61 protein-coding genes, 1 tRNA gene and 1 other RNA gene (2 of these 63 only partly in view) are annotated in these 56,168 nt (G+C 58.2%); 27 read left to right on the top strand and 36 right to left on the bottom strand.

The features are described 5' to 3' along the window. Positions 1–294, bottom strand: the start of a protein-coding gene (locus NT131_07920) for a DedA family protein (GenBank protein ID MCX6651563.1). 312 nt of this gene lie to the left of the window's left edge; the window shows 294 of its 606 coding nt (coding positions 1–294); it begins with the start codon at positions 292–294; its stop codon lies off the left edge, out of view. Between the two features lie 172 nt (positions 295–466). Here NT131_07920 and NT131_07915 point away from each other — a divergent pair, with 172 nt between their 5' ends. Next, positions 467–820: a hypothetical protein gene (locus NT131_07915; protein ID MCX6651562.1), complete on the top strand. Its 354-nt coding sequence runs from the start codon at positions 467–469 to the stop codon at positions 818–820. 40 nt (positions 821–860) lie between these two features. Then, on the top strand, positions 861–1,175 hold the full coding sequence (locus NT131_07910) for a hypothetical protein (protein ID MCX6651561.1): 315 nt from the start codon (positions 861–863) through the stop codon (positions 1,173–1,175). On the opposite strand, the gene NT131_07905 is transcribed toward NT131_07910, so the two are convergent. From NT131_07905 to NT131_07895, 3 genes are read right to left on the bottom strand one after another with little or no spacing between them, the layout of a single operon-like run. Beyond that, on the bottom strand, positions 1,172–1,642 hold the full coding sequence (locus NT131_07905) for a hypothetical protein (GenBank protein ID MCX6651560.1): 471 nt from the start codon (positions 1,640–1,642) through the stop codon (positions 1,172–1,174). The genes NT131_07910 and NT131_07905 overlap by 4 nt on opposite strands. Next, on the bottom strand, positions 1,636–2,061 hold the full coding sequence (locus tag NT131_07900; protein MCX6651559.1) for a hypothetical protein: 426 nt from the start codon (positions 2,059–2,061) through the stop codon (positions 1,636–1,638). Before NT131_07900 ends, NT131_07905 begins: the two co-directional genes overlap by 7 nt. A 53-nt stretch (positions 2,062–2,114) precedes the next feature. Further along, complete coding sequence (locus NT131_07895; protein MCX6651558.1) at positions 2,115–4,040, bottom strand: U32 family peptidase; 1,926 nt, start codon at positions 4,038–4,040, stop codon at positions 2,115–2,117. Positions 4,041–4,143: 103 nt separating this feature from the next. Between NT131_07895 and NT131_07890 the strand changes: the two genes are divergently transcribed. Genes NT131_07890 through NT131_07880 form a run of 3 tightly spaced genes read left to right on the top strand, consistent with a single transcriptional unit; the run spans position 4,144 to position 8,023 of the window. Beyond that, the gene (locus NT131_07890) at positions 4,144–4,689 is read left to right on the top strand and encodes a hypothetical protein (GenBank protein ID MCX6651557.1); all 546 of its coding nucleotides are present in this window, start codon (positions 4,144–4,146) and stop codon (positions 4,687–4,689) included. Then, positions 4,686–6,311, top strand: a complete 1,626-nt coding sequence (locus NT131_07885) for a type II/IV secretion system ATPase subunit (protein ID MCX6651556.1) — start codon at positions 4,686–4,688, stop codon at positions 6,309–6,311. The genes NT131_07890 and NT131_07885 overlap by 4 nt, the downstream gene beginning before the upstream one ends. After that, complete coding sequence (locus NT131_07880) at positions 6,311–8,023, top strand: hypothetical protein (GenBank protein ID MCX6651555.1); 1,713 nt, start codon at positions 6,311–6,313, stop codon at positions 8,021–8,023. Before NT131_07885 ends, NT131_07880 begins: the two co-directional genes overlap by 1 nt. On the opposite strand, the gene NT131_07875 is transcribed toward NT131_07880, so the two are convergent. Then, positions 7,977–8,411 (bottom strand): formylmethanofuran dehydrogenase subunit E family protein, encoded by a 435-nt coding sequence (locus NT131_07875; protein MCX6651554.1) that lies wholly within the window; start codon positions 8,409–8,411, stop codon positions 7,977–7,979. The two genes, NT131_07880 and NT131_07875, sit on opposite strands and share 47 nt — an antisense overlap. Before the next feature lie 89 nt (positions 8,412–8,500). On the opposite strand from NT131_07875, the gene NT131_07870 reads away from it, so the two are divergent. The 3 genes from NT131_07870 to NT131_07860 all read left to right on the top strand — a co-directional run bounded on the left by NT131_07870 (position 8,501) and on the right by NT131_07860 (position 11,772). Next, on the top strand, positions 8,501–9,034 hold the full coding sequence (locus tag NT131_07870) for a DUF2085 domain-containing protein (protein ID MCX6651553.1): 534 nt from the start codon (positions 8,501–8,503) through the stop codon (positions 9,032–9,034). Positions 9,035–9,157: 123 nt separating this feature from the next. Continuing rightward, positions 9,158–9,808 carry an archaeal proteasome endopeptidase complex subunit beta gene (gene psmB / locus NT131_07865; protein MCX6651552.1) on the top strand — a complete coding sequence of 217 codons (651 nt, stop codon included), beginning with the start codon at positions 9,158–9,160 and terminating at the stop codon, positions 9,806–9,808. Positions 9,809–9,861: 53 nt separating this feature from the next. Beyond that, the gene (locus NT131_07860) at positions 9,862–11,772 is read left to right on the top strand and encodes a beta-CASP ribonuclease aCPSF1 (GenBank protein MCX6651551.1); all 1,911 of its coding nucleotides are present in this window, start codon (positions 9,862–9,864) and stop codon (positions 11,770–11,772) included. A gap of 71 nt (positions 11,773–11,843) precedes the next feature. Here the strand turns inward: NT131_07860 and NT131_07855 are convergent, their stop codons facing one another. Beyond that, positions 11,844–13,373: a carboxypeptidase M32 gene (locus tag NT131_07855; protein MCX6651550.1), complete on the bottom strand. Its 1,530-nt coding sequence runs from the start codon at positions 13,371–13,373 to the stop codon at positions 11,844–11,846. Between the two features lie 695 nt (positions 13,374–14,068). Further along, positions 14,069–14,155, bottom strand: a tRNA-Leu gene (locus NT131_07850). 168 nt (positions 14,156–14,323) lie between these two features. Here NT131_07850 and rnpB point away from each other — a divergent pair. The 3 genes from rnpB to NT131_07835 all read left to right on the top strand — a co-directional run bounded on the left by rnpB (position 14,324) and on the right by NT131_07835 (position 16,121). Beyond that, positions 14,324–14,617: RNase P RNA component (rnpB, locus tag NT131_07845), an RNA gene on the top strand. A gap of 100 nt (positions 14,618–14,717) precedes the next feature. Further along, the gene (locus tag NT131_07840; protein ID MCX6651549.1) at positions 14,718–15,179 is read left to right on the top strand and encodes a DUF835 domain-containing protein; all 462 of its coding nucleotides are present in this window, start codon (positions 14,718–14,720) and stop codon (positions 15,177–15,179) included. A gap of 75 nt (positions 15,180–15,254) precedes the next feature. After that, on the top strand, positions 15,255–16,121 hold the full coding sequence (locus NT131_07835) for a hypothetical protein (GenBank protein ID MCX6651548.1): 867 nt from the start codon (positions 15,255–15,257) through the stop codon (positions 16,119–16,121). On the opposite strand, the gene NT131_07830 is transcribed toward NT131_07835, so the two are convergent. Beyond that, positions 16,122–16,355 (bottom strand): hypothetical protein, encoded by a 234-nt coding sequence (locus NT131_07830; GenBank protein ID MCX6651547.1) that lies wholly within the window; start codon positions 16,353–16,355, stop codon positions 16,122–16,124. A gap of 200 nt (positions 16,356–16,555) precedes the next feature. Here NT131_07830 and NT131_07825 point away from each other — a divergent pair, with 200 nt between their 5' ends. Together NT131_07825 and NT131_07820 are read left to right on the top strand one after the other, a co-directional pair. Then, positions 16,556–17,860: a TrpB-like pyridoxal phosphate-dependent enzyme gene (locus NT131_07825; GenBank protein ID MCX6651546.1), complete on the top strand. Its 1,305-nt coding sequence runs from the start codon at positions 16,556–16,558 to the stop codon at positions 17,858–17,860. Positions 17,861–17,988: 128 nt separating this feature from the next. Then, the gene (locus NT131_07820) at positions 17,989–18,528 is read left to right on the top strand and encodes a DUF835 domain-containing protein (GenBank protein MCX6651545.1); all 540 of its coding nucleotides are present in this window, start codon (positions 17,989–17,991) and stop codon (positions 18,526–18,528) included. On the opposite strand, the gene NT131_07815 is transcribed toward NT131_07820, so the two are convergent. Further along, the gene (locus NT131_07815) at positions 18,428–18,988 is read right to left on the bottom strand and encodes a DUF835 domain-containing protein (protein MCX6651544.1); all 561 of its coding nucleotides are present in this window, start codon (positions 18,986–18,988) and stop codon (positions 18,428–18,430) included. The genes NT131_07820 and NT131_07815 overlap by 101 nt on opposite strands. 143 nt (positions 18,989–19,131) lie before the next feature. On the opposite strand from NT131_07815, the gene NT131_07810 reads away from it, so the two are divergent. Further along, positions 19,132–21,822: a tetratricopeptide repeat protein gene (locus NT131_07810; protein MCX6651543.1), complete on the top strand. Its 2,691-nt coding sequence runs from the start codon at positions 19,132–19,134 to the stop codon at positions 21,820–21,822. A gap of 18 nt (positions 21,823–21,840) precedes the next feature. Here NT131_07810 and NT131_07805 read toward each other — a convergent pair whose 3' ends face one another. Further along, the gene (locus tag NT131_07805; protein MCX6651542.1) at positions 21,841–22,002 is read right to left on the bottom strand and encodes a hypothetical protein; all 162 of its coding nucleotides are present in this window, start codon (positions 22,000–22,002) and stop codon (positions 21,841–21,843) included. A gap of 196 nt (positions 22,003–22,198) precedes the next feature. On the opposite strand from NT131_07805, the gene NT131_07800 reads away from it, so the two are divergent. From NT131_07800 to NT131_07785, 4 genes are read left to right on the top strand one after another with little or no spacing between them, the layout of a single operon-like run. Further along, the gene (locus tag NT131_07800; GenBank protein ID MCX6651541.1) at positions 22,199–22,909 is read left to right on the top strand and encodes an HAD family hydrolase; all 711 of its coding nucleotides are present in this window, start codon (positions 22,199–22,201) and stop codon (positions 22,907–22,909) included. Then, positions 22,906–23,277 (top strand): Rid family detoxifying hydrolase, encoded by a 372-nt coding sequence (locus NT131_07795; protein MCX6651540.1) that lies wholly within the window; start codon positions 22,906–22,908, stop codon positions 23,275–23,277. The genes NT131_07800 and NT131_07795 overlap by 4 nt, the downstream gene beginning before the upstream one ends. Before the next feature lie 45 nt (positions 23,278–23,322). Then, entirely contained in the window at positions 23,323–25,812 is a 2,490-nt protein-coding gene (locus NT131_07790) for a heavy metal translocating P-type ATPase (protein MCX6651539.1), read from the top strand. Continuing rightward, entirely contained in the window at positions 25,813–25,959 is a 147-nt protein-coding gene (locus tag NT131_07785) for a YHS domain-containing protein (GenBank protein ID MCX6651538.1), read from the top strand. It begins immediately after the preceding gene. A 66-nt stretch (positions 25,960–26,025) separates the two neighbouring features. On the opposite strand, the gene NT131_07780 is transcribed toward NT131_07785, so the two are convergent. From NT131_07780 to NT131_07740, 9 genes are all read right to left on the bottom strand, one after another. Beyond that, positions 26,026–27,606, bottom strand: a complete 1,581-nt coding sequence (locus NT131_07780; protein MCX6651537.1) for an FAD-binding oxidoreductase — start codon at positions 27,604–27,606, stop codon at positions 26,026–26,028. An 824-nt stretch (positions 27,607–28,430) separates the two neighbouring features. Continuing rightward, complete coding sequence (locus NT131_07775) at positions 28,431–28,655, bottom strand: hypothetical protein (GenBank protein MCX6651536.1); 225 nt, start codon at positions 28,653–28,655, stop codon at positions 28,431–28,433. 64 nt (positions 28,656–28,719) lie between these two features. Next, positions 28,720–29,130 (bottom strand): GIY-YIG nuclease family protein, encoded by a 411-nt coding sequence (locus NT131_07770; GenBank protein ID MCX6651535.1) that lies wholly within the window; start codon positions 29,128–29,130, stop codon positions 28,720–28,722. 7 nt (positions 29,131–29,137) lie between these two features. Next, entirely contained in the window at positions 29,138–30,058 is a 921-nt protein-coding gene (locus tag NT131_07765) for a methanogenesis marker 7 protein (GenBank protein MCX6651534.1), read from the bottom strand. Further along, positions 30,058–30,624 (bottom strand): methanogenesis marker 17 protein, encoded by a 567-nt coding sequence (locus NT131_07760; protein ID MCX6651533.1) that lies wholly within the window; start codon positions 30,622–30,624, stop codon positions 30,058–30,060. The genes NT131_07765 and NT131_07760 overlap by 1 nt, the downstream gene beginning before the upstream one ends. Before the next feature lie 7 nt (positions 30,625–30,631). Continuing rightward, on the bottom strand, positions 30,632–31,855 hold the full coding sequence (locus tag NT131_07755; protein ID MCX6651532.1) for a methanogenesis marker 15 protein: 1,224 nt from the start codon (positions 31,853–31,855) through the stop codon (positions 30,632–30,634). Then, positions 31,852–32,286, bottom strand: a complete 435-nt coding sequence (locus NT131_07750) for a methanogenesis marker 5 protein (GenBank protein MCX6651531.1) — start codon at positions 32,284–32,286, stop codon at positions 31,852–31,854. Before NT131_07750 ends, NT131_07755 begins: the two co-directional genes overlap by 4 nt. Continuing rightward, complete coding sequence (locus NT131_07745; protein ID MCX6651530.1) at positions 32,283–32,708, bottom strand: methanogenesis marker protein 6; 426 nt, start codon at positions 32,706–32,708, stop codon at positions 32,283–32,285. Before NT131_07745 ends, NT131_07750 begins: the two co-directional genes overlap by 4 nt. Further along, a complete protein-coding gene (locus tag NT131_07740) occupies positions 32,698–34,290 on the bottom strand; it encodes a methanogenesis marker 3 protein (GenBank protein MCX6651529.1) in 1,593 nt (530 codons plus the stop codon). The genes NT131_07745 and NT131_07740 overlap by 11 nt, the downstream gene beginning before the upstream one ends. A 153-nt stretch (positions 34,291–34,443) precedes the next feature. On the opposite strand from NT131_07740, the gene NT131_07735 reads away from it, so the two are divergent. Beyond that, on the top strand, positions 34,444–35,007 hold the full coding sequence (locus NT131_07735) for a hypothetical protein (protein ID MCX6651528.1): 564 nt from the start codon (positions 34,444–34,446) through the stop codon (positions 35,005–35,007). On the opposite strand, the gene mcrC is transcribed toward NT131_07735, so the two are convergent. Further along, positions 35,008–35,610 carry a methyl-coenzyme M reductase I operon protein C gene (mcrC, locus tag NT131_07730; GenBank protein MCX6651527.1) on the bottom strand — a complete coding sequence of 201 codons (603 nt, stop codon included), beginning with the start codon at positions 35,608–35,610 and terminating at the stop codon, positions 35,008–35,010. A 2-nt stretch (positions 35,611–35,612) separates the two neighbouring features. Further along, positions 35,613–37,205, bottom strand: a complete 1,593-nt coding sequence (atwA, locus tag NT131_07725; protein ID MCX6651526.1) for a methyl coenzyme M reductase system, component A2 — start codon at positions 37,203–37,205, stop codon at positions 35,613–35,615. A gap of 148 nt (positions 37,206–37,353) precedes the next feature. Here atwA and NT131_07720 point away from each other — a divergent pair, with 148 nt between their 5' ends. Both NT131_07720 and NT131_07715 read left to right on the top strand, forming a co-directional pair. Beyond that, complete coding sequence (locus tag NT131_07720; protein ID MCX6651525.1) at positions 37,354–38,313, top strand: DUF2111 domain-containing protein; 960 nt, start codon at positions 37,354–37,356, stop codon at positions 38,311–38,313. 187 nt (positions 38,314–38,500) lie between these two features. Next, positions 38,501–38,842, top strand: a complete 342-nt coding sequence (locus NT131_07715; GenBank protein ID MCX6651524.1) for a hypothetical protein — start codon at positions 38,501–38,503, stop codon at positions 38,840–38,842. Here the strand turns inward: NT131_07715 and NT131_07710 are convergent, their stop codons facing one another. Next, the gene (locus tag NT131_07710; protein MCX6651523.1) at positions 38,843–39,136 is read right to left on the bottom strand and encodes a carboxymuconolactone decarboxylase family protein; all 294 of its coding nucleotides are present in this window, start codon (positions 39,134–39,136) and stop codon (positions 38,843–38,845) included. 81 nt (positions 39,137–39,217) lie between these two features. On the opposite strand from NT131_07710, the gene NT131_07705 reads away from it, so the two are divergent. Further along, a complete protein-coding gene (locus tag NT131_07705; protein MCX6651522.1) occupies positions 39,218–39,760 on the top strand; it encodes a hypothetical protein in 543 nt (180 codons plus the stop codon). 92 nt (positions 39,761–39,852) lie between these two features. Here NT131_07705 and NT131_07700 read toward each other — a convergent pair whose 3' ends face one another. The 10 genes from NT131_07700 to NT131_07655 all read right to left on the bottom strand — a co-directional run bounded on the left by NT131_07700 (position 39,853) and on the right by NT131_07655 (position 48,689). After that, positions 39,853–40,122: a DUF2098 family protein gene (locus NT131_07700; protein MCX6651521.1), complete on the bottom strand. Its 270-nt coding sequence runs from the start codon at positions 40,120–40,122 to the stop codon at positions 39,853–39,855. Between the two features lie 8 nt (positions 40,123–40,130). Further along, on the bottom strand, positions 40,131–41,795 hold the full coding sequence (gene mcrA / locus NT131_07695) for a coenzyme-B sulfoethylthiotransferase subunit alpha (GenBank protein MCX6651520.1): 1,665 nt from the start codon (positions 41,793–41,795) through the stop codon (positions 40,131–40,133). A gap of 2 nt (positions 41,796–41,797) precedes the next feature. Beyond that, positions 41,798–42,580 carry a coenzyme-B sulfoethylthiotransferase subunit gamma gene (mcrG, locus tag NT131_07690; protein MCX6651519.1) on the bottom strand — a complete coding sequence of 261 codons (783 nt, stop codon included), beginning with the start codon at positions 42,578–42,580 and terminating at the stop codon, positions 41,798–41,800. A gap of 1 nt (position 42,581) precedes the next feature. Beyond that, complete coding sequence (gene mcrD / locus NT131_07685; protein ID MCX6651518.1) at positions 42,582–43,004, bottom strand: methyl-coenzyme M reductase operon protein D; 423 nt, start codon at positions 43,002–43,004, stop codon at positions 42,582–42,584. 1 nt (position 43,005) lies between these two features. After that, complete coding sequence (gene mcrB, locus NT131_07680) at positions 43,006–44,337, bottom strand: coenzyme-B sulfoethylthiotransferase subunit beta (GenBank protein ID MCX6651517.1); 1,332 nt, start codon at positions 44,335–44,337, stop codon at positions 43,006–43,008. 289 nt (positions 44,338–44,626) lie between these two features. Beyond that, positions 44,627–45,262, bottom strand: a complete 636-nt coding sequence (locus tag NT131_07675) for a TfuA-related McrA-glycine thioamidation protein (protein ID MCX6651516.1) — start codon at positions 45,260–45,262, stop codon at positions 44,627–44,629. Further along, positions 45,259–46,452 (bottom strand): YcaO-related McrA-glycine thioamidation protein, encoded by a 1,194-nt coding sequence (locus NT131_07670; protein ID MCX6651515.1) that lies wholly within the window; start codon positions 46,450–46,452, stop codon positions 45,259–45,261. The genes NT131_07675 and NT131_07670 overlap by 4 nt, the downstream gene beginning before the upstream one ends. A 41-nt stretch (positions 46,453–46,493) precedes the next feature. After that, positions 46,494–46,979 (bottom strand): Lrp/AsnC family transcriptional regulator, encoded by a 486-nt coding sequence (locus NT131_07665; GenBank protein ID MCX6651514.1) that lies wholly within the window; start codon positions 46,977–46,979, stop codon positions 46,494–46,496. Between the two features lie 108 nt (positions 46,980–47,087). Next, positions 47,088–47,795 carry a DUF169 domain-containing protein gene (locus NT131_07660; GenBank protein ID MCX6651513.1) on the bottom strand — a complete coding sequence of 236 codons (708 nt, stop codon included), beginning with the start codon at positions 47,793–47,795 and terminating at the stop codon, positions 47,088–47,090. Positions 47,796–47,864: 69 nt separating this feature from the next. Continuing rightward, positions 47,865–48,689, bottom strand: coding sequence for a hypothetical protein (locus NT131_07655; protein MCX6651512.1), 825 nt, complete (start codon positions 48,687–48,689; stop codon positions 47,865–47,867). A 91-nt stretch (positions 48,690–48,780) separates the two neighbouring features. Between NT131_07655 and NT131_07650 the strand changes: the two genes are divergently transcribed. Then, positions 48,781–49,773 (top strand): DUF1616 domain-containing protein, encoded by a 993-nt coding sequence (locus NT131_07650; protein ID MCX6651511.1) that lies wholly within the window; start codon positions 48,781–48,783, stop codon positions 49,771–49,773. On the opposite strand, the gene NT131_07645 is transcribed toward NT131_07650, so the two are convergent. Both NT131_07645 and NT131_07640 read right to left on the bottom strand, forming a co-directional pair. Then, a complete protein-coding gene (locus tag NT131_07645) occupies positions 49,774–50,055 on the bottom strand; it encodes a hypothetical protein (GenBank protein ID MCX6651510.1) in 282 nt (93 codons plus the stop codon). Between the two features lie 53 nt (positions 50,056–50,108). Beyond that, the gene (locus NT131_07640) at positions 50,109–50,834 is read right to left on the bottom strand and encodes a hypothetical protein (GenBank protein ID MCX6651509.1); all 726 of its coding nucleotides are present in this window, start codon (positions 50,832–50,834) and stop codon (positions 50,109–50,111) included. Between the two features lie 164 nt (positions 50,835–50,998). Here NT131_07640 and NT131_07635 point away from each other — a divergent pair, with 164 nt between their 5' ends. Next, complete coding sequence (locus NT131_07635; protein MCX6651508.1) at positions 50,999–51,763, top strand: hypothetical protein; 765 nt, start codon at positions 50,999–51,001, stop codon at positions 51,761–51,763. A gap of 1 nt (position 51,764) precedes the next feature. After that, positions 51,765–52,649 (top strand): hypothetical protein, encoded by an 885-nt coding sequence (locus NT131_07630; protein ID MCX6651507.1) that lies wholly within the window; start codon positions 51,765–51,767, stop codon positions 52,647–52,649. Here the strand turns inward: NT131_07630 and NT131_07625 are convergent. Both NT131_07625 and NT131_07620 read right to left on the bottom strand, forming a co-directional pair. Then, positions 52,646–53,491, bottom strand: a complete 846-nt coding sequence (locus NT131_07625; protein MCX6651506.1) for an MBL fold metallo-hydrolase — start codon at positions 53,489–53,491, stop codon at positions 52,646–52,648. The genes NT131_07630 and NT131_07625 overlap by 4 nt on opposite strands. Before the next feature lies 1 nt (position 53,492). Further along, a complete protein-coding gene (locus NT131_07620; GenBank protein ID MCX6651505.1) occupies positions 53,493–55,142 on the bottom strand; it encodes a methylamine methyltransferase corrinoid protein reductive activase in 1,650 nt (549 codons plus the stop codon). 157 nt (positions 55,143–55,299) lie between these two features. Between NT131_07620 and NT131_07615 the strand changes: the two genes are divergently transcribed. Together NT131_07615 and NT131_07610 are read left to right on the top strand one after the other, a co-directional pair. Then, positions 55,300–55,965: a hypothetical protein gene (locus NT131_07615; protein MCX6651504.1), complete on the top strand. Its 666-nt coding sequence runs from the start codon at positions 55,300–55,302 to the stop codon at positions 55,963–55,965. Positions 55,966–55,969: 4 nt separating this feature from the next. Continuing rightward, a protein-coding gene (locus NT131_07610; GenBank protein MCX6651503.1) for a hypothetical protein crosses the window boundary here: on the top strand, positions 55,970–56,168 show its start. 254 nt of this gene lie beyond the right edge of the window; 199 of the gene's 453 nt are visible here — the first part of the coding sequence; the start codon lies at positions 55,970–55,972; the stop codon falls past the right edge of the window.

Here is a 56,168-nt window from a genome sequence, read left to right as displayed (position 1 = left end):
CTTCTTCTGGTCTAGCCCGATGTATGGACCGAGCTTATTGATGATGGGCCGACCCAGGTGCCAGGCCAAAAGAAAGGCGATGAAGGAACCTACCACCGCCCCGAGCGACCCGACCAGGATGACCAGGAAATAGTTCAGTTCGCCGGTGTATGCCACATATCCGGCGAAGGGCATGATCATTTCGCTGGGAATGGGGGTGAAGACACCCTCTACCAGCATGGCCAGGAAGATGCCTATGTACCCTGTACCGTTGATGAGGTCGATGACGAACTGGTTGATGGAATCGATGATCATGACTGGTTCCAGTGCCTGTCGGCTAAAACGGTAACGCACCGTATATTAATAAAATGGGGGCGGAGCGAAATTCCTTTCCTGATGTTACGATACATTACCAAGCTATTTAGGCGCGGTAGACCGCTATTCATCTTGGTGAGCACGTTTGAGACCTTACCTGGGGCATGCCTCGGTGGTCAAGGTTCTGACCAAGAGCGTGGGCCTTAGCAGCCCGGTGGCGGATGAGGTGGCCCTTCGCGTGCTCAACTATTTCGGTTATCACGACGAGATCATCGATAATGCCCTGAACCATGACGATCGCCGCCTTTTCTACTTCTTACAGGACATGCGGATATTGAGCACTAGGTGGGAGGAGACCCAGCTGGCCTCCGGGCGCAATTGGCGCATATTCTATTGGTCCTTCAACTGGGAGAACATCGGCAAATTGCTGAAAGATGAACCGGACCTGAAAGAGCCGATCGACGTCTACGGCAGCCTTCCGGATTCCGTCTGGAACCGGGAGCACGAGACGGAAGGAATGACCTGACCGGGGTAAGTTATTAACCGGACAATTTGATGAGGGAGACGTGAAGTTCACCTATTGCCCGGATTGCTTGGACCTGCGGCCGAGGTCGTGGCACAACTTTAATAGCTGCGCAATCTGCGGACAGAAGAGCCGCATCATCGCCATACCCATGTCCATCTACGGATACCTGACCTGCGTCCTCAGCGTCGTGGGCGCCGTGTTCGTGGTCCTGGAGATGATCGGGACGGACATAGGGCTGGGGGATTACCGTCTCTACGTCATGTTCGGCTCCCTGATCCTGGCCATGGTCTTTTACTATATCGAACTGAACCGGACGACCCAGCTAGCCATCAAAATGGTCGGCAAGGTGCGTTAGGCGGCGATGGTCAAGAAGCAGAGGACGGACGAGTCATCGTTCAGCACCCTGCGGTCCACGTACAACGAGGTTCCGTCGCCTTCGCACCTTTGGCCGAATACGTACTTCTCCTCGTCGATGACCAGGGTCCACCAGGCCGTTTGGCCCATACTTTCTATCTCCTGTATCGTTCTGTTCACCGCCATCCCGATGCGCTCCAGTTCTTCCGCGGTCGGCTCAGGGCCGTCCTGAGACGTCAGGATTATGTAGGCCGACAAGGACGTCCGGGACATGGCGCTGCCGTCGCCGCCCGGGACCTCCCCGCCCAGCATGACGGTGTGAAAGGACTTGGCCATCTCGCTCCGCCCTTCGTCGTTGACGGACGTTCCAGGCATTATGATGCTGGCGCTGAGCACCGTGAGCACTACCAGGAACAGCATGGCGTCCATCAGGACCGCCAAGCCCCTGCGGTCCCTGGACATCACCACGCCTGCACCTCCACCGTCGCCGGGATCGCTCGGCCGTCGACCGACAGTAACAGAGGCGCGCGAGCGCTGAGCACGGCGGCGCCAGATGGAGGCGTGCCGCCCAAGGACAGCAAGGCCTCCGCCTCGCCCATCGGCCTATATTTCAGACATACTCCGGAAAAGCCTTCGGGCAAGGCCGGAAGCGAGGCGAACCGCTGCTCCAGAAGGTCGAGTTCGATCGCCTCACCGTCGTCAGGCCACAATCCCTGTTCTCGCAGCAGGTCGATCAGCTCGTCCCCGTCGACGGTCGGCCCCTCCTGCACCGCGCTCACCGAGAGCATGACCAAGAATATCGAAGATGCGGTGATCACCGCCATGACCGCCAGTATCGACTCGAGAAAGCCGCCTACGCCTTCGTCGTTATTCCTCCAATCCCGCATGAGCGTGATTTCGCGCGAGGGACCTTTCCGCTAACCATTAAGTGTAGCTTAACTCAGAACACTCCCTTGCGGTAATGTCCAAGGCTGCTGCGTCCGCACTTGCGCCGTAGCTCCTCGACCGCACCCAGATCGACCTCGAAGAACGCCATGGCCACGAAGGCCGCCAGGTCTGGATGCCTCCGGCGCACGTCGATGCCTATCGAATCAACGCCCATGGCTTGGAGCTCCGGCACCTTTTCCAGCATGAGCAGGTCAGTACTGTGCAGGATGTGTACGAACCCTTCCTGGTCGTGGTGCACAGGATAGCGCACCCCGCGATCGTCCACCAGGGTCCCTTCGGGCAGGGTCGGGTCCTGGCTCAGCATAAGTTCGATGCGCCCGAAGGCCAGGACCTCGCACCTCTGTTCGGTGGCGGAGAGCAGCTGGAACATCTCCTCCTGGTTCAGCTCGGGGGACAGCGTCCACTGGTGCATCTGGGGCACGGTGAAACTGTTGAAGACGTTCATATGGTAGGAACCATAGCAACGTGTGTGGCGATATCTCTGGTACTGGTCGGAGGTGTGCACCATGACCGGACCGGCGCCCGATACCTCTTCGCCGAGGGCCAGGCGGGGCAGCACCCGAACGAACTCCTTGCTGGTCTCTTGGCAGGCGGCCTCGGCCTCCTCGACCTGCTTCGTCCCATCGTAATAGATGCGATCCGCGTATGGCAGCACGGCCTGCAAGACGGTCAGGCTGGAGACGTAGAAGGAGAGCTCGCCCTTCTTTTCCTTCCGGCGCAATCTTTTTGACGGTACGTCCACGACCTTCCGGACCGCCTCCCCCTCCTGGAATTGGATCCGGTTTATAAGCTCCTCAATGCTGGGGAACTCCCGGTCCTTGGTCTTGTATACGAGGTACTGGCCTTCGTTCAGCGGGAAGGGGGGCAAGGCTTTAACGCCCTCCCCAACGAGATCGGCGGGGCGCAGGTCGAAGCCGCCCACCTTCTCGTCGCCAAGGTACAGGCTGATGCCGTCCCCGGGCTCGAGCATGCCCTTGGTCAGGCTCAACGTCCCCTTCTTCATCACCGCCGGTCCGATGGGCCTGCCCCTCGACTCGGGGAAGGCGGTCTGCATGACCTCTTTTTCGACGAGATAACCGCCGGAGAACCCCCGGTTGAAGACCACTTCCAGCAGTTCCTTCTCCCGTTCGGTCAACAGCGGCGTCACGCCTTCCTTGGCCCTCTTGATGGCCTGAGAATAGATCTTGGAGGTCAGATAGACATACTGGGGGGAGCGCATGCGCCCCTCTATCTTCAACGAGGCCACGCCCGCCTTCATCAGTTCAGGGATGGACTCCACGGCGAATGTGTCGGCGGTGCTGAGAAGGTATCCTTCCTTTGTTCCGTTCGAATATCTCTTGCGGCAGGGCTGGGCGCACATGCCCCGGTTACCGGAGCGGCCCCCCAGGAAGCTGGAGAAAAGGCATTGTCCGGAGAAGCAATAACAAAGGGCGCCGTGGATGAACACCTCTACCCCGACAGGCGACCTCTCGGCTATCTCCGTGACCTGGTCCAGGCCGAGCTCCCGGGCCAGTATGACCCGCTCAAGACCCTGCGCCTTGGCCCACATAGCTCCGTCCAGGCTGTGGATCCCCATCTGGGTGGAGGCGTGCATGGGTATGGAGAAGCGTTCTTTTATCAGGGTCATCAGGCCGCGGTCCTGGACGATGACCGCGTCCGCCCCTAGGGTGTCCAGCATCTCCACGAACGAGAGGGCGGCCGGGACCTCCGACTCCTTGATCAGGGTGTTCACGGTGACGTACGTCCTCATGCCCCGGTCGTGAGTCATCTTGATGGCGCCGGCCAGCTGGTGGTCGTCGAAGTTGCTGGCGAAATGGCGGGCGCCAAAGTCCTTCCCGCCCAGGTAGACCGCGTCCGCTCCTCCGGCCATGGCCGCCTTCAGCGCTTCCTGCGTGCCCACCGGGGCGAGGAGCTCCATGCCCCCGGAATCGATTGCTCCCATATTAATCTCCCTGGAACGTAGCCTACGGTTAATTGTCAGTTCAAATACGCTTTCCGACCGTCCTCGCTCAGGGAAGAAAATGGCGAAGGTCGTGAAGATGCCCAGGAACGGTGCCGCGAAGCAAGCGCTCCCGGTCGAGATGAAGGGGTGCGCTTACATCGTGGAGGGGAGGGAGGTCTACATGGAATGCCAGGGATGCCAATTTTCACTGGACGCCCCGAGTGAGAGGTGCATGGCCGGGATCTGCTCCGCCTTGGATGCCCATCCTGAAGCGATCGGCTTGGTGCTGCTGGGGGACGAGCATGTTTGGATAAGGGAGAGGGAGATGGAGACCCTGCGCTCCCTGATCTCCGCTGAAAAGGCCTGGGAGGGCTTCCGTGCGTCGATACGCTCCCTTCCCTGCTTCAGGCCATTGCCGACAGAGAAGGTGACAAGGTACATAGAGAGGGTGGCCAACGGTCACGCTGATATGTTCTGCCTGGGAGAGGGACGACAATGCCAGGAATGCCTCAAGGTCCAGAAGGATGCCCTTGGCTCCTTGGAAGGTGACTGGCGCCGGGTCCGGCGGACCTTGGCCGCAGACCGTTTCCGCATAACCGAGGTCGCGGGAGGGGTCGAAAAATGATGCCCCCTTCAGCGAAGGAAGGAATGACGCAGGCCTTACCGGCCCTTAGGCGCGACCGGCTGGTGAAGCCGTCGTTCTCCGGTTACTGGATAGAAAGGGAGATACCTCTGGGATGGAGGGTGCTGGACCAGAAGAAGGTCCGTGGCGGGCGCGTCGACCTTTTGACCAATCCTTCCGGCCTTCGTCACCGTTATTTCCTGTTACCATGGGAGCACACTGCCAATCGGGAGACCCAGTCCCAGCTGGCCAAGGCTATTGAGATGGTACGGTCCCGGCCTCCTCAGGGCTTTAAAGGCGGAGAGGTCGAGTTGAAGGCTCATGTGCAATCGGTGGTGCGCTCCCTGGATGCCCATTCGGAGAGCGACGAGGAGTTCCTGGACGCGGTCATGCGCAACACCCTCGGCCTGGGCGCCATCGACGTTCTGCTACGGGACCCGAGGGTGGAGGACGTGTATGTGGACGCCCCCTGCCAGAGGAACCGGGCCTACATCACCCTCAACCAGGCCGGTCCGGGCCACGTGTTCGGGCGCTGCGAGAGCAACCTGATCGTCAGCGAAAGCGAGATGAACGGGCTGGTGAGCCGTTTGAAGTACCGCTCTAGTCGCCCTTTCTCTCGTTCGAACCCGGTGCTAGAGACGGACCTGGGGGACAGCGAGGTGCGGGCGACCGCTCTGTGCCCGCCGCTGAGCCCCGACGGGCTGGCGTTGGCCCTCCGTCGCAGATCGGACGTTCCCTGGACGCTTCTGCGCTTGGCCAGCTGCGGGGCCATGGACGCGGTGGCCGCTGGACTTCTGTCTTTCTTGGTGGATGGACGGGCCTCGATACTCGTTTGCGGCGCTCGCGGTTCCGGTAAGTCCTCGCTTCTTTCCTCGCTGCTGTTCGAGTTCCCGTTGAACCAAAGGATACTGGTCATAGAGGACACCAGGGAGGTCCCGGTGCACGCCCTGCAATTCCTCGGCTTCAAGGTGCAGTCCATGCTGGTGGACCCGGTGCAGGGCCTGGACCGGGCGGAGGCGGCCGACGAGGCGCTCCGCGTCTCCCTGAGGCTGGGGGAATCGGCCATCGTGGTGGGGGAGGTGCGGGGAAAGGAGGCCATGACCCTCTATGAGAGCATGCGCACAGGAAAGGCCGGCTCCTCGGTCCTAGGCACCATCCACGGCGACGGGGCACGCGAGGTCCACGACCGGGTGGTGAACGAGATGGGCATACCGGAGGCCTCCTTCGCCTCCACCGACGTCGTCGTGACCATGGGGTTGGTGCGTCCGGGCGGAGGCTTGGGTCAGGTGCGCCGGGTCACGGAGGTGGCCGAGGTGGTGAGGACGGAGGAAGGTCTGGATTTCCTCCCTATGCTCACCTACGACGGTTCCTACCATCTCAGCGAGCGCGTCATGCCCCTGATCGGACGGATCTCCTCCGGATGGGGGGTCGGTTATGAGGAGGGTCTGCGGAACCTCTTGCAGCGCATCGCCCTGCGGCGAGTACTTCTCGATATGTCCAGCGAGGACCCTGCTCTCCTTTCGCCCTCGAGCACACTGATGGCCAACGAGTTCCTTTGGCAGAGATCTTCCTTCGAAAACGAGGACATGGCCACGGAGTTCGCCGCGTTCGTGCGGGAGAGGTGATGGCCTTGCCTTCGTCCCTTGGATTGCCCGCCATCGCCGGACATGTGCCAGGATGGTTCAGGAAGGTCTACGCCATCAAGGCTCCGACCGGATCCTTGGACCTTCTGACCCGAAAAGGCCGACGGACGGAGGATTATTACCTTCGAGGGTACAACGCCTTCCTGTGGTGCCTATTGACCTTGTTGCCCCTGGCGGCCTTGATCGTTCTCGCTGCACCCTACCCTTACAGCCTGACCTCGATCGGCTTGGCATTGACAACAGTGATCATACCCTCCTATGTGACCTCAGGACCGGTACGGAGCTACCGGGCGGAGCAGCGCTCCTACCTGCAGGATTCCCCCGCCGTGGTGGGGGCCATGACCATGAGCATGAACCGCTCCCCTTCGTTGGAGAGGGCACTGGAGGTGGGAGCGCGCTCTGGGGACGGGGCCTTGCAGGCGTCCCTTTCATCGGTTGTATGGAAGGCCTTGACCGGCGAGATGCAGGACCTACGCTGTGGCGTTTCAGCCTGGACGGCCAACCTGGATGCTCGTAACGAAGGCTTGAGGCGTTCCATCCATCTTATAATGGCGGCCGAGGAGGAGCCGGGAAAGGAAGGCCGGGACCGCTTGCTGGACCGGGCCAACTCCTTGGTGCTGGAGGGGATGAGGGAAGCTTGCGAGAAATACGTCGGATCGCTCTCCTTCCCGGTCATGCTGGTTTTCACCTTTGGGGTGTTGGCCCCGGTGATGCTGTTCTCCCTCATCCCCCTGCTGGGGCTGGGGTCGGGCATTCCTGACGGGGGCGTTTCCTTGAACATCACCTCGCTGGCCGTGGTCCTCCTGGCCCTGGTGCCGACGGTCACCGTTCTTTACGTCAAGGTTTTAATCGAGCGGAACCCTTTGAACCGGGCCAGCTTACCTGCTTCACTGTTGGGGAAGGGCCCGACGATGCTTCTCACCCTGTCCCTGCCCCTGTTCCTGTCCATGATCACGCTTACCGGGCAGGTCGTGATCTCGACCATTGCCTCGATGGCCCTCGTTCTTCTGGCCTTCTACATGACCGGAGGAAGGGCGTGCAAGGACGGCGGCGAGCGGATGCGTTCCTTCGTGGATGGGCTGTACCGCTTGGGCAACGGCATGCTTGGAGGGCAGGACCTGGAGACTTCCTTCGAGGACGCGGCGCTCATGGAGGAGGGTGAGTTCCAACGATGGGGGTTGAGGATGGTCCATGCCATGCGCACCGGGCGGACCTCGCTCATCGACGCGGTCCGAGAGGACCAGGAGCTGCCGATGATGAGCGCCGCCCTGCACCAGAGCTACCTGACGGTCCTGGAATGCGCCCGGGAGGACCACCGGGGGGCGGGGAAGGTGGCCATCAACCTGGCCCAATGCCAGGACGATCTTCTGAGGACGAAGAGGCGCATACGGGAGAACCTGCGCTCGGTGGTGGACATGATGACCTCCACCAGCCTGCTGTTCGCCCCGGCCATCATCGGTCTGACCAGCGGCATAATGGGCCTGCTGGGAGGGGACCGGGACTGGCTGATGGCCGTCGCATCCGTCTACGTCGTGGAGCTGGCCCTGGTGGTCAACTACTTCACGTCGAACCTGGATGAGAGACGCAACGGGCAGGAGGGCTGGCGGAACTATGGCAAACGCGGAGCGGTGGCGCTGATGGTCTTCCTCACAGCTTCACTATGCGGTCAGACGTTTCTTTTCCGCCTTCTCTGACCAGGAGCAGTTCCAGATCGCTCAATCGATGCAGGTCCAAGGCCAGCCTTTCCCCGGACTCGTAGCTGCGGACGGAATCGATCCTGGTCTGTATCGTTTCGAGAGGGGATATCTCCATGGAGCGCATCCCATCGTAGAAGCGGACCACTGGCCTTCCTCCCTCCTTTATTCCGAGGTTGCCTTTGCCCATGGTGCAGCTGGAGGAGAACTGCACACCGTCGATGAGACAGGAGACCGGGGTCTCGGTGCCGGTGAATACCGTGGCGAAGAACTTGCCTGGGAAGTAGCTCTTGGCCATCAGCCCCATCCGGTAGCCCAGAAGGACGTAGGGACCCAGGTGCCCATGGAAATCAGCGAGCCTTCTTAGGTCCTCTGGCAAACTGGTCATGATGGTTACTCGATGAGGATGGATATAAAATTTTATTCACAAAAATCAAGTGAAGGATTAAAAGGCGGGGGCGCGGTAGCGGGACCGTCATGAGGCTTTCCCCTCCCCTGCGTTACATGGCCTTGTTCGAGACGCTGCTGGCATTGGCGTTCCTCTTCATCGTCATCTCTCCGTTGACCCTGCCCACTGGCTCTGTGTCGGACCTGGACGGCAGGATCGGGTCGGTGGACAATTGGGACGAGCTGCAGGAGATGCCCTTGCTGCAACGCCTGGTCTACCTCATCGGGGACCTGAACTGCCACCAGCAGGCGGACCGCTCGTTCTTCCTCAACGACAACCAGCTGCCGATATGCGCTCGGGACGTGGGCATCGTGGCCGGGTTGACCTTAGGGCTCATCGCCTACATGTTGGTCCGGTGGCCGGTACGATGGACGTGGCTCCTGCTTCTGCTCGTGCCCATGGCCTTGGACGGGGGGGCGCAGGCCTTGACCTCCTACGAGTCGGGCAATGTCATAAGGGCGCTGACCGGATGCTTGGCCGGTGCTGGGCTGGGTTGGGGGATAGGCATGCTGACGGACCGCTTTTTCACGGGCGATCGGCAGAACGGACGGTCATCGAAATGACCAGTCCAGCATTCGGTTCTCGTTAACGCTGAATCTTAGGAAAACGCTTATATACAGTCTTGTAGATTGAGCACCAGTCAATCCATATCATTCACTTTTACCGTTTTGGAGGATATGATTCATATGGAAAACATGAAGACTGGTACTACCACGATAGGTATAGTTAACGCTGACGGCGTGGTCCTGGCGACCGAGCATCGGGCCACCATGGGCAATTTCATCGCTCACAAGGAGACCCAGAAGGTCTTCAAGATCGACAACAACCTGGGACTGACCACCGCTGGACTAGTAGGGGACGCCCAGGTCATGGTCCGCTACCTACGGGCTGAGGTAGAGCTGTACAAGCTGAAGAGGACGGTGGACATGTCCGTCAAGTCCGCGGCCACCCTGACCTCCAACATCCTGAGAAGGGGAGGCGGCGCCTACGGCTATTACTATGTAGGGCTGATCGTCGGAGGTTACGACAAGGAGGGTGGGCATGTTTTCTCCTTGGACGCAGCCGGCGGTTCCATAGCCGACCACTACATCAGCGTCGGTTCTGGTTCCCCCTACGCCTACGGTGTCCTGGAGGACCACTACAAGAAGGACATCACCTTGGACGATTCCATCAACTTGGCCATACGCGCCTTGAACGCGGCCATGAAGAGGGACTCGGCCAGCGGTGACGGCATGGACATCGTGACCATCACCAAGGACGGGTACGTGGAAGTGTCTCAGGAAGAGATACTGAAACGAGCTTCGCGCATGGGGATCAACGTCCCCCGGCCGAACTGAAAACCCCTTTCCAACATACTTTCCTGTTATACATCCCATAAAAAGTGAATGCCATGAGCACAGAAAGAATTCTCGAGGAAGCCCGAGAACAGGTCCGGAAGATAGTACCATCTCAAATCAACATATCTTCCATCGATTTTGAGGGTCCAGTAGTCGTAATCTACACCAGGGACATGGAGGCCTTCGCCTCCGGGAACGACATGATCCGCCAGCTGGCGCAGGGATTGCGGCGCCGGGTGGCTATTCGCCCTGATCCCTCCACCCTGGCCAATTCCGTAGACGTGGAGAAGAGACTACGGGAGATCATCCCTGAAGAGGCCCAGATCACCAACATCTCCTTCGAGGACGAGACCGGTGAGGTGACCATCGAGGCCATCGCCCCTGGTCTAGTGATAGGTAAGCAGGGCGCGGTCCTCAATGAGATCAAGAAGGAGGTGGGCTGGGCCCCCAAGGTGATACGAGCTCCGCCGATACCCTCCAAGACCGTCTATGAGACCAGGGCCTATCTTCGGGAGGTCCAGGCCGAGCGCAAGGAGTTCCTGCGCAGGGTCGGAAAGCGCCTGGCCCAGACCAAGTACGAGGGAGAGAACTGGATTAGGATGACCTGCCTTGGCGGTTATCGCGAGGTCGGGCGCTCCTGCACATTGCTATCTACGCGAGAGAGCAAGATACTAATTGATTGCGGCATGGACCCTTCCAACAGCTCCAACAAGCCCTATTTCACCGCCCCGGAGTTCCTGCCCCTGGAACAGATTGACGCTGTGGTCATAACCCACGCCCACATGGACCATTGCGGACTGCTTCCAGTGCTCTTCAAGTTCGGTTACGACGGACCGGTTTACTGCACGCCCCCGACCAGGGACATGATGTCATTGAGCTTGCTGGACGGCATCAAGGTGTCGCACGGCGAAGCTAACAAGTCCGAGTACGAAGCGAAGCACATCCGCGAGGTAGTGAAGCACACCATCACCCTGAAGTACGGCGAGACCACCGACATCGCCCCGGACATACGGTTGACGATGCAGAACGCCGGGCACATTCTCGGTTCCGCGGTCTGCCACTTCCACGTGGGCGACGGGCTTTACAACGTCGCCTTCACCGGGGACATGAAGTACGAACGGACGTGGCTGTTCAACGCCACCACCAACAAGTTCCCACGCCTGGAGACGCTGGTGATCGAATCGACCTACGGCGGCTTCAACGACATACAACCAAGCAGGATCGACGCCGCCACCCAGTTGAAGGGGATCATCGAACGGGCCATCATGCAGCGCAAGGGCAAGATGGTCATACCCGTTTTCGCTGTAGGGCGTTCGCAGGAAGTGATGCTGGTCATCGAGGAACTGGCCCGCACCGGCAAGGTGGACAAGGTCCCGGTGTACCTGGACGGTTCTATATGGGAAGCGACGGCGATTCATACCGCCTATCCGGAGTACCTCAACAGCCAGCTGCGCACCCAGATATTCCAGATGGGGCAGAACCCCTTCCTCAGCGACATGTTCAAGCGCGTCGACAGCCAGGAGATGCGGGAGAAGATTTTACATGATCCAGAACCATGCATCGTCCTGGCCACAAGCGGCATGATGAACGGCGGGCCGGTCATGGAGTACGTGAAGGCCTGGGCCAGCGACCCGCTGCATACCCTGGTGTTCGTCGGATATCAAGCCGAAGGCACCATCGGCCGCAAGATCCAGAAGGGCGTGCACGAGCTCACGCTGGCGGATAAGGGCAAGAGCATCACCGTGGAGTTCCACATGAACGTGGAGATCGTGGACGGGTTCTCCGGGCATTCGGACCGGAGGCAGCTCATCAACTACATAGCCAGTCTGGACCCCAAGCCGGAGCGCATCGTCATCGGGCACGGCGAGGAGCACAAGTGTCTGGAGCTGGCCTCCGCGCTGTACAAGAAGTTCAACGTGGAGACCAGGGCGCCCATGAACCTGGAGACCATCCGCTTCAAGTAGCAGTGAAGGAAACCATTTCCATATATCCTATTTTTAAAAAATAAAGAAAGATGGGGGCGTACCCCCTTTGCTCAGAACCCGTATATGCGGGCCATCTTCCTCTCCAGGTACTTCATGAAGGGGGTGATGGTCAGGTCTTTTCCGGTCACTTCCTTGACCAGGTCCGCCGGGTCGTACAGGTCGCCCTTGGAGTGCACGTTCGTTCTGAGCCATTGCAGCACCGGATCGAACTCGCCGTGACGGAGACCTTTGCGCCATTGCGGCACGTCCTTCTGCATCTTCTCCAGGAACATCCCGGAGTAGATGTTGCCTAGGGCGTACGAGGGGAAGTAGCCGAAACTGCCGCCCGACCAGTGGGTGTCCTGCAGCACGCCCTCGCCGTCGTTCTCGACCTTCACACCGAGGTAATCGGCATACTTCTGGTTCCAGACCGCCGGGAGCTCGTCCACGGTCACCTTGTGGGCGAAGATGTCCTTCTCGATCTCGAAGCGGATGATGATGTGCAAGGCGTAGGTCACCTCGTCGGCCTCGATGCGCACCTTGGACGGGACCACAGCGTTGGCCGCGGCGATCAGGTCCTTGTTCTTCAACCCCTTGAACGACTTGGGGGAGAACTTACGGATGCGCGGCAATGCGTAGTTCAAGAACTCCGGGCTGCGACCGACGATGTTCTCCACGAAGCGGCTCTGCGACTCGTGTATGCCGTACGAGCAAGGCGACCCGACAGGCTGGAACATCCATTCCCTCGGGATGCCTTGATCATACAAAGCGTGCCCGCCCTCGTGCATGACGCTGAACACGTTGGAGAAGAAGCGGTCCTCGTAGTAGTGCGTGGTTATGCGCACATCGTCATACTTCCCGACGGTGAAGGGGTGCTCCGTCTCGTCCAGCCGGCCGGCGGCCTTGTCGCTGACGGTGTCGTAGCCGATGAAGTTCATCACGTCTATGGATATCTTCTTCTGCACCTCTACCGGCACCTTGCGGGACATGGGCGATAGGTCCGGCTTGAGGTTCGAGGACTCCACCTTGCCGATGAGCTTGATGAGCGCCTCGCGCAGCTCGGCGAAGACCTCGTCGATGCGCACCGCGGTCATCTTAGGTTCGAACTGGTCCAGGAGGGCGTCGTAGGGCGTTTTCGTGCCTTTGACCTTCATGAGTATATCCGCGGCTTGCTCCCGCAGCTCTATCATCTTGGTCAGGTCATCGCGGAACATCTTGAAGTCCTTGGCCGCCTTGGCCTTCTTCCAAACTTGGTTGCACTTGGACTGGTGCTTGGCCGTCTCGGTGACCAGGGAATCAGGGAGCTTGGAGTTCTCGTCATAGCTCTTGCGCAGGAGGTGCAGGTTCCTTCTTTGTAGTTGATCGAAGGAGCTCAGGTCGCCCTCGCATTTCTGCAGTAGCTGGTCGTTCTCCGGATTGGTGAGCATCTTGTGCAGTATGAGCTCGATGGCCGAGAGCTGCTCGCCGCGCATGGCCTGGGCCGCGGGAGGCATCTTGGTCTCCATGTCCCAGTACAGTATATCGCCGGCGGAGCCAAGGACGAACATCTCCTTGGAACGGTCCATGAGAGCGGAGTACGCAACGTTGTCATTGGATGTCATTGGTTATCGGAAGGCGGTATGGGAATGGCGAAATTAACCTTTGCCTTCGTACTATCTGGATTAAAAAATGATGGCGATGAATATTGTGAAGAGATGATAGTTGGTTGTTGTTTCGTAATTCGCAAAAAAAAAATTAACGACAATTGCAACTCTTTAATGATATGGGGATTAGTTTTCTGAAATTATTATATTAAAGATTTGTACATTTGTAGCATCATCCAGATCATATAACATATAAAAATAATATAAAATGTCCAATATATTATATACGTGGGCAAATAGACGTATTCCCTTTTTATGAACATACTAATGATCGACGAAATGAGGGTCAATGATATGAGTATGAAGAGGACGCTCGGCAATTCGACGGTCATTAAGAGACCCCACGCACTATCTGAGCTCAGGGGGCCAAAAATAGGATTATAGATTTGGATGAAAAATAATACAATGAAAATCAGAAGCGGGAGAAGAAACACCTTGAACAAAGTACGATGATTGATTTTGACCATATCCTTCCCAGTGCACTAAATAGAATATTTACTAACCTATAAAATTATTCCACCTTTTACGTTCTCTAACAAATAGAATGTCCCATTCTGTAATAAAGATATATTTAATTTATTATATATTCAATATAATTTAATAATTAAAAATGTGGGCTGAAAAATATAAAAAAACTCATTGGCTATGCATGATGGTGCGGGGGTTGGGATTTGAACCCAAGGACCGCTAGGGACTAGACCCTCAATCTAGCGCCGTTGGCCATGCTTGGCTACCCCCGCTTGGCTTTTTTGGGAATGTAGGGAGCAGTTATTAACCTTTGCATGGCCGATATTGCTCCAGCGGAACGCTCACCATCTGGATGAACGGACGATCGGAACGGAGCAAGATGACGACGAGCGCTTGTCCTCAACTCATTTAAATAGAGGCGTTTCATAAGTTTATGCGTCGGGAGAGGGAGGGCGACCGACGGTAGGGCCTTCGGGCCCAGCTGAGGAAGGTCTCTCCTCCATGAGAAAGGTGGACCGCGAAAGTGGTTTGGCGAGAGCCAAGGCAAGGGCACAGAAACGACACAGTCTCGGGGTAGCATGAATCGCCTGGCGAGGACGTTCCCCGAGGATATGGTGAAACGGCGACCCCCCACCGGAGCAAGCCCAAACAGCCGGGATGACCGCTCAGGACCGGCGGGTAGGGCGCGCAGTTGAATGTCGCCTGAAACAGAAGGGGGCCTACTACCCTCACCCGACCCCTGGCCCGTTATTCCAGCGGCCGTTCTCTTCTTTTTTCGCTAGGCGGTCAGCGCAGGTACACCTACTCGTCGAACGATATTTCGTCGTGGAAAAGATGACGGGCAAGGAAGGAAAGCTGGTAATGATCAAGGAACGTGTACCCCTTCGCACTCACGAGATGCTGCGCCGGGAGCTGAAGAAAGGAAGGAAGGCACTGTACATCTCAAAGCATTCCCCGAGGCAGCTGGAGATGCAGTTCGAGCAGGTCAAGGAGAACATGACCGCCAAGTGGCTGATGCCGCGACCAGAGGGGGACTGCATCCCACCGATGAACCTGCAGAGGTTCGAGGAGAGTATAGTCGAGTTCCTTAACGAGAACGAGGACTCCATAGTGGTGCTCAACGGTCTGGACGTCTTGTACATGTGGAACGGCATCCGGCCGGTGATCGATTCGTTAAAGCGGGCCAGAGGCAGTATGGGCGGGGCGGAGTTCTTCATCAGTCTGGACCCCAACGAGTACTCCCCCAGTAACGTTGGCGCTCTGGAGCGCATATCCGACGAAGTTGTATGCACTTGAACAAGGGGGCGTCCTCCAGCCCCCTCCATCCTTTTTCAGAAACCCTATTGTTGGTGAACGGTTATCGGTGTGCTCATGTCAGCCCTTGAAGAATTGCTTGCCCAGGTAAAAGAGGACAACGTATCAGGTTCCTCCCAGATCTATTCAGCGCTGCTCGTCGGACTGCAGAGGGCGCTGGTGCAAAAGCCCACCTGCAAGCAGTGGCGCGAGTTCGCGGACGGGCTGTCCAAGGTCAAGAGGTCCATGGCCCCGGTCCAGAACGTGGCCGGGTCCATCAAGGTCCTTCTCAACGCCAGCATACCAGAGGACCAGTTCAACGGTTTCATCAAAGGGTTCCTCATCGACCTCCGGGAAAGGGAGGAGAGCGCCCCTCGCTCCATCGCGGAAGCGTTCGTCAAGGCCCACAAGGTCAAGAGGATCGTCACGCTATCCTATTCCAGCACGGTGCTGGCCGCCCTGTCGGCCATGCCCAAGGGTTTGGAGGTCCTGGTGGCGGAGTCCCTGCCCCTTGGCGAGGGGGCCATGACCTGTCGAAAACTTTCCGACCAAGGGATCAAGGCCTCCCTTTTTCGGGATTCCATGATCTCCTCGGTGGTCTCCGAAACGGACCTGGTGCTGGTCGGGGCGGACGGCGTATGCCCCGAGGGAGTGGTGAATAAGGTTGGCACCAGGCTCCTGGCGCTGGCCGCCTTGGAACGGGGAAAACCGGTGGTCGCCCTTTGCTCCACGGCCAAGCTGATCCCGGTGCTGGACCTCGACCTGGTGCGGTCCATGCGCACGGTCGACGGGTTGACGGTCCAAGAACAGCTCTTCGAGATCGCCCCCCTCTCCCTGTTCACCTCGATCATTACCGATGAGGGCACCTTCACCGGTCAGGAGATGGAGAAGCGCCTGTTGCATGACCGCAGTAAGATGAAAGATACGGATTGCCAGGAATGCTGATCAGCCGATGCGCTGCAGGAACTGCTTGACCTGCTGATCGTAACCTTTGGTCTCGATCTCCAGTTCCGTGCCGTGGGCCGTTTCCACCTTGATCTGAACAAAGCCGTTGGCGCCTTTGAAGTTCACGTTGGTCGACGACTGCTCCTCTATGACCAACTCTAACTTTCCGAAATATTCCTTCGCCTTCTCCAAGGCCCGCTCCGGGCTCAGACTGCGAGTCGCTCCGGATCTCACCGTGCATCACGAAGGAAGAACCGCCTGCGGCCATATCTAACTTTTTATCTGGCGGCCTTTTGCCTGTGATATTCGTTCGTGGGTTGGGCAAACGTTGACCCGTTTTCTAAACGATTGAAAATAAAACAATACATTATTGTATAATGTTGTACATCATAGTCCATAAATGATATATAATGCCTTTATCTTTTCCCTTCTTCATGGAAAAAGACATTAAGATCACACTTAATTTGGACGACATCCCGAAGCGCTGGTACAACATCGCTGCCGATTCTCCTGTACCGATACCTCCGCACCTGAACCCTGGCACGAATCAGCCTCTCAAGCCGGAGGAGATGGAGGCCATCTTCCCCCGGAATTTGATCGATCAGGAGTTCTCTACCGATCGATATATCGGCATTCCTGAGGAGGTAAGGGACGCCTACGTCATGTTGAATCGTCCCTCTCCTTTGGTACGGGCGGTGCGCTTGGAAAAGGCACTCAAGACCCCGGCCAAGATCTATTACAAGCGGGAGGACCTGAGCCCCTGCGGATCCCACAAGCCCAACACTGCGGTGCCGCAGGCCTACTACAACAAGGTAGCGGGGACGGAGCACATCACCACCGAGACCGGCGCAGGACAATGGGGAATGGCCTTGTCCCTGGCCTGCTCCATGTTCGACATGAGCTGCAAGGTGTTCATGGTCCGTTGCTCCTATGACTCCAAGCCTTACCGCCGTTTCGCCATGCAGACCTACGGCGCCAAGGTCTACCCTTCCCCCAGCATGGAGACCAAGTTCGGCCGGATGCTATTGGAGAAGGACCCCACCTGCCCTGGTAGCCTGGGAATTGCCATCACTGAGGCCATTGAGATGGCCGTGACCACTTCCCATACCAAATACAGCCTCGGAAGCGTGCTGAACCACGTCATGCTGCACCAGACCGTAATCGGACAGGAATTGATCCAGCAACTGGACCTAGGAGATATAATGCCAGATTACATGATTGGATGTGTTGGAGGTGGCAGTAACTTCGCCGGATTCGCCTTCCCGATGCTGGGCAAGAAGATCAAGAAGAAGGTTGAGACCGACTTTATCGCAGTTGAGCCGGTGGCCGTACCCTCGCTCTCCAAGGGTGATTACCGCTACGACTTCGGCGACACCGGAGGCATGACCCCGCTGTTGAAGATGTACACCCTCGGTCACGATTTCATGCCCTCGCCCATACACGCCGGCGGTCTGCGCTATCATGGTATGGCGCCGACCGTCAGCCTGATGAAGGACCTGGGACTGGTCAGGTCAGTGGCGGTGGAGCAGAACGAAACCTATGCCGCTGGAGTGCAGTTCGCCCTGTCCGAGGGCATCATACCCGCTCCAGAGACCACCCACGCCATCGCCGTGGCCATCGATCTGGCCCGGGAGGCCAAGCGCAAGAACGAGAAGAAGACCATCGTCTTCAACCTGTCCGGGCACGGGCTGCTGGACCTTCCAGGGTATGATAAGTACCTTAACGGAGAATTGAAATAATCCCCCAAGGCAACCGGAGACGAAAGCCTCCGGCCCCCTTATTTTTTTATAAATAACGTTTTATTCAGCGAATACCATTATTTATAGAGAATGAGGATTACCTAACGCGCGAATCGGGGGAAGGGCGCATGGAGAAGGTCGTGAACGCGGACCTGGACACAACCAGTGGAGAGAAGTTCTTCTCTATCGACGTCCATTCAGACTATGGTCTGTTCACCCTGGACCATGGGCGCATTTACCTGGTGATGAACGAACGCCTGGACAAGACCCTGTCCCTGATCAACTCGATGGCCACGGCGGGCAAGGACATCATCTGCGTCTCCCGCATGCACCCGGACCTGCTCCGGGAAAGATATCCATTGCAGGAAATTCACGCCGTCTGGTTGAGCCAGACCGGGATCAGCCGGCGAATCTCACCGGAACACCTGGATAGAATTGTAAGAGAGATCGCCGAGTTCGTGAGCCAGCGGAAGAACGCCGCTGCGGTCCTTGACGGTTTAGAGTACATCTCGCTCTTTACCGACTTCCGTTCGCTCAACATCTTCCTGGAGGAGCTGAACGACGTGGTCATGGCGTCGCGGTCAATCCTTTTGATACCAATAGACCCTCGCCTATTCGACCCTTGCCAGCTGGCTCGTCTGCGGCGCTTTGCGGAAATCCTTCACTGAGCGCGGACGGGTCGAACTGGGGGAAGGAGTCCCAAAGTCTCTTCAGGTCCCGTTCCTCGAAGGTCAGAGGGTCGATGGACACGATCATTGAGCCTTGGACGTCGTCGAGCATCTGGCTGATCTCCTTCAGGGACGAGACAATCTTGTTCATGTCGTTCCATAACAGGAGGTATTCCAGCCCATCCAGGAAGAACCTCTTCTGGCCCCCCCTGACCTCGGACCTCACCTGCTTGACCAGGTTGCCCATGCTCTCGGGGTTGAGCGTCCCCTTCTGCTTCACTCCGCTCAGCCAATGGAACTTGGTGTTCTTCAGTCCATACTTCTCGACCACGTATTCGGGATGCAGGCGGGTTATGCATACACCCTCCTCTCCAGAGAGGTACCTCGAGTAGATCTGGAAACCGTTACGAGGGTATCCTTCAACCAACAGCGAGACCTTGGCGCCTGTGGCTTCTTCCATAAATTTGTTCCTCCGAACCTTGCCCCTAATCTTCGTTTTGACCATATTTAAAGGGGATTTGAGCATGCTACTTTCCTGGCATGAGAATCAGCCACTGAGGGCCGTGGGAAAGGTTATTGATAGAGGGAGAACGATTTTGCTCTGTGAACCACGCTGTTGGCAGATCGTTATTAACGGCGAAGGAGAGGGTTTTCCTCCATCTGCTTTTCCAACAGCGCTTCATGATGGACCCGGACTCCCCCAAGACCGTCACCCAGGACGGTGTCTCCGCCGCCGTGAATGTGGGCCGCAACAACGTGGCCAAGGTGCTGGCGGAGATGGGCAGGGAAGGTTCGGTGGAGACCTACACCCGCCACGTCAAAGGGCTGCCTAGCGTGCGGAAGGTGTATTTCCTGAGCCCGGCCGGTCAGGAAGAGGCCAAGCGCATCAAGGTAGGGCTGGAGGCCACTAAGGTGGAGGTGATCGACCTGCAGGGGAACCGGCACCAGGACGAGATAGGCCGCCTGGGCAACTACCTTCCCAAGCGCTATGACCTGCTAGAGCTGGTCAACGGCATCGCGCACGGTTGCATCGATTGTCGCAGCTTCCATGAGAACAAGATGCGGGAGGAGCGGCGCTATGTCGACTTCACTGACAAGAAGCCGGCGGTCAGGAGCTTCTACGGCCGGGAAAAGGAGCTACGGACGCTGTCCGACCTCCTCACCTCGGAGAGCAAGCGCATGGTGGTCATAAACGGCATCCCCGGAATCGGCAAGACCACCCTCCTGGCCAAGTTCGCCCAGAACGTGCGGGATAGCACCAACGTCTTCTGGTACAAGGTGCACGAGTGGGCCAACATGAAGGCCATGCTGCGGCCCTTGGCGGAATTCCTGTCACAGATGGGGCGGAGGAACCTCGAATGGTACCTCAATCAGACGGAGACGCCGGCGGTGGGGGAGGTCTCGCACATCCTCGATGCGGACCTTAAGGACGTCTCGGCCTTGCTCATCTTCGACGACGTGCACAAGGCCGACCCCTCGGTCCTGGAGCTCCTGCAGGCCTTGCTGAGCGTACTGGAGGGCCTGGAGAGGGTGCGGGTGGTGTGCACCGCCCGGGAGCTGCCCTCGTTCTATCCCCGCGGGACGGTCTTCCGTGGCCTAGTGGAGGAGATCAACCTGGAAGGGCTGGACCGGGAGAGCAGCAATCAGATGATGAAGGCCCGCGGTCTGCTGGACGGCAACTTCGAGGAGATATTCCGGGTAACCAGCGGTCATCCCCTGTTCCTCGAGCTCATCGACGACCCCAAGCTTGCCTTGGGTAAGAACATCCGCATATTCATCGAGCAGGAGGTCTTCTCCCGCCTGGGAGTGGCCGAGCGCAAGATAATGAGCATCGCCGCGGTGTTCCGCTACCCTGTGCTCATCGACGCTTTCTTCCTGATGGAGGAGGAGATCCACACCGCCGCGGGAATAGAGAAGGTGGAGCTCGACAGCGGGGACTACGCCGTAAGCTACGAGGCGGTCGACTCCCTGCTGGCCAAGTCCATCATCTACGAGTCGGTGGGGCGCATGATAGGCATGCACGACCTGCTGAGGGAGTTCTCCCTGTCCAGGCTCACCCCCAGGCAGCGGCGGGTCTATCACCGTGCGGCGGCCGCCTACTACCTGCAGGACAAGTCCGCCCCGGCCAGGGTGGAGGGGCTTTACCATTCCATCATGGCCGGGGACCTTCCGACGGCGGTGTCCATCGCCGCTGGGGACGGACGGACCATAATTAACAAGGGCTACGCCACGCAGTTCGCGCCGCTGCTGGACCGCCTGGTGCGGGACATGGGGGGCACGGCGAAGAGCGAACTGGTGGAGATCAACCTGCTGCAGGGCGAAGTGCTTTTCCTGCAGGGGGAATGGGACCGGGCCTTCGGCGTCCTGGAGTCGCTGCGCCGGGCGTTGCCGGCGGAGAGGGACGGACGGGTGCTGAGCGAGGTGAACCGCATGATCGGGGTCATCCACCTCAACCGCGCCGATTACGACGAAGCGATGCGATTCCTACAGTACGGTATGGACATCTCCCTGAGCACCGGTGACCTGTCGACCCAGGCGGACATCCTGTACGACATCGGCGGCCTCATGGAGCGGCGGGGGCAGAGCGCGGAGGCCCTGGAACATTTCGAGAGGGCCCGGTCCATAGCCCTGGAGCTGGCTGATGACCTTGCCCTAGGTAAAGCGCTCTACGGATTGGGCCGCACCTACTCCACACTCAAGGATTACGATCTGGCTATCCGCTACAAGAGAGAGGCCTTGGTCATTCTGGAACGGAGAGGCGACACCAACATGATGGCCAAGGCCTGCATAAGCATCGGGAACGACCTATGCACCATAGGCAATAACGCCGAGGGGGTCGGATTCCTGGAGCGCTCGCGGGACCTGGCCAACGCCGTGGGGGACCTTAGTACGATGGGGCACGCCATGGCCAACATGACCGGGTGCAAGATCATCGAAGGAGACCTCGAGAGGGCGGATGACCTGGTCAACGCCTCCCTCCCCATATCGGTCAAGCTGGACGACCCGCTGATGGAATCACTGCTGCATTTCTACAAGGGGTTCATCCGTTCCAAGAGGGGTGAACGGAGCGAGGCCAAGGAGGAGTTTCATACCTCCATAGGGATTTTGAAGGAGCATGACTCCCCGGTCAGACTGGGCCAGCTGTTGATCGAGATCGCTGATGTGAGCTTGATGAACAACGAGAGGGACGAGGCCCAGGCGTTATTACAGGAAGCCTACGACATCGCCAACCGGCTAGGCCATCAGAAACTGCTGCAACAGGTCAAGGAAAATATGGAAAGGCTGTGCACATAGGGATGTGCACATTTTCGTTCAGAAGGATATCGCGTGGGGGTCCAGGAACGGGATCGAGTGCGGGTCCAGGAACGGGATCGACAAACCACCGGTCAGGGACATCATGGACATTCCGAGCATCAAGCAGGCGGAGGCGGCAAACAGAGCCACCATCCCGATCAGGACCTTGTTTCTTACCATCATTGAGAGCACCTTTTAGCTATTTAGTCACCCGTTTGACTTGTGTATATTAAAATGGTCTTTGAGCATGCTACCGCAATGTTTAAATATCGTCATTTGAAGAAATGAATAATATTCAATGCTGGGCATTGTAATTTTGACAAGATATTATGTCCCGCACCATTAATAATCCGGAAGGTGTTGCCCAGGTCCGACCATGAGCCCGACAATCACCAATGGCCTCCGGCCTCAGAAGTTCAAGGCCGTGGTATTTGACCTTGATAACACTATCATTCAGAGCACTATCGATTTCCGGGAAATGAACCGGGCGGTGGCCGAGACCCTGCTGATGCACGGACTACCCAAGGACATCCTTGATTCTAAGGGGAGGGTGAACGTGAGCATCGTCCGGGTCTACGCCTATTTCAAGACGCATAGCCAGGATGGATGGGCGGAGAGTCTGGAGAATGATCTGAACCGCGTGAGCGCTGAAGTGGAGATGGCCCGGGTGGACCAGTCCCGGGCCATGCCCGGAGCCTTCGAGACCCTGGAGCATCTTGGGTCCCGAGGCATCCTTTCCGCGATATTGACGCGCGGCAGCCGCGTCTACACCATGAAGGCCTTGAATTCCTCAGGCCTGAACGGCCGTTTCCACACCATCGTCTGCCGGGACGACCATTCCTTGAGCGAGGCCAAGCCCAACCCTATGTCCTTGAGGCGGGTGTTCGATGATCTATGCCTATCGAACGAGCAGTGCCTTTTCATCGGCGATCATGAGACGGACTACCTGTGCGCCAAAGAGGCTGGCACGCCCTTCGCTGCGGTGCTGACAGGAGTGCATGGCCGGGAGGTCTGGAAGGACCTGCGCCCCGAGTTCATCATTGGCAGCATCGCCGACCTACCGGACCTGCTGGAGGGAAATAAATGAAGCAGGTGATGACCAAGGAGGCACCGGAACCTGTCGGACCGTATTCCCAAGCGTTGATCGTCGGCGATCTTGTCTTTTGTTCAGGGCAGATAGGCCTGGACCCGGCCACCGGCGTTCTGCGCGGAGGGACGAACGAACAGGCCCGCCAAGCGCTGATGAACCTCGGAAAGGTGCTGGAGGCCGCAGGAAGCTCCCTTTCAAAAGCGGTCAAGGTGACCGTGTTCCTGACCAATATCTCCGACATGGCCGAGGTAAACCGCGTCTACGCCGAGCTCTTCCCTCAGCCATATCCGGCCAGGACCGCAGTGCAGGTTGTCGCTCTTCCCAAGGGCGCATCCGTGGAGATTGACCTCATTGCCAGGCGATAGGCCCATCAAAACTTATTTCACCATTGACCATCGTTGAATGTCCCGATGAATGGGGAAGGTCAGGGTCAGAAGGACGGAAAGAGGAAGAGCGCCGCCTTTTCGGTGACGGGGATGACCTGTGCCACCTGCGCCGGCACCATCAGCGATTCCTTGAGCGAGCTGGAGGGCGTGTTCGGAGCGGACGTGAACCTGGCCACGGAGCGGGCGGCGGTCACCTATGATCCAGAGAAGGTCGACCTGCTCAAGCTGCAGAAGGCCGTGGAGGACGCCGGCTACGGCGTCATAATCAACGAACTGTCCTTGTCCATCTCGGGCATGAGCTGCGCCTCCTGCGCCAACACCATCGAGGAGACGGTGAGCGACCTGGACGGCGTGTTCTCGGCCAGCGTCAACCTGGTCACGGAGAAGCTCATGGTACGCTACGATCCGCAGAAGGTGAGGATGTCCCAGATCAAGAAGGCGGTGGAGGACGCCGGCTACGAGGTGGTGGAGGCCCAGACCTTGGACCTGGAGAAGGAGGTGCGGGAGAAAGAGACCAAGCGTCGGAAACGGCTCCTGCTCCTCTCCCTTTCCCTGGCCATCCCCACCATGGTCATCATGCTGCTCATGGATTTCACCGATCTGTGGCACGAGGCGCTCATGGACTACGGCAACCTCGCTATGTTCATCCTGGCCACTCCAGTGCAGTTCATCGCCGGGCGGCAGTTCTACATGGGCGCGTACAAGGCGCTGCGCAACCGCACCGCTAACATGGACACGCTCATCGCCGTGGGCACCTCCTCTGCCTACTTCTACAGCGTAGCGGTGATCTTCCTTCCGGGAACGGTGGTGTTCGATCACGTGTACTTCGACAGCTCGGCCATGATCATCGCCCTCATCCTCTTCGGCAAGTACCTGGAGGCCAAGGCCAAGGGCTCCACTTCCGAGGCCATAAAGCGCCTCATGGGGTTGCAGGCCAAGACCGCGCACGTCCTGCGCGACGGCGTGGAGACGGAATTGTCCGTTGACGATCTGGACGTAGGGGACGTCATGCTCGTTCGCCCTGGCGAGAAGATCCCCACCGACGGCGTGGTCGTCGACGGTCGCTCCTTAGTAGATGAGAGCATAATCACCGGCGAGAGCTTGCCGGTCAGCAAGGAGGAGGGTTCGGCGGTCATCGGGGCCACCCTGAACAAGAACGGCCTGCTGAAGGTGCGGGCCAGCAAGGTGGGCAAGGACACCACCCTGGCCCAGATAGTCAAGCTGGTGGAGGACGCCCAGGTCAGCAAGGCCCCGATACAGCGGGTGGCCGACCGCGTCTCGGCCATATTCGTGCCGGTGGTCATTTCCATCGCCTTGATTACCTTCCTTCTGTGGTACTTCCTGGGCGTGGAGGCCTTCGGTGTGACGGAGTCGCCGTTCACCTTTTCCCTCACCGTGTTCATCACCGTGCTGGTCATAGCCTGCCCCTGCGCATTGGGGCTGGCGACGCCCACGGCCATCATGGTCGGTACCGGCAAGGGAGCGGAGAACGGCATTCTGATCAAGGGCGGGGAGTCCCTCGAGATCGCTGGCAGTATCCAGACCGTGGTCTTCGACAAGACCGGCACCCTTACCAAAGGCGAACCGGAGGTGGTGGAGGTCCTGAGCTTTGACGTCTCCTGTCCGGACATGCTGAGGATGGTCGCCAGCGCCGAGGTCGGTTCGGAGCATCCTTTAGGAGAGACCATCGTACGCAAGGCCAAGGCGGACGGGCTGGAACTCTTCGAGGTAAGCGGATTCGAGGGCCTGGCCGGCAAGGGTGTCAAGGCCGTGGTGAACGGCAGGACGGTCGTGGCCGGAAATCGCGGTCTATTGAAAGAGATGGAAGTGCCTCTGGAGGAGCGGGAGAAGGATATAGTTGCCCTGGAGGAGCGGGGGATGACCGCAGTGCTGGTTCTTTTAGACGGCCGGCTATGCGGTGCGGTGGGCATAGCCGACACGTTAAAACCGACCTCCAAGGAGGCCGTGGCCGAGCTGCAGCGGATGGGCATCGAGGTGGTGATGTTGACCGGGGACAACCACCGGACGGCCAACGCCATCGCCCAGAGCCTGGGCATATCCAAGGTCCTGGCGGAGGTGCTGCCGGGGGACAAGGCCAAGGAGATCGCCCGTTTGCAGGGCGAAGGGAAGGTCGTGGCCATGGTCGGCGACGGCATAAACGACGCCCCTGCATTGGCCCAAGCGGACGTCGGGCTGGCCATCGGCTCCGGCACGGACGTGGCGGTGGAGGCCGGGGACATCGTTCTCATCAAGGACGACCCGCGGGACGTGGTTGCTGCCATACAGCTCAGCCGGCAGACCATGAGGAAGATCAGGCAGAACCTGTTCTGGGCCTTCGGCTACAACACCGCCGGCATCCCCGTCGCCGCCGGCGTGCTGTATCCCATATTCGGTATCCTGCTTTCGCCGATCATCGCCGCCGGGGCCATGGCCTTCTCCTCGGTGTCCGTGGTCTCCAACGCCGCCCTATTAAAAAGATATACACCGGAGATCAAGCGCAAGGGAGGTGAGTGAATGGCCGTGGACCCCATATGCCTGATGGACGTGGACGAGAAGAGCGCCAAGTGGACCTCTGACCACAAAGGCAAGAAGTACTACTTCTGCGCCCCGGGATGCAAGAAGAAGTTCGACGCTAACCCGGATAAGTACATCAAGAAGTGAACTTGTAAAACCCTTTAATTTATTTTTAAAAAATTTTTAAGGCGGGCTTGGGGCCCGCTATAGGTTTTAATGGTCCTTGTGGCGGCCGTCACGGGAGGCGTTGGCGCGCTCCTCGGCATAGGCCTGTTGGAGGTCCTCGATCTCCGGGGTCTCGGAGGGCAAGGCCTTCTTGACAATGCCAATGGCCCCCATTCCCAGGTTGAACAGCGCCGGGGGGATCTTGATGCCGTAGCGCAATGTCGTCCCGGTCAGCTTCCCGGGGTTCATTATGTCCTGGGGATCGATAAGCTTCTTTATAGCACGGATGTACTTCGCGCCTGTCCCACGGATGGGGTCCAGGTTGGAGGCGAAGAAAGACCCGAAGCCCAGCGGGCGCCCGCCGACGGACAGTGAGTAGTTGGCGAACTTCGCGTTGAAGCCAAAGGAGGTCAGGTTCTGCAGTTCGTCCGGGTTGAACAGGTAGTAGGGCATGAACATGACCGTGTTGCGGTCGACCATGGAACCGATTATGGCACCGGTCATCTTCAGCTCTTTCAGGATGCCATAGCAGGCGTCTACGGTCTCCCCGAACTTGTTCAAGGGAACCAAGGCCTCACCGGGGATGCTGCCTATGCCGATCTCACGGCAACGGTACTCGTAGCATCGTTCGTCCCACTCATGGGAGGCGACGTCGTCCGCCAACCGCTTGCCGCCGTACTTGGCCATGATCTCGTCGACCTTCTTCTCTTCCCAGGCCACGATCTCCTTGTCCCCCTCCAGCTGGATGTTGAGAACACTGCCGTCCTCGATGGCATGCCTGCCTGCCTTCCTGAGCAGGTCGAAGTGGTTGGGGTCGCTGAATCCTATGTGCAGAGGCCTGACCCGGGAACGGCATATCTCCGTCAGGGGCTTTCCGGCCTCCTTCAGGGTCGGGAAGGCGTAGGTTAGGGACTTCATCACTTCGGGAGCGGGCTCCAACTTGAAAGTGACGGTGCATATCTGGGCCAGGGTGCCCTCGGCGCCGACGATGAGCCGGTTCAAGTTATACCCGGTCTCGTTGTCCACGATGAGGTCGAACCCGGTCTTCACTACTGTGCCGTCAGGCATGACCACTTCCATGTTGCGGACCAGGTCGCCGCTGGTCCCGTACTTCATGGAACCGATGCCCACGCCGTTCACGGATATCCATCCACCCAAGGTGGCCGAGGGGAACGAGCTGGGGTAGCCCCCGAGCAGCATGCCCTTCTCCAAGCAGGCGTCGAGGACCTGTTTCCAGGTGCAGCCAGCCTGGGCCGTGACGCACAGGTTCTCTTGGTCGATCTTGAGGATCTTGTTCATGCCGCCCGAGGAGTCGATGAGTATTCCGCCGAATATTGGTGTGGAACCGCCCAGGCCCCAGGTAGACGCTCCCCGCGGGGTGATCGGTATCTTCTCTTCCGCAGCGATCTTGATGATCTTGACCACATCCTCCGTGGAATGGGGGCGGACCACGATATCGGGCAAGTTCTTGAAGGCTATCTGAGCGAGGCTAGGAAGGGGGGCGAGGTCATGACTGTAGAGCAGTCTTTCCATCTTGCTCGTCTTGACGTTCTCCCTTCCAATCGCATCTTGCAGTTTGGCCACGACGGGGGCCAAGGCCCTGCTGACATTTTCATCGGCAGCTTCCATGTGAAGACCTCAATTACTAGGATATAAACGAGATTATACCCTGAAGACCGTAATGTATTTTAAACCTATTCCCAGGCCATACATAAAAAAACGGTGCACGAATTAACACAGGTTACAAGAGTGCCCGAGTATCGGTGCTCGAAGGTACTTCGTCCCTACTTAGTGGCCGGGCATCTGCAGATGGCGTGCCACTGCCTCGAAGACGTCCTACCTGGTTCTCAAAGCCCCGAAGGGCCTGATCACCGTCCGTCTCACCGCTCACCCGTCTTAAGTCAGGCGACGATAGGCAGACCCGCTCCCGGAGGAGCGCGGATAGGACCTTTTCCAACGGGCATGATCCTCAAACCATGCTGGATCCATCCTGGTTTCCCTACAGCCTTTCCGACTCGGGCAATATATATTATTGTCGTTCATAGTATATACATTTTTTGCAAATCTATGACATAGCCAGAATATAATTATTCATATATTAATAAAATTAAGTTAGAACGTTAATTAATTCAAACAAGAAGTGCCCGGGCGGAGAGGGGAGGAGGAAGGCGACCTTTGGTCCGACCCATTCCTCAAAATGGAGATGTTCCTCGGGCGACCACCCCTTCATTCCCACCCGACCACCCTAAGGCTCGGGGGGATCCTGACCGGAATCGCACAGTTATCACCTGTGCCAAGCCGGGCGGACGCATCTGCGGCCGATGAAGGCGCAGTGGGCGTTATTGATACACCACGGGTCCTACCCTCTCCATTCCACGGGCAACATTATACTTTGTCGTGGTGACTATAAATAGATTATTTTTATGCCTGGCCGTACAAATAAGAGTAATGGTTCAGTCCTGCAGACCTTCCAACTCCGACCGCACCGCCCTGATCTTCTCGGAGATGTCGTCCATCTTGGCCTGGGCCCTGTGCTTGATCCTTTCCAGCTCCTCGTCCCTAATCCCTCGGCGCTTATGCAGGCGTTCCGCCTCCTCTACCTCGGAACGGTACTCGGCGCGCAGGGCGTTTAGCTGCTTGATCTTGCCTTCTAGTTTCTCCCTCCTCGATCCGAACATGGTCACAACGAAGTAATATTCCCTGGGACAGGATAAATAAATTGGCCAATATCTGAGCGGTCCATTATGGTCCACGGCGCAATAGGTCAAGGGCGAAGGAGAGTGGCATCTCATCCGGCAGGTGGTAAAGATGAGCGCGACAGGAGCAGTCGGAAGAGCCGAAGCCGTCCATGACCACCTGGGAGCCGGGACATCGGGCGAGCACACGGCTCGAACGGCATTCCCCTTCCTTTCCGCCGGCATACAGCAGCGCCCCGATGGGCTCGGCCACGGCGGTCAGGCGATCGATGTGCCAGCGAATTTTCTTGTCTCGGCACATGTGCCTGCTGAGCCGGGGACCGAGCCCCGATTGCGCCGAACCGCAATAGAGATAATAGCCCGCCGGGAACCTGGCCTGGCCCAGGCTTCCCACGTCGAGCACCGTTTCTTCTGACAGGTGCAGAACGAGTACGTAGGTTCCAGGCTGGGATGGCATGTCCGTCTCAGGACCGGACCCGGCCTTCCACCTCGGCCTTGGTGCGAATCTTGATGATGGTGCTGTCCCCCAGCCGGCAATCGGCTATGGTGGCGATGTCCTTGAGCTTGCGGCCGTAGACCTCCAGCTCCTCCAGCTCCTTGAGGTGCTTCTTGTAGGGGATCTTGACCCTCAGGCCGTCCACGTGCAGCACAACCGGCGCCGGGCGCAGGCATTCCTGCACCGCATCCATCTCATCCAGGGCGTCCTTGACCTCGGAAGGGTGCACGAACAGGGGGTCCTCCTCCACCTCCTTGCGACGGACGTCGATAACTTCCTTCACCCGGGCAGCGATCTCCTCGAGCTTGGCGATCTCTTCCGAGCGCCGCATCCTCTCCACCTTGCGGCCGACCCCGCAGACCAGGGCCTCGCAGTGCGGCAGGGATTCGATCTCGGGCCCGACCACGGTCACCACCGGAATCTGGATGTCCTTGAAGAGGTCGATCTTCTCGTGGGTGATGCATTCCTTGAAGTTGCCTAGCATGAAGATGGCGCAGTCGTACTCCTCGATGATGGCCTTCTCCGCGGCCGATATCTGGCAGGTCTTGCGCCCGCGCCCGCGGGCCAGCCCCATGACTATGGTTATGGCACCGTACCGCCTCAGATGCTCGGCGATGTCGCAGATGGGGTGGGGCATATGGTGTCGGCCCAGGGTTGGACCGATGACCGCGATTTCCGTGCCCGCCAACGGCACCTCGATTATCTTTCCGCCCAGCTCGGCGGACTTCTTCTCGATGAGGGGGCGGTCCTCCTCGGGGATGGCGAAGGTGAGGGTGATCATGACCTGGACCTTGGTCTTCTGCAGCACGAAGCCGCCGACGTCCTCGATGAGGTCGAAGAACTCCTCGATCTTGTGCACCCCGCCGTCGTACATCAGCACTTCGTACATCACTTCGCCTCCTCGCCAATCATGTATTTGTGCACCTTATGGGCCTCGTTTATGAAGTCCACGGTCATGTCATGCTCTGTGGCCACTATGGTCATGACATCGTGGTCGTAGATCTCCTGCCGTATCTTCAACCCCTCCGGCAGTAACCTCCACAGGGCGTCCAGGAGCTTGGAGCGGACCTCCTCCTCCGGATCGAGCTTCATATCGGCCAGCTCTTCGGTCGGGATGCCCTCCACGAATATCTCTAGGCGGGTAAGCTGCTGCACCCGCTCCCGTCCGTATAGCCGCCAGAGCGTAGCCAGCAGCCGTGGTGCATACGACTCGTCCTTGATGTAGATGTACGTGCCACCTTCTCGAGCCTCCATGTCCGCGATGTCGTAGACCGGACGCTTGCCCCCGGACTGTTTGACCTTCAATGACAGGATGAATAGGGTCTGGTCGGGGCGGATGACGAAGCGCGCCTGCTTCACCATGGTGGATATCCCCATGTCCATGAGGATGCGTTCCAGTAGCCACTGGTAGGACTCCAGGGCGTATTGCTCGGTCCCTTCCAGCTCGAACTCCACCAACTTCTCACCCCAGCAGGCCGGATGAGAGCAGCGCCGCGCCCACCCCACCTATGTACTGGGAGTCCCTAGGCACTATTGGCCTCGCACCCAGGGTGTGCTCCATAGCTGTCACTAATCCCGAAATTAGCGACGTCCCCCCGACCTGTATGATAGGCTGGCGCACCTCTATTTCCTGCAACTGCTGCTCGTATACTTGTTCTGCCACGCTGTGGCAGGCGGCCGCGGCCACGTCAGCCAAAGTATTTCCGGCGGCCAGGGACGTCACCAGGTCCTGTATGCCGAAGATGGAGCAGTAGGAGTTCATCTTGACCTTGGTATGGTCACCCTGGTCGGCGAGGGCGCCAAGCTCGGTGATCTCCACCTTGAGACGCTTGGCCGTCAATTCCAGGAAACGTCCGGACGCTCCGGCACAAATGCCACCCATGGTGAAATTGTCCGGTATTCCGTCCCGCACGGTGATGGCCTTGTTGTCCATCCCCCCGATGTCGATGATAGTGGCCTCGCCCTTTTGTTTCCCCGCTAGCCACACGGCGCCCTTGGAGTTCACCGTCAGCTCTTCCTGCACCAGCTTGGCGTTGAATTTCTTGCCCAGGGTGTACCGTCCGTAACCGGTGGTGCCGATGGCTTCCAACTGCTCTCGTTTGACCCCGGCCTCCTCCAGGGCGTTGGTCAGGGCCGTCTCTGCGGACGAGAACACGTCCGTGGTCGGTAGCCAGTACTTACCGATTATCACGTTGTCGCGCATGATGACCGCCTTGGTGGTGGAGGACCCGGAGTCCAGTCCGGCTGTGAGCCCCACTTGCCTCTCGCGGGCCAGCAGCTCTTTCCTCTCCACGATGGTCACCAGCGCCTCCATCCTGGTCAGCAGCTGGGGCGCTTTGGTCCTCTCGGTGAAGGAGTAGGTGACGACGGGGAGCCGGGTGTGCTCCTGCACGAACTTTCTCAGTTCCGTGCGGACCAGCGCGGCCTCGGCGCACCTGAAGCAGGTGGCGATGAAGATGGCGTCGGCGTCGTAGTTCTTGTTGGCCAGTTCCATGGCCCTGGCGATCATCAACTTAAGCTGGGCGCTGTTGGGGTTGAAGCCGAACTCTTCCACCGCCTGGTCGATCTTTTTCATGTCCACGTCGGGGTAGACCATCTTGGCTCCTACGGTCTCGGCGGCGCGCTCGATCTCTGCCTGCACCGCGCTGTATTCCGTTCCGCAGGATAGTTGGGCGATCTTGATCATTTCAAACCCTCCAGGAACTCTTTGATCTTTACAACCATGAACTTGGCCTCATCCTCGTTCTCCGGATATATCAGAGTGAGGATGGGCACCTTCCTTTTACGGACCAGCAGCTTGGCCAGCTCGTTGGTGCGTTGACAGCCGACGCAGCCGAAGCTGTAGGGAGCGGACTCCATGAATATGGCCGCTTCCGCCTGATCGATGAGCGGACCGTAGACCGCCAGTCGTCCACGTATTCCGGATGGTATCTCAATGCCAGCGTACTTCAGCCCCTTCTTGACATCGTCCATGGTGACGTTGAGCGGTGGAGCCTCTATCTCGTTGGAGGTGACCCTTTCCCTCAGCCCCTGCATCAGACTGAGCGGTTCGTGGCCCAACCTCTCCACCAGGTCGTACAGAATCATGCTGTTCGGCGGCATTATGAAGATCTTCATGGTGTTACCTCGTCGATTAGCTTCTTAAGGTCGGTGACTGGCATCTTGCCCCTTCTTTTAGGCTCGGGGGGTTTCTCGCCCTTCTCCATGCATATCAGGCCCTTTTCGATAAGGCACAGGTCCTTCCATTCCTTCTCCAGCTGGGCGAAGCCCGGTCGAGAGCCGTGATGCGCCCGGCAGCGGCGGATGTCGCCCACCGGGAACGCTCTTACTTTGGAAAATATGCGGTTGGGGTCCAGCTTGCGGAGCTCGTCCCGGGTGTGACGGACCTCGTCGCGCGGCCCTTCCAGCACCACTCCATAGCAGGTTTCCTTGACGATGACGCCGTTACTTATGTTGTGCACGAAGCGGGCGATCTGGTCCGGGGTGAGGTCGGACGACGGGGCGATGAATATCAGCCTGGTCTCTATGTCACTTTCCATTGGAGCCCTCCTTTTTTTTCTTGGCGGTCTTCTTGGCCTTCTTCTTCGGCCCCGTCATTTCCTCGGGACGGGCCTGCCGGATGTAGACGATGTCCTCTTCCTTGACGTCCTTCATCAGTGTGTCCAGGTCGCCGATGAAGCGACCGAGGATGTTACCTCCCTGCGACTCCTCCCCGGTGGGTCCGAATTCGTTGCTCTCCTCCAGACGAATGCCCACAAGGCCCCTTTGGGGCCGGGACATGTTGGTTATGCCGATGTCGCCCCGCACTGATAGCCCTTTGAACTTTTTCTCCGGGTAAAGGTCCGCGGCCAGCAAGGGGTCCCCTTGGAATGTGATCATAGGCATACCTTCGAAAGTGAAATGCACCTTCATGGTGCCGACGGACTTATGGTCCAGGCCGGTGATCTTTTTGAAGTAACGGATGGTCCAGGGGGACTCCTTGGCGTCCATGGTTATGGCGAATATACGGTCCGCCCTGATGCCGATGGTCTCGATCTCGTCGTCCTTCATGGCGTATATGGTCATCTCCGGTTCCTGCTCCACTATGACGGCATTGTCGGAGACATCCCCGCTCCTCTTCTGCTTCTTTCCGATGGAGGCCAGGAAGGCCGCGCCCTGAGCCTGGGTCATGCCGATGGTTATTATGCGTACGGGGTCCGGACGGACCAGCATCTTACCTTTTAGGGGGACCAGATGGACCAGGTTCTTGCCGTTGACCACCTTGCCCACCAGATTGTGAGAGCGGTTCATCTGGCGCACCTGGTTGTAGAAGAATATCTTGCCCACCTGGTGTCCCTGGTGCCTTACGGTCACGGTGTCCGGGTGGCGCACATCGCTGTACTCCTGACCCAGATTCGTGTCCATATTGGCCTCGCAGGCGCTGTAACTGAACCCCTTCTCGTCGATGGGGATGCTGCCATCGCCCACGACCACCAGGAAGTGCTCGCAGCACAGCGGGGACCTCTCGTCCAGCTTCACCTCTACGTAGGTCTCGATGACCATCCCTTCCTCCACGGGAAGGCTGAGGTCATCGGTGGCGAAGGCGTTCTGGGAGGTCATGCGGAGCACCACCGGCTCGATGTGCTCGATCACGTCCCCCTCGTCCAAAAGGTCCAGGATGTGCCTCCCCCTGGTCACCCGCCCGAAAACGGCGTGGTCCAGGCCGAGGTCGTCGCTCATGTCTATCCTGGCTATCATGAAGTAAGTGGTATTGACATCGTACCCGCCCAGGGCGAAGAAGCAATCGTAGCGCTTGAAGGAGCTGGTGCTTCGGGACTTCTCGAACTGGGTGGGAAAGGAACCGAAGGCGTGCAGTCGGGTGGTCTGCCAGCGGAGGTTCCTGCCCACTACGTCGTGGTACAGCCTCTTCCATGCTTCGGAATAGGCGCTCTCGTTCAGCTCGATGATAAAGCATCCCTTGGAGGTCTTGACCATGTACTCATTGGTCATCTTGCGCTGGTCATCCATGGCCTTGATCAAGGCTAAGGAATTCCCTGCAGTGTAAGGCTCTCCCTCCACGGCCTGAGCCACCGTGGCCCCTTTGGGCAGCTCTTTTACTTTCCCGTTGACGACAGCTCTCATCTTGTCCCCCCAGGGATGCAGTGCGCCAGTATTAATGTTTATGTTGAATATTCCGTGCTGGCCGAGGCGCTCGACCGGCCGGATAAGACCTATGTACAAACAGCGACGACCGGCTTATAAAACCTATGAATATCTGGGTCACCATTAATCCCCGTGGACCGTCTGCGGCTGCGCGATGTCGTGCGCGAGAGATTGCTTTCCTATGATGGAGTGGACGCCCTGGAGTTCCTTGATCCGGGGTTCCGCGAAGAGCTGGAACGGCGAGAACGGGAGGCGGAGGCCAACGGGGCCGTCGGCGGGATGATGGCCTTTGTCAACACCGGGGTATGGGACGTGCTCAGCCGACAGGAGGTATTCATCATCGTAGTGCGCCCGGACGTGATCATATTAGCACCCCAGGAGCACCTGGTCCATATCGTCGACCAGAAGGGGCATATCATCGGAGAGTATCTGCCAGAGGGACGCAGGGAAGGGATGGAGCTGCGGGAGAACGCCTATCTTCTTAGCGAGGACTTCGTGCTCTACGGGGATGTGGACATCGTCGGCGAGCCGTACTTCCGCATTCCCCCCATGACCTTCCCTTTGCTGAAAGACGTGCCGGAGATAAAGAACCTGGTCAGCGCCAGCATATCCACCATCTCCGACGATTATGCGCGGCGGCGGTTGGGCTTCGAGAATACCAAGCACTGGACGCATCTGATCGGTTACGATCTTTGATCACATCGTCTGCTTGACCTTGGACACTATCTCATCCAACTTGACCTGACTGACGGTGGTTCCGCGTACCACGCCGGTGATGATCTCCTGGATCGTGCCTTTGGTGTTGATGTCCGAGTCCTTGGGCATGACCAAGCGGGTCTTGCACCCTATTCGGGCGAAGTCCTCGAAGTCCACCGGGGCCTGGCAGACGATGACCGCCGGCAAATCAACGTTCCTTAGGATCAGGCGGGCTTTGTAGATGATGTGGTTGCGCACGTTGCCCAGGTGGATCAGCATCACCTTGAACTGCTGGATGCGGGCTACCTCGATGGGGTCCAGACCGAAAAGGGAGCCGGTGGAGACGTCCGGGGCATCGGTTGGTACGCCCGAACCGGCCGTCACAACCAGTACTGATATGTCTATGCCCTCCTCTCGGAGACCATAGGTGATCTCGCAGACCGGTTTGGTGATGTGACGCTTGCCGGGACCCATGGCCACGGCCACAACGTCACGGCCGCTGTCGGAGATGGTGGCGCGTTGGGCCAGGCTTCCGCCTATCCCCATGCCCCGTGACTCGCGGCATTCCACAAAACGTGTCTTGCGGCCGATGGAATCCTTCAAGCTCAGACCTCACAAACCTTGGACTCGTCACCGTCCAGGTCTTTCTGGGACATGCCGGCCAGGACTTCGGTCGGCGTGCCCATGGCCACGACCTTGCCGCCTTTCATGAGGGCGACGCGGTCGCAACAGGCCAAGATGAAGTCCATGTCATGACTGACGATTAGGAACGTCTCATTGAGCTCCTTACGGGCGTGCATCACCGACTTAGCGACCGCCTGTCTAGTGATGGGATCCATGGTGCCTGTCGGTTCGTCCAGAACTACGAAACGGGGTTCGATGATCATCGTCCGGGCCAGGGCGATGCGTTGTCGCTCGCCGACGCTCAGGGATTCGGGATAGGCGTAGAGCATGCGCTCCACCTCCTTGGCGGTGAAGCCGACGCCACGCAGCACCTGTATGGCCTTCATCTTGGCCAGCTCCTGTGGCAACTTCATTCCCAGGCAGACAGTGAGGTTCTGTAGCACGGTGTTGAAGGGGTACAGGGCGTTCTCCTGGTGCATTATTCCAATATACTGTGTTGCGCGGCCTCTGCCCTCCTCGCCGAGGTCGGACATATTGACCCACTCATCGCCGACACGCACGAGCACGTCCCCGTGCGTGGCCGGGGTGATCCCGGATATCATGCGCGATAAGGTGGTCTTCCCCGCCCCGCTCAGGCCGATGAGGCCGAATATCTCCTTGTCATACACGTCGAAGGTCACGTCATCCACGGCCTTGACCACCCCGCGGACGATGGAGTAGAAGTATTTCTTGGCGCCATCGACGCGGATCACTGGCTGGCCGACCTCGACGTTCATGTCGGCTTCCTTCTCGAACCCAACGTCAAAGGCCTTAGTGACATCGACGGGAGCGCCCTCGGCCTTGATCATGCCGTCCTCGAGCCATATGGCCCGGTGGGACAGGAGGGCGATGGCCTTTGGCCAGTGGGAGGTGACTATCATGGACATTCCCGAGTCCTCCACGGCCTTTATGAGGGCCTTGTGCACAGTGTCCGCCGTCTCCGGGTCCAAGGTTCCGGTGGGCTCGTCGGCCAGGAACAACAGGGGTTCCCGGGCCAGCTGTCTGGCCAGTACCGTCCTCTGTTTCTCCCCGCCGGACAGGTCGCGGGCGATGTGCATGGTGCGGTGGGTCATGTTGACCATTTCCAGCAATTGGATGGCCCGTTCTACCTTCTTCTCGTCAGACTTCTCCTTCATGGCCTCAAACACGTTCTCGATGACCGTGAGGTCTCCGTACAAAGCGAAGGTCCTCTGCATCATGATGGCGATGCGACCGCGCATGGCCATTCGCAATGGGTTCCTCTCGTCGAGGGCCCAGTAGTCGATCTCCTTGATCTCCGTACCTTTGCCGCACTTGACGCATTTGGCACCGGGGGAAGGCATGTCCACCCACCCACAGGCTTTGCAATGGTTTACACGGTAGATGATGTGACCGGAATCTGGCTTGTATTCGTGGGTACCGCGCATGGCGTTGATGAGCACGGATTTACCGCTGCCGCTCCTTCCGATCAGTCCCAGGACCTCTCCAGTATGCACTGTGGTGCTAATGTCCTTTAGAATCTGGTTCCCGTTGAAGCTCTTGGAGACTTTGTCCAATATAATGAAAACCTCTGAACCTTCAGGCATACGCGGTTGCCAACGATTATTGCGTTTATATTACTTTCCCCGTTTTTACTGTCTGGCATTAACGATTGGATGATGTAAGATATTTATGGATGGATTATATATCCATCCCATAATGTCCATGTCTTTCAATTCATACTTTGCCGGAGGTCCCACTCCTAAGTTCACCGCATATCACATCTGGAAGGCACACCAGGTAGTGGCCAAGGAGGGACCAATCGGGCGCAAGGCCTTGGCCGAGGTCCTCCAGATAGGGGAGGGAAGCACTCGGACCATCTTGGATAAGATGACGCGGGAGGGGTCTGTGGAGAGCTCTCGCTTAGGGATCACCATCACCGATCGCGGAAGGCGCAAGCTGGACAATTCGGGTGTGGAGGTAAGGCAGGTGGAGCTGTCCGACCTTACCCTTGGCAAGTTCAACTGCGCGGTCCTGATCAAGGGCGCGGGTTCCCGAGTTCGCTTAGGGTGCGAGCAAAGGGACGAGGCGGTACGTGCCGGAGCGGTCGGAGCTACGACCCTCGTCGTTCAGAAAGGACGGATAGTGTTCCCGGGGGACGAGGAGTTCCCGGATCAAAATCTGGTGGCCCCGTTGCGCAACTACTTCCGCATGGATGATGGTGATGTCATCATTATCGGTTCGGCCTTCAGCTACGATGCGGCGGAGAAGGGCGCGGTGACCGCGGCCCTGTCATTAGGTAACCTTAGCAAGCGTTGCTGGAACGAGGGCACGAACATACTCAGCCAGGACACGGAGTCCGACGAGCTGCGCTGCCTGGCATTGGCGATACACGAGCTCCTAGAGCGTATGCCGGTCACCATGCGCAGCCGAAACCACACCGGGGTCCGCTGCGAGGACGGAGAGGTCGTGGACACCGTGTTCACCGGGCCTATGCTCGAGGAGGCCATGAGGAAGGGCGCCATCGTTCGTCGGGTATCCACTAGCGGACCTTATAGGGGGCTGCCGGTCATCGCCGTGCCCATAATGCGCAAGAAGGAGGCCATCGCGGCCATCGCCACTCTGGACCTGGGAAAGGGGACGCCTGCGGAACTGCTGACCAAACTGACCAAGCTGCGTCCTTAGAAGCCTGCTAATGACCGCGGTTTTTCCTTTTTATGTTCCATACCCCGATAGCTCTCATGCGCTTGTGATGGACCGCTCTATGTTATCATCCAGAGGTGCGGCGTTCGTGATTAGGAGCACCTCGTGGTTATGACCTGCCCGTTACCGGGGGCATATGATTATCTGGCTGGAACTGCATTTCGTTCGAATGACCGAAGAGACTGAGCTTCCACTTATGGCTACGGTGAAGGTCGATCCAGGCGTGTGCCGCCTCCACAGCACCATCCAGGCTCGCACGGACGGGATGATTGTGGAGTTCGAGATACTGCAAAGCGACTGCCCCCAGGTGAGGAACTTGAAGAAGGTGCTGAAGAAGATGGAGATCTGGGACGTGATGAAGATGCCGTTCAACGACAACACCGTGTACCAGCTGTGCGGTGATGTGCTGAAGCATTCCTCATGCCCGGTGCCTATGGCCATGATAAAATGCGCCGAGGCCGCCGCCGAGCTGGCCTTGAAGAAGACGGTCGTGGTGGAGTTCGTCGGCTGATCACTGCGACAGGAACTTGTCGATGGATGGCATGCCCACTACTGCGCTGGGACCGGCCAGGTACATGGCCACGTTCAAGGCCTCCCGTATCTGATCCTTGGTGGCCCCGGCCTCCATGGCCTTCTTGGAGTGAAGCTGGAAGCATTCATCGCATTTCAGGACCGCGGTTATGGCCACGGCGATCAGCTCCTTTTCCTTGAAGGTGAGGTTGTTGTCCTTGAACACCTCGTTCTTGAATCGGTACATGGCTCGAATGACCTCAGGCTGCTGTTCGGCCATCTGTTCCAGGCTCATGACCTGAGAATCCCCTAGCCGGGATATTAAGCGTGCGGTCCTCGAATAAAATATTTCTAACCAAAGAACGTTGAGGGCGACGTGCAACCGGAAGAGAGAGCTGTGGAGATCATAAAGGGAATGACCGGTACCCGCCTGGCCTTCGTTCTGGAAACGAAGGTCGTGGAGGCTATCAAGCAGATCGAGGGCGGCATCAAGTCCCAGATCGGCCTGGACGTGGTGAACGAAGGCGTGAACCAGTGCCTTACCCGACAGCATATCATCTGCATAATCAAGGACACCCGGTTCCGACCCCCACCCGAGCCGACCGTGCTCATGATGGGAGACACCGACCTGGTCATCGGCACGGAGATCCTTCCCGGACAGCACGCCTTATACAAGGACAAGGAGAACATCTGTTGGCTTGGGGACGACTTCGTGGTCTTCACCGACAAGGTGCCGAAGAACAAGGAGTTCTTCCTCATGCCGCCGGTGTCCTTCCAGGAACTGGAGCAGGTCCCGGGAGCCAAGAACATCGTGTCCTGCAGCCCATCGCCCCTCAGCGACCTGGTCATAAAGAACTATTACGAGCTGGAGGACAACCCCAAGCTGGCCAGCATACTGGTCGGCTTTGACATGTCCTGATCTTCCTCAAAAACGTACGAGCGGTCCTCGAGACCGTCGTCCACACATTTTTTTTTAAAAAAAATTAATGGAAAGGGTTTGTTTGCGCTTGTTCAGCCACTCCCGCTCGGTGTCACGACGGATATGTCGGCCATGATCTCGTCGGTCAAGGCCTGCATTTCCTCCAATGACTGAGCGTGGGTCCGATCCTTGAAGGAGGTCCGCTTGTACTCGTCCGCCGAGGCGGGGTCCAGGAGGCTGGATACGTACCATAGCTCGTAGGTGTCGAGCAAAGCCCAATCCACCCCGTCGCGCTGGTGCACTTCCAGTACCTTTCCCACCGTCCCGGTGACTCTGTATTTCACGTACTCTCCTACTTGCATTGGACACCTTACTTGGCGGGGATGACAGCGGTCCTCTCACCCATCGGCATGAACTCCCTCAGGCAGCCACGACCAAATTCCTTGGTGATGTTGGCGAAGTCGAAGGGTAGGTTCTTGTCGGCGAAGGCGATCTTGACCAGCGGGTGGCAGACGTAGGCATCTCCGCGAGCGGCGTGGGGAGCCAGGGCGATACCGGTGTATCCGCTCAGGTGCCCCACGTTCATCGCGTAGATCGGGTAGTTCGCACCGCGCAGCTCGTGCGGCAGCCCCTCGTCGCTCCTGTAGGAGAACGAGTTGGCGGCGCCGCAGTTGTCTTGCAGGTCGTATCCGTAGAACCCGAGCCTTCCGAGCCTCTCCCTGTGCTGGTACATGGACAGGTACCATCCGTTTATACCCGCGTTGGCGTTTCCGGTAGCGAAGGCGACTCCGATACCAGTTGCGGCGGCGGCGACGGTGGCCCTCTGGGACCCACCGAAGTGGGCTTCCATGGCAGCCGGGTAGCGCTCGTACATCTCCAGGGCGTAGGAGTTGATCTCGGTACCGAGCTTCTCGATCAGCTCGGTGGAGGGCTTGCTTTTGCAGAACCCGCCGTACTTGTCCTTGATGTGGTCCACGGCCCAGTATGTGTAGTCCTCCAGGATGTTGTCGCAGTAGGCGGCGTTGGCGTACTGAGTGAACCCGACACCCCCGGACATATAGGATCCGAGGTATATCTGGTCCAATATCACTGCACCCAGGGCGACAGCCTCTAGGGATGCGCGGGCAGGGTCGTCCGGCTTGGTCCTGGTGCTCTGAACCATATCGGCCAGCACACCGAACGGAATTCCACCGGGCTCGTTGGGGCCTCTGGCCCTCCTGGCGGGCATCATGGTACCCATTTCCACCATCGCGGCGTGCTTGGCGGCGAAGGCGAAGTCGGCGATTGCCGCTTCACCGGCAGCCAGCCTGTACGCGGTGATGAAGGCCATAGAGATCTGCATCGCAGAATGCCTCGATATGGTACCTCCATCGCACACACGTCCAACCATGGTCGGGACGCGCACTACTTGCCACAGCTTCTTGCCGACAGCGGCCTTCAGCTGCTTGGCCTGGTCCGCGGGGAACTCCTTGTTGATGTCGATGACGAAGCACTTGTCGATCTCGTCGATCAACTCGTCGTCGCCAGAGAACACCTTGACGTAGGAGTCCTTCACTAACTCAGGGCAAAGTTCGGCCATGTGCTCCTGAACCACTGCACCGCCTGGCATGGTATGGTTAACAGCTTCCAGGTAGCGGTTGATGGTCTCAGGGGTGACCTCCTTCGACAGCCTCTTCTCGATAACGTTGTGGGCGACGTCCAGACCGACGATTACGGTCCTGCGTATGTCGTCCCAGCATTGCTGCATTGCAGCGTTGTTTACCCAGTGCAAGTCATCGGCTTCGCCGTAGATGTCAGTGTGGGACAGCTGGTAGGGCATCAAAACCCTCTGGCCGAGAGCGACACCGACATCCTGGTTCATCATGGGGATTCCACGGGCCTTGGCGATCTTGTTCGCCTGCTCGACCCACTCCCGCTTCCTCTTCGACTGTCTCCAGCCTCCGTAGGAATAGTGTTGGGAGCGGACCTCCGTAGGGTCCTCCGTGAACTTCTTGTGCATGGCGGCGATGAACATCTTCTCTTTTTCCTTCGCCATATTTAGTCCTCCTTGACATCGAAGGGCTTGAAGCCGCACTTGGTTCTGAGGGTGTGTATCCTGAGATTCTGTCTCATGACCTCCTCGTCCTCCCTCATGTCCACACCGTCGGCGCGGAACATGGTGGTGTGCTCCTTCAACCACTTCTCGGGCATAGGCTTTCCGACCGGGACCGGCTTGTCCAGCGGGACACCGACCTGGTCTTTCACGTATTCGACCTCGCCCTTCTTAGCGTTCCAGCGGAACCGCTGCCAGGCATCGAACATCAAACCGTTCTGGTCCAACCTTACGGCGTGGCCGTGCACGGTGGCACCCCTGATGCCGGTTCTTGCGGTATCAAAGGTTTCGTTGTCGATGAGTTCCTTGGCCACCTTTTCGACGTCCCTCTCCCTCATCTCGATGATCTGCCTTCCGGACAGGGTACCGGTATCAATTCCTCTGTATCTCCACATATACATCTGCGCCCTCACGTAGGGGATTATGGGGGCCCAGTATACGGAGTCAGTGAACTGAACGTACCTGATCCTGTCTCCTTTCTTCGCACCCTCTATGGGCTCGACCAAGGCCCTGATGGGGCACTTGGGCTCGTTGCCCTCGTCCAGCGGCGGGTGGATGGTGGCGTAGTCGGAACCGGGGGTCCTGTGACCCAAGATCTTGACCACATCGTCCATCGGAATGTCGCGGAGCTTCTCCAGCTTTACGCTGGGGTCCATGAAGCGTCGCCTGTTCTTGGCGGGCAGGGTGGTGCCAGGATAGAATTGTGCTTTGTACTTTGTCTTAGCCATGTTAATTCACCAATCCTTTTTGATAATCGGATACAGTTCGCTTGAACTTTGAATATCTGCCTACCTCCAGAGTGAAACTGAAGGGGAGTACATCTTTGCACACCACTTCGATGTCTTTCAGAGCCTGGGGAACAAAATCGATGTCACATATCTCAACGAAAATGTTACCGACTAGAACCGTAAGCTCCAAATCCTCTCCCTTGACCTTGATCATCTTACGCTCCGGATGATTTACCGGACCACCAGTGCCGGGACCGGCCTTCATTATAGCGGGCAGGCCCTCGCCTTGAACGTTGATCCTTCTGACGTTCTTCACGGCGTACAGTTTGTTCAACAGTACCTCCGTGGTGTCCGCCAGCAACAATCGCTCCGGGAATATTTTGATCTCGGGCAGGGGTACCTCTTCTGAGGCAGGCTTATTCATTTCAAGCACCCTGTTCCTTCCACTTCTTGGCCTCCTTACCGACCATCTTCATCGGGCTGTTGAACTCTGGGACGGTACCGAACACTTCCTTCATTACCAGGGAGGTGTTCTCAGCGCTGAAGTACTGGGTACCAGCGTCCAAGGCGCACCCGGCGGCGATGACGGGATTGACGGTTCCCTTCGCATGTCTCGTGACCACGTGGTTTCCGTGGAACAGTCCCGGACCGCCACCACCATAGATGGAGTGGCTGAAGAAGGACATACCGACGGATGTACCCATGGCCCTGCCATAGTCTACACCGGGCAGGCTGGTCTCGTGCTCTACCAGGTCGTTGTAGTACAAGATGGTGGACGGGATACCCTGCGCGGCCCTTGCGGCCCCGATGTTCACACAGATTGCCGCCAGCATACCAGCGGAGGTGTATGCGTTCCACAGCGGGAAGTCAGTGCAGTTGTATTCAACGAATCCGGATGGGAACTTCTTTCCTTTCCTGATGACCTTGTCTTCCAAAGCCCTGCCAACCATTGAGGCGACGACATCACCGACGGTGCCGGTCTTGCCGTTCTCCTTGACCCAGCTGTAGACCAGGTTGTTGGCGTTCAGGCCCTGATAAGCCAGGGACAACAGGTGCGTTCTCTCGAAGTTGCCGATCGCATCTCCCATCTCGTAGGCCGCGACGGTCTCGTAGATAGCGGATAGGGCGGCAGCGTTCATGGCGTTCCTGTCGGTCAGCATTACTATGTGGTTGGCCGTGATGTTCCTGAGGGCGTAACCGGTACCTTCATTTAGCTGGGGAACGTCCAGGATTGTCCTGAGGTTCGATCCCAACATGTTGATGGTCTGCGGATATCTCCCCCAGACTGCGGCCTTGACCATCGAGGCCTCGAACATGTCCACGTTGAACGTGTCGATGATGGCCTCAGTGACCGCGGCAGCGACGGCGGTGAATCCAGTGGTGTATTCAGCACCCGAGTCGATCCTGGCCGAGGGGCAAGTAACGATCATTCTCTTGCCTTCCGCCAAGGTCTTGATCTCGGTGTCGTCGTCCTTCAAGACTTTGATCTTATCCCTGATCAACTTTTCCAACTTGCCAGCGTTCGCCACTACTGCGAGGTCCAGCTTTCTGTTGTTGATGTTCAATCCGCCAACCGCTCCGGTCTTGAGACCTTTCTCAATACCCTCGAGGTTGACTGCGATCGTCCTCTTCGTCAGAGAGATGGTTCGCTTAATGGCGGCGTTGTTTAACGGACTTATTGCTTCGAGAGGCACATCCTTCTCAATCAGTTTGCCTCTGTCGTCATACAAGTCCACTTTGTCCTTGTATTTTGCCATTTTTTACCTCCTTTTCAATAACTCGGTCCTCTCGAGCAGATGCGCTTGCATTGCACTCAAGAAAACCGGCTCCCCTTGCGGACTCGAGAAGGTTGCGTTAGAATATAAGCTTGATGATGGATGGATTATCCATCCATGTTAAACAATAGCTTAATTTTTGTACTTTCCCAGATGAAAACGCACTCGTTTTAACGCCCAAAAATTTTTTAAAATTCAAAATATTAAATATAAACAATAATTAAGTTCGTTAATTTTTTTGTGATGAACGAATATTAAATCGAATCGTCGTTTAGACTCGCTTTTTGATTGATTTTAGGACGGTTATTGCGTCCTGCTTTTTAATATCTCGGTAATTATCCTTAAAAAAGTCAGTGAACCGTATTGTATCCTCACCCTTCAAGGTCGACATGGCGATACTCAGGAACGTCCTCACCGTGCGCCGGGGATAGTATACGGACCGCAGCTTTCTCAGGAGGTCGTCCTTTTGCTCTGTGGATATAACTTTAACCTGCACAGCCTCGTTCAGCACGAAACGTATGTTGACCATAGGCTCGGACAACGGCTCCAGGCTTTCCGGGTCGAACACCAAGGCCACCTCGTCGTCCCCCTCTATCTCGCCCTGGGAATACATGTCGAAGATTTGGCCCACTCCGACCATCCCGTAATCGTGCATCTCCGTAGCCCGAAGGGCGCCCATGCTGCCCCCTCCGATCACCGTCACTCCCTTCCTCAGGAGCGCCAGTATCTCCCGGTGCCCTACAGCGCAGCTCTGTAGGAACACCCCGTCGATGATGCCGACGATCTTGACGTCTTCCAGCTGTCCCAGGTCCCCCCGCTTCACCGGAGGGCGGTAGTCGGCGTCCAAGACCTTTCTGGCCTCGTCCAGAGACAAACTTGGCCCCAAAAACACCACTGGCCGGGTCATGCCACCAGCCTTGGCCCCATGCGGTCCATGTCCATGGCGTAAATCTCCATCCCGGGAATGATCATGCGCACCACCGGTACACCCAGCTCGGGCCGGGTCAGCTCCACGGCGATGACCTTTTCGAATCCCAATCCGACCAGGTGGTCCAGGACCACCTCGATGTCCTCCAGTAGGTCCTTTGTGTCATATTCCGGGAACTCCGACATCCGCACCTCTTCCGAGGGTGCGAAGTACATGGAGTTCAGGCGCTTCATGCGCTCATAGCCCACCGTCCGGTTCAGGTCGGCCTTGGTGGTGTCCTCCCGCGCGCCGTGGATCTGTGTGCAGCGGCTCTGGGCCACCTCCGTCAACGCCCTTATGGCCGCCACCCGCGGACTGAGATGCGTCCCCACACCCAAGTTCAGGAGGGCGGGGTCCTTCATGCGCACGTCGTCGGCGGCCGCGGCTATGGTTGGTATACCGATATCGCTGGTCAGATCCTTCAGATGGATCTCCACGCCCTGTGAACGAAACTTTTCCATTAGTTCGCTCACCACCGGGCAGTCCTTCTCGACCAATATCTCGCCCCTCGGACGACGCTTAGCCTCGCAGATGGACCAGGCGTCGCGCTCGATCACCTCGCACATGGCGTGCAGCACCGCCTCCTCCATGTTGTTCCCGGAAGCTAATCCGTTGGTGTTGCTGCGGAAGAGCTGAAGGTCCTTCTTCGATTCGTAAGGATGGAAGACAGCCGCAGCTGGCACCCATATATCCTCGCCCTCGATCAGGTCGTAGCCCTTGACCCAGGCTATGGGTTGAAAATGCACATGCATGTTGATCATCTGGGGGAGGATGAGGGTGCGGGGGTCTACGGCGTTCTCGGAGGACAGCATGTTCTCCATGAGGTCCCGCCGGACCTTCTCGTCCTGCGGTTCGGCCGAATAGCGTTCCATGCCCTCCATGATGGCCGAAACGCGGGCTTGCTCTCGGCTAGCCCCCTTTCCATTGTAGATGGATATGGCGCCTTCCTTGGCTCCCGGCCGGATGCTCGAGAAGACAGGGATCCCGATGCGGTCGAGGTCGGTGATGTCCGCTACCCGGGTGATGCCGGCCTTGGACAGCATCGGCTCAACCCTTTTCAAAGTAGTTTTCGGGTCGACGGCGCGGTGCCCGTCCTTGGTGTAGGTCTTGGGGGCCGGTCTTAGCTCCATGGAGGGGGTTAACCGCCCGACCGAACATTAAAACTTCGGTTCTAATTCTCCAGCCCGCCCTCGCTCGCCGCCATGGGAATGGCCAGGTCGAACATGGCATCTTCGTTGATGGGAATGCGTTCGATGATAATGTCGACCTCCACCCGCTGCACGTTGGGAATGTTGACGATCTTGTCCTGGATGAGGTCGTACAGGCTGTCCACGCTGGTGGAGTAGATCTCGCAGATGAGCGAATGGTCCCCGAACACCTTGTAGACGTACTGGATCCCGGGGTATTTCTTCAGCTCGTCGATGACCACCGCAAGGGGCACTCCCACGATCTGCAGGCCGATGAGGGCGCGCATGAGGCCGATCTTGGCCGTGTTCACCTGCATGGTGTAGGCGTTGACGTAACCATCTTTCTCCAGGCGGGTTATGCGCCTGCTGACCGTGGCCTTGGACACCCCGAGCTGTTCGGCTATGGCGCTGAGCCCTTCACGGGCGTTCTTGCGCAGCATCCTGAGGATCTTCAGGTCAATGGTGTCCATGGCCTAGCCTGCAAAATATTTGCGAATTACTCATTATTATGTAATATATATGGACTTATGTTCAGAAAAGATGAAAAAATAGAAAGGAGTTTTGAGCTGAGGATCACTTCAACCCGTTTTTATCTTGCCTTTCTCCCGGGGGGCTTTTAGGCGTTCCAATGCCTTCACTACCGATTCCAATTTGGTGGCCGGTATGCCCACTAGCATCTCCGATGGCTCGAGGTCGGTTGATTTTCGGCAACCGTAGCAGCCTATGGACATGTGCAAGGTATCATACAAGTATGGATATACGGTGGCATAGGCGCAGGTGGCCTGGAAAGGCTCCAGCTCCACTGTCATCTTTCCGCCCTCGAAGAACTTGGCCGCCACTGGTAGCAGCCAATACATCTGCTCCGGGGTGCCGGTTACGATGATTACGTCCGGAGCGATCTGCGTCTTGCTCAGGGGAGAGATAGCCGTGGCAATTACGCTCCCGCATTCCAATTGCGGCCGCTCATCGATCATCCTCTTGGCCGCGGCGACGGTATCGAACATACCTATGTTGTAGTGGAACTCGCCAGTCTTGACCTTTTCCGGGATGGGGACGATGCCTAGCGCAGAGCCGCCGACGTGGCAGGCGTGCTTCTCGCCGGTGAGCAGCAGCATCTCTCCCTTCCTCGCCCGCATTATCGATTGACAATGACGGATGCTCTTCTCCGGGACCTGATAGCCCTCAGGAAGCGGCTGACCCTTCTTGACCAGGGTGACCGCCACCGGTTCATTCTTCAGCTCCAGCACGTCCATGAGGACCTGGGAGCACTTGGCGTAGTCGGTCAATTAAACACCTGGTAGAAAATCAAATACCTCATAGATAACGCTTGGTATTTCTATTACCGCTTTCACATTTCAGCTGATGGAGCACACCCAGCGATCGTAGAAAGCGTCCCTCGGGTTCTCGAACACCCGGCACGCCCTCCCCTTCCCCTCCGACCACTTCCTCAGCAGCTCCGCCTCCTCCTCGGAGGCCACGGTGACCAGGACCTTGTCGGCGAGCAACAGCACCTGTTCGAATATCCTCTGCCAGGTCCAGGCGTTCACCGTATTGATGTCCCCGGCCATGAGCATGATGGCGAAAGGGACACGGTCCAGATATTCGGAGGCCTTGGAGGCGTCGAGCTGTACAGTGCTCCAGGTCTGCAACCGGCCTTCGCTCAGCCCTCGGCAGAGCAGCTCCTTGTCCATGTCGAAGGCGAAGGAGCTCAGGCCCACCTTGGTAAGGGCGAGGCTGCCCACGCCGGACCCGCAGCAGCAGTCGTAGCACAGGTCGCCCGGCTTGAAGCTCCACTCCTTCCAGATGAGGTCCGATACCTTCTTGACCCGGTCCTCCGGAAGGTCCTCGATGGCTGGCTGGCATTCGTTCATCAGCGATCGGCAGAAGTGGTCGAATATGGCCTCACGGTAGATGCCCTTTGTGCACATGAAGACCTTTATGTCCAGCTCCGGCAGCGCTTCGATCAGTTCGTCCGAAGGCTCCTTCCAGAGGAAACTGACGGCCTTCCAGCCGTCGTCCTCCCGAGCCATGGCCAAGGGAGTTTCTTCATCGTCGACGAGCAGCCGCACCTCGTTCGATCCGCTTAGCATGTGGACAAGTAACGATTCGTTGGTGAGGTCCTCGACGGACCGTTCCACCAGCCGTACTTCCTCGAGTTCGAACAGTTCGCTCAGAGCCATGGCAGCGGAGGATGAGACTCTCCATATTAATAACTGGTCGAACGATTCGACAGCGAAAATGGTTAAATAACCAACCCTTTCCCCGTATCCGATGAAGCTGCAGCCCAAAAGGGATTGGGACCTGTGGACCATCTTGTCCCTGTCCATCCTCCTCATCCTGATCATCTATCTCCTGCCGGACAGCCTGCTCAGGGTGGTCATAGGCCTGCCGTTCATTCTTTTCTTCCCGGGATACGCCGCCCTGTCGGTACTCTTCCCAGAGGACAAGGACCTGGAAATCATCGAGCGGATGGCGCTGTCTTTCGGCCTCAGCATCGCCATATCTCCCTTGGTGGGTTTTGGCCTCAACTACACGCCTTTCGGCATCCGCCTGGCACCCATCCTGCTCTCCCTGTCGGCGCTGATCGTCGCCCTGAGCGCCGGAGGCCTTTACCGGCGCGAGAAGGCGGCGTCGCCCTACCTGCCAATCGACCTGTCCAAGACCATCAAAGGCAACGTTCAGAAGTTCAGGGCGGAGAAGGGCGTGGACCGCATCCTTACCGTCATACTGGTGATATCCATAATATCCTCGGTCGCCGCCCTGGCCTACGTCATCGCCGTCCCGCGGGAGGGGGAGAGCTTCACCGAGTTCTACATCTTGGGACCGGGCGGAATGGCGGAAGGCTATCCGCGGAACTTGACCGTGGGGCAGGACGCCTCGGTCATCATCGGCATCGCCAACCATGAGCATCGGACCGTGGAGTACACCGTGGAGCTCTGGCTGGTGAACATGACCTTCGTAGACAATGTGACGCAGGTCCACAAGATGTACTACTTCGATTCCCTCACCGTCACCCTGAACCATACCGACGTGGACCTGGAGGGTGAGTGGCAGGCGCAGTGGGAGAGCCTCTACGAGTTCAACGTGACCGTGCAGGGCAATTATAAGCTGTGGTTCCTGTTGTATCAGGACGGCGTTCCGACCCTGCCCTTCGCGCCTACGCCCATGAGCGATTACGCCGGGACCTCCGCCGAGGAGCGGATCATCGGGGCGGTGGAGAACCAGGTGCAGAGCCTGAACCTGAACTTGCGGGTGACCGTCTGATCACATGATGGTCAGGTAGCGGCGATCATAGTCGTCCATGAGGGCGTTGCGGTATTCCTTCTCCTGTCCTGGCGGTATCTGATTTTCTTTTTTAGCTCGGGAGAGCAGCTCGTCGGCCACCTGCTTCCTTTGCCCTATCTTTAGGCGACGGACCTCTTCCATGATCTTTTCCAGACCTACCAGTTTGACCAGCGTGCCTGAGACCAGGAGCATCTCCTTTTCGTCGAAGGCCAGTCCAGGACCGCAGTCGACGCAGCCCAGCTTATCACCTTTGCCGCCCAATGGAACACCAAGTGAATATGTATGAAAATGGAAAAAAGGGTTTCGGTGGGGTTTTACAGGAAGTAGAAGCGGGTCTTGTAGGTCACGCAGACGTTGCCCATCTTCTCCAGGCGGTCCAGCACACCAGAGTAACGGCGGACCATCACCTTGCCCTCGTCGGGGAGCTTGGCCCGCAGGACCTTGACCTCTTCCAGAAGCTTGGCCGCTTCCTCCACACTGAACAGCCTCTTGCTCTGCACCGAGGCCGGCACGCTGGCCACGATAACGCAGTTGTTCTTCTGAGCTATCCCAGGCAGGGCGCTGTTCTCCGGACCGAAGGTGCCCATGCAGCCTCGTCCCTCGTCCCAGGACAGGGGGCACTTGGCGCAGGCCGCGGCCATCTCGTCGAAGGACAGCATGTCCCAGGCGGTCAACCGGTCGTCCTTGCCGGCCTTGTCCATCAGGGCGGCCATGCGGTCGGCGGGGACCTTGTCCACGGCGATCCATCCGGTGTAGAGCTTCTGGCTCTCCGCCGTCAGCAACTGCTTGTCCGCATCGTTCTTGATCTTGCCCAGGTACAGCGTCTCCATCTGCGGGTCCAGGCGGTTCCTCTTCAGGAAGGCCTCCCAGTCCGCTCCCATTACCAGCTTGGCCTGGCTCAAGGGGACCACCAGGTCGAACTCTGCCAGATCCTCGAAGCCGGAGACGTCCTTCAGGTTCACCTTCAACAAGGTCGTCTTTCCCACCTTGCACAACGCGCTGTCGCTGTCTACCTCACATATGGCAATTGATACACCCATTTTATCCCTTCCTGGGGCCGTATTACAAAACGGGGTGTATTTATCGCTTATCCCCCTAACACCGAAATTGGATTTTGTCTGACAAAACCCCCATTCGCCGTCACATCTGGCCTTCCGATGTTTTATATATAATTGAAATTGAATACGTGATTGGAGTGGCGGTCATGGATTCAGATGTGTGGCCAGTGGCCAGTGGGGATTACGTGATAGGCAACGAAGGTTCGCCTGTCGCCGTGCTCATCGTCGGCAGGGGAGCCGTGGAGGTCCCGCCGGAGCTGTTCTGTATCAAAGGCATATTGAAGACCGAGAACATCGGGCTGGAGAAGGTCATAGTCAACATCGTCTCCAATCCAGTGATAAGGGTGCTGGTGCTCTGTGGCAAAGAGGAGTACGGACATTTCCCCGGGGCGGCCATACACGCCCTCATGGACAACGGTGTGGACGAGCACCGCCGTATAATCGGCACCAGGTCGGCCATACCGTTCCTCTGCGACCTTCCCCTCGAGGCCATCGAACGGTTCCGGGAGCAGGTGGAGATAGTCGACATCATGGACGATTCGCCGGCCCAGGAGCTGCAGGCCTATGATCCGATCTACGAGTTCGACGAGAAGAACCGAAAGAGGTTGTTGGCCAAGCTGAAGGAGCTAAGGACCAAGGAGTTCTCGCCCTTCCCCGGATCGGCCGTGATCGTCCGTTCGAAGGCCCTGGCCGGAGAGGGCGGCAAGATCGCCAAGCAGTTGCACCTGGCCTCGGACGATTTCATCTCGCCCATGCTGCGGTTGCCTTCGGACGGCCTGAACACTGGCATAGGCATGATCGTGGTCTCGGAGGAGTTCGGGGTGGTACTTGAACCGCTCCAGGGTCAGCTGTTAACAGTCCCGTCGGTAGAGCTGGCGTTGAGATTGCGTTCCTATCTTATGGGGGTGTGAGATGTTCAAGTTCCAGACCGTTCAGAAGGAGATATGCATAGGTGGCGTGAGCGTCGGCGGTCAGCCAGGGAAGAGGCGCACGATGATGGTCGGTTCCCTCTTCTATCCTCGTCATACCGTAGTGCTCGACCCCCGAAAGGGTTCATTGGACAAAGCGAAACTTAACGAACGGCTCGAGAGCTATCTGCAGGTCACGGACAACTGCCATTGCCCTTCGGCCCTCATGCTCTATGCCGAGAGCAAGGGGGCTTCGCACAACTACCTCGAGGCGGTGTGCGACAAGGTCCCTGGACCGTTGTTCGTGGACTCGGGGACCGCCGAGGTCCGCCTATCCTTCCTTAGGCACGCCGAGGAGATGGGAGTGCTGGACCGGATCATCTACAACACCATCAACGCGGGTATATCGTCGGAAGAGATGGAGGCGCTCAGGAGATCGCCCCCGGTCAACGCCGTGGTGCTGGCCTTCAACCCCCGGGGGGATGACGTCAAAGGCCGCATCTACATGCTCGAGAACGGGGACGAGCTCGTATCCCAGGGACTGGTGACCACGGCCGAAGAACTGGGCATCAAGAACCTGCTGCTGGACATGGCCGTGACCTCACCGCAGCTCAGCGCCGGTTCGGCCCTGCGCGCGATCATGGTAGCTAAGGCCAAGTGGGGGCTGCCCACAGGTTGCGCATTGCACAACGCTGTGGAATGCCTGGACCTCGAAGAGATGGCCGACCCGAAGGAGGCCCGCAGGCACGTGGACAGCTCGGCCGTCGCCGTCAGCATGATGGCCGGGGCCGACTACGTCGTATACGGACCGCTGGAATACGCCAAGCGGACCATGCCCGTGGCCGCCTTCGTCGACCTGATGCTGGAACAGTCCGCCCAAGACCTTTAGATGTCCATGTAGCACCCGCTGCCCATGAGCTCGAAGCCGGGGAAGCGGTCGGAGAACATCTTGGTGGCCTCAAAACCAGAGCAGTGCATGGGCGCCACCTTCTCCACCCCCAACCTCTTCAGGCCGTCCATGGTCTTGAGCAGGGTGTCCTGAGAGGCGTTCCACAGATGGAAACCGCCCATGACCATGTACAGCTTTCGTTCGCTGTGGCGCTTGATCTGGGACACGATGTTGACCACTCCGGCGTGGCCGCAGCCGGTCAATATCACCAGGCCTTTGCGCGTGGAAACGCACAGCGCTTGCTCCTCGAGGATGAGGTCCGGGACCTCCTTCCCATTGCGGCGCAGCACGAAGGAGGCGGGAACCTCGAAGCTGCTGGAGCGCATGACCTCGCCGGTGGTGCTGACCCCCGGCAACAGCTCCCTTGGGCCGCTGTCCATCTGGGGCGGATGCTCGGCCAGAAGGGCGAGAAGCTCCGGGGATGCGCCGATCTCTTTCCGCTTACCGGAGGACTCAACGAACCTTTCCCCGGAGAAGGTCCGGGGGTCCGTGAAGCAGGGGATGCCGGTCCGGAGCAGCATGGGCAGCGCCCCCAGATGATCGTAGTGCCCGTGGGAAATGAACACCAGGTCCAGGTCCTTGGGCGTAAGGCCTAAGGCAGCCAGGTTATGAGAGAACACCGTCTCGGACGACCCGGCGTCCAGGAGGACCTTCTTGCTTGCGTCCGTCTCTATGAGCAACGATAAGCCGTGCTCGGACAGGAACCGGCCGGGGGCTTTTTTAACGTTCCGGACGCCGGCAAGGGCGCCGGTGTTGTCGTCGACGACGCAGGTTATGCGCAAGTTATGCGTCCTCGCCCTTCTTCACGATCTTCAGGGCGGCGAAGCTCATCACGCTCTCCGGACAGACGGCCTGGCACTTCTTGCAGGCGGTTCCCAGGCAGCGCTCGGTGTTTATCCTGATCTGGAATTTCTTGTTACCCATCGAGGACACCTGCAGGGCGCATTCCGGGCACTCTTTCTGGCATTTCTTGCAGCCGACGCAGTGCTCGAAGGAGCCGATGAGGTACACGCCTATGTCGTCAAGGGTCCTCAGACCGCGGGCGCCGATGACCGGTATGTCGGACGAAACTAAGCGCACGATCTCTTTGGGGCGCTTTATGTCCGGCAGGGGCCTCAATCCAGCGTACTTGACCATTTCATTGTACATCTCCATGGACATGCCCTCGGTCCAGTAGGCGATCTCGTTGACGTATATGTCCTCGAAGACCTTGCAGGTGGCGAACATTATGTGCTTGCTGGATATGGCGTTGGCCACGTCCTGCATGTGGTCCAGCCCGTTATCGTCGACCAGTATGTCATAGGACATCATCAGCGAGGTGTTGCCGGCCTGCACGGTCTTTTCCAGGACCCTGGGTATGAGCCCTACGGTCTGAGCCTTTATCGGGTCCACGTACGTACCGGACGCGCCGCACATGTACATGGTCTTTACATCTTCGTCGGCAACGCCAACTTCTTCGATCAGGGTGCGGTGCCCGGCGCGGATGGCTCCGATGGCCTTGCCTGCTTCGCGCACGTCCTCTTCGCCGAAGTGTATGCCATTGGTCATGTGGATCTTGCGGTCGGGGGTGTCGATGTAGGGCAGCTTGATTATGCCTGTCTCCAACCCCACGGCCATGGCGGCCACTGTGCCGGTGCCGGTGATGCCCCGGGCGATCACGCCGTCCAGCCGCTGCTCCTGACCGGTGCGCGGATCGACTAAGGACGACTTAACTGGATGCAGATTTTCGTTGAGCACTACGTTGTACCAGCGGCCATCTTCGTTCAGGATGACATCGGACAATGCCTGGGGAGCGGCCAGCATGCCCATTTCAATGGACTGCCCTTCCATGGCCGGTCCGGCGGCTGCCGAACCGGTAAAGAGCTCGCCCTTGTAGAACAGTCCCATCTCGGCGTTGGTGCCGTAGTCCGTGACCATGCAGGTCTCCTTTTTGTTCATGAGCCCGGTCTTCATGATCATGGCCAGGGCGTCGGCGCCGATCTCGTGACGGATGGACGGGGGTATGCGGACCTCGGCGGTCTGCCTGACTGACCTCATGCCCAGCTCCTCGGCCTTGATGGTGTGGGCCTTTCTCTCGGGTACCTTTACGTTCAGCCTCTTGAGCAGGGACTGGCCGGCGTAGGCCAGATCGCGTATCTCGATCTTCTCGAACATGGACATCTGGGCGGGGTTGCCGCAGACGGATACCCGGACGATCTCCTCGGGCTTGGCGCCCAGGGTGCCTATCAATCGGTCCACGGTCTCGATGATTATGCGGTGCCCGACGTCGGCCCCGTTCTCCATCCAGAAATGCAGATGGTCCATGATGTTGGCGCCCGGCAGGGGGTGTCTCATGGTGATGGCCGTAGCCAGAATCTTTCCCTTCTTGTTCAGATCGACCAGGTGACCCCGGTAGCCACTTGTGCCCAAGTCGAGCGCAACTCCCAATGCCATGCAAAACCTCGATGGGTGAATGCCATCGCCTCATTTATAATACTGTTCCCAAAGCACCGGTAAATTCCGAAGCGTCCCAGCATGTCTTTTTCGGGCGCCCGAGGATAGGGGCAATGGAATTATAGTTATAGTTCGTTAAGGCCGCTAGCGTGATTACATGAGGATCGCCCAGGTTACCGGTTTCTTGGGAAGCGGAAAGACCACCTTCCTGATCGAAGTGGCCAAGGAGCTTAATTTGCGGGGTTTGAAGGTGGCGACCATCGTCAACGATGTCGGCCATATCAACGTCGACCGCAAGTGCATGGAGGTCCATGGGATCGACACCATGGAGATCTCCGGCGGCTGCATATGCTGTGAGGTGCAAGGTACGTTGACCACCACAGTCACCAACATCTACATGAGCTTCAAGCCGGACGTCATCTTGGTCGAACCGACCGGGGTGGCCATCCCTCTGGGCCTGAAGCAGGCTGCGGCGGAGACGGTCAAGAAGATGCCCAAGATCCTGGAACAGGCACCTATTATCACCTTCGTGGACGCCATACGCATCGACAAGCTGATGAACAACGTGCGCCGCTTGGTCGAGACCCAGATCATAGAGGCGGACGCCGTCCTCATCAACAAGGTGGATGCCGTGGACCGCGAGCGCTTGGACAAGGTCACCAAGTTGGTCCTGGACCTGAACCCCCAGGTCAAGCTGCTGTACGGTTCTGCAAGAACCGGGCAGGGCGTGAAGGATGTTGCCGACATCATGGTGAACGGCAAGGCTGTGGTGTACGACCTCACCGAGGCGGAGGACCGCTTCGACAAGAAGTATGGAGAGTGAAGGAATGGATCAAAAGGAACGCCAGCTGCTGACGCACCGGGCCACGGACGAGCTGGGCAAGTTCTCCATGTGGCTCCGGCTCTACATCCCTGACGCGCTGGACGGAAAGCAGTCCGAGGACATGGTCCTGGACCTGCTGAATAGAATCACTATGGAATGCTTCCGGGAAGGAGCGGACATGATCGGACACATCAAATCGTTCC

The sequence above is a fragment of the Methanomassiliicoccales archaeon genome, from assembly GCA_026394395.1.
In the GTDB taxonomy this organism is placed as follows: domain Archaea; phylum Thermoplasmatota; class Thermoplasmata; order Methanomassiliicoccales; family UBA472; genus UBA472.
The sequence above is the reverse complement of the archived record's forward strand: the minus strand, read 5'-3'. Positions and strand labels throughout refer to the sequence as shown.

Bases quoted from the DNA above. Each gene is read 5' to 3' on its own strand.
- NT131_07900 (MCX6651559.1), bottom strand. From the start codon at position 2,061: ATGCGGGATTGGAGGAATAACGACGAAGGCGTAGGCGGCTTTCTCGAG.
- NT131_07895 (MCX6651558.1), bottom strand. From the start codon at position 4,040: ATGGAGCTCCTCGCCCCGGTGGGCACGCAGGAAGCGCTGAAGGCGGCC.
- NT131_07890 (MCX6651557.1), top strand. From the start codon at position 4,144: ATGGCGAAGGTCGTGAAGATGCCCAGGAACGGTGCCGCGAAGCAAGCG.
- NT131_07885 (MCX6651556.1), top strand. From the start codon at position 4,686: ATGATGCCCCCTTCAGCGAAGGAAGGAATGACGCAGGCCTTACCGGCC.
- NT131_07880 (MCX6651555.1), top strand. From the start codon at position 6,311: ATGGCCTTGCCTTCGTCCCTTGGATTGCCCGCCATCGCCGGACATGTG.
- NT131_07875 (MCX6651554.1), bottom strand. From the start codon at position 8,411: ATGACCAGTTTGCCAGAGGACCTAAGAAGGCTCGCTGATTTCCATGGG.
- NT131_07870 (MCX6651553.1), top strand. From the start codon at position 8,501: ATGAGGCTTTCCCCTCCCCTGCGTTACATGGCCTTGTTCGAGACGCTG.
- psmB (MCX6651552.1), top strand. From the start codon at position 9,158: ATGGAAAACATGAAGACTGGTACTACCACGATAGGTATAGTTAACGCT.
- NT131_07860 (MCX6651551.1), top strand. From the start codon at position 9,862: ATGAGCACAGAAAGAATTCTCGAGGAAGCCCGAGAACAGGTCCGGAAG.
- NT131_07855 (MCX6651550.1), bottom strand. From the start codon at position 13,373: ATGACATCCAATGACAACGTTGCGTACTCCGCTCTCATGGACCGTTCC.
- NT131_07840 (MCX6651549.1), top strand. From the start codon at position 14,718: ATGACGGGCAAGGAAGGAAAGCTGGTAATGATCAAGGAACGTGTACCC.
- NT131_07835 (MCX6651548.1), top strand. From the start codon at position 15,255: ATGTCAGCCCTTGAAGAATTGCTTGCCCAGGTAAAAGAGGACAACGTA.
- NT131_07825 (MCX6651546.1), top strand. From the start codon at position 16,556: ATGGAAAAAGACATTAAGATCACACTTAATTTGGACGACATCCCGAAG.
- NT131_07820 (MCX6651545.1), top strand. From the start codon at position 17,989: ATGGAGAAGGTCGTGAACGCGGACCTGGACACAACCAGTGGAGAGAAG.
- NT131_07815 (MCX6651544.1), bottom strand. From the start codon at position 18,988: ATGGAAGAAGCCACAGGCGCCAAGGTCTCGCTGTTGGTTGAAGGATAC.
- NT131_07805 (MCX6651542.1), bottom strand. From the start codon at position 22,002: ATGGTAAGAAACAAGGTCCTGATCGGGATGGTGGCTCTGTTTGCCGCC.
- NT131_07800 (MCX6651541.1), top strand. From the start codon at position 22,199: ATGAGCCCGACAATCACCAATGGCCTCCGGCCTCAGAAGTTCAAGGCC.
- NT131_07795 (MCX6651540.1), top strand. From the start codon at position 22,906: ATGAAGCAGGTGATGACCAAGGAGGCACCGGAACCTGTCGGACCGTAT.
- NT131_07790 (MCX6651539.1), top strand. From the start codon at position 23,323: ATGAATGGGGAAGGTCAGGGTCAGAAGGACGGAAAGAGGAAGAGCGCC.
- NT131_07785 (MCX6651538.1), top strand. From the start codon at position 25,813: ATGGCCGTGGACCCCATATGCCTGATGGACGTGGACGAGAAGAGCGCC.
- NT131_07780 (MCX6651537.1), bottom strand. From the start codon at position 27,606: ATGGAAGCTGCCGATGAAAATGTCAGCAGGGCCTTGGCCCCCGTCGTG.
- NT131_07775 (MCX6651536.1), bottom strand. From the start codon at position 28,655: ATGTTCGGATCGAGGAGGGAGAAACTAGAAGGCAAGATCAAGCAGCTA.
- NT131_07770 (MCX6651535.1), bottom strand. From the start codon at position 29,130: ATGCCATCCCAGCCTGGAACCTACGTACTCGTTCTGCACCTGTCAGAA.
- NT131_07765 (MCX6651534.1), bottom strand. From the start codon at position 30,058: ATGTACGAAGTGCTGATGTACGACGGCGGGGTGCACAAGATCGAGGAG.
- NT131_07755 (MCX6651532.1), bottom strand. From the start codon at position 31,855: ATGATCAAGATCGCCCAACTATCCTGCGGAACGGAATACAGCGCGGTG.
- NT131_07750 (MCX6651531.1), bottom strand. From the start codon at position 32,286: ATGAAGATCTTCATAATGCCGCCGAACAGCATGATTCTGTACGACCTG.
- NT131_07745 (MCX6651530.1), bottom strand. From the start codon at position 32,708: ATGGAAAGTGACATAGAGACCAGGCTGATATTCATCGCCCCGTCGTCC.
- NT131_07740 (MCX6651529.1), bottom strand. From the start codon at position 34,290: ATGAGAGCTGTCGTCAACGGGAAAGTAAAAGAGCTGCCCAAAGGGGCC.
- NT131_07720 (MCX6651525.1), top strand. From the start codon at position 37,354: ATGTCTTTCAATTCATACTTTGCCGGAGGTCCCACTCCTAAGTTCACC.
- NT131_07715 (MCX6651524.1), top strand. From the start codon at position 38,501: ATGACCGAAGAGACTGAGCTTCCACTTATGGCTACGGTGAAGGTCGAT.
- NT131_07710 (MCX6651523.1), bottom strand. From the start codon at position 39,136: ATGAGCCTGGAACAGATGGCCGAACAGCAGCCTGAGGTCATTCGAGCC.
- NT131_07700 (MCX6651521.1), bottom strand. From the start codon at position 40,122: ATGCAAGTAGGAGAGTACGTGAAATACAGAGTCACCGGGACGGTGGGA.
- mcrA (MCX6651520.1), bottom strand. From the start codon at position 41,795: ATGGCGAAGGAAAAAGAGAAGATGTTCATCGCCGCCATGCACAAGAAG.
- mcrG (MCX6651519.1), bottom strand. From the start codon at position 42,580: ATGGCTAAGACAAAGTACAAAGCACAATTCTATCCTGGCACCACCCTG.
- mcrD (MCX6651518.1), bottom strand. From the start codon at position 43,004: ATGAATAAGCCTGCCTCAGAAGAGGTACCCCTGCCCGAGATCAAAATA.
- mcrB (MCX6651517.1), bottom strand. From the start codon at position 44,337: ATGGCAAAATACAAGGACAAAGTGGACTTGTATGACGACAGAGGCAAA.
- NT131_07675 (MCX6651516.1), bottom strand. From the start codon at position 45,262: ATGACCCGGCCAGTGGTGTTTTTGGGGCCAAGTTTGTCTCTGGACGAG.
- NT131_07670 (MCX6651515.1), bottom strand. From the start codon at position 46,452: ATGGAGCTAAGACCGGCCCCCAAGACCTACACCAAGGACGGGCACCGC.
- NT131_07665 (MCX6651514.1), bottom strand. From the start codon at position 46,979: ATGGACACCATTGACCTGAAGATCCTCAGGATGCTGCGCAAGAACGCC.
- NT131_07655 (MCX6651512.1), bottom strand. From the start codon at position 48,689: ATGGCTCTGAGCGAACTGTTCGAACTCGAGGAAGTACGGCTGGTGGAA.
- NT131_07650 (MCX6651511.1), top strand. From the start codon at position 48,781: ATGAAGCTGCAGCCCAAAAGGGATTGGGACCTGTGGACCATCTTGTCC.
- NT131_07640 (MCX6651509.1), bottom strand. From the start codon at position 50,834: ATGGGTGTATCAATTGCCATATGTGAGGTAGACAGCGACAGCGCGTTG.
- NT131_07635 (MCX6651508.1), top strand. From the start codon at position 50,999: ATGGATTCAGATGTGTGGCCAGTGGCCAGTGGGGATTACGTGATAGGC.
- NT131_07630 (MCX6651507.1), top strand. From the start codon at position 51,765: ATGTTCAAGTTCCAGACCGTTCAGAAGGAGATATGCATAGGTGGCGTG.
- NT131_07620 (MCX6651505.1), bottom strand. From the start codon at position 55,142: ATGGCATTGGGAGTTGCGCTCGACTTGGGCACAAGTGGCTACCGGGGT.
- NT131_07615 (MCX6651504.1), top strand. From the start codon at position 55,300: ATGAGGATCGCCCAGGTTACCGGTTTCTTGGGAAGCGGAAAGACCACC.